The organism is Xanthomonas sp. LMG 8993 (assembly GCF_009835065.2).
In the GTDB taxonomy this organism is placed as follows: Bacteria; Pseudomonadota; Gammaproteobacteria; order Xanthomonadales; family Xanthomonadaceae; genus Xanthomonas; species Xanthomonas arboricola.
In genome coordinates this window covers 1-57,671 of the sequence record NZ_QVIF02000002.1, presented here as the reverse complement: position 1 = coordinate 57,671, position 57,671 = coordinate 1, and the positions used below count along the sequence as shown (strand labels likewise).

The 57,671-nt window shown below is 66.4% G+C and carries 40 protein-coding genes and 1 other RNA gene (1 of these 41 running past the window's edge); 21 read left to right on the top strand and 20 right to left on the bottom strand.

Features of this window, described 5'->3' with window-relative positions; translation table 11 throughout:
• Nucleotides 1-1,309, top strand: the 3' portion of a protein-coding gene (locus DYQ94_RS03495; RefSeq protein WP_024940104.1) for a 2-isopropylmalate synthase. Its footprint begins 254 nt before the window's first position; 1,309 of the gene's 1,563 nt are visible here — the last part of the coding sequence; its start codon lies beyond the left edge, outside the window; it ends in the stop codon at nucleotides 1,307-1,309.
• 772 nt (nucleotides 1,310-2,081) lie between these two features.
• Here the strand turns inward: DYQ94_RS03495 and leuB are convergent.
• From leuB to leuC, 3 genes are all read right to left on the bottom strand, one after another.
• Nucleotides 2,082-3,155 carry a 3-isopropylmalate dehydrogenase gene (leuB, locus tag DYQ94_RS03490; protein WP_126966881.1) on the bottom strand — a complete coding sequence of 358 codons (1,074 nt, stop codon included), beginning with the start codon at nucleotides 3,153-3,155 and terminating at the stop codon, nucleotides 2,082-2,084.
• A gap of 94 nt (nucleotides 3,156-3,249) precedes the next feature.
• Nucleotides 3,250-3,897: a 3-isopropylmalate dehydratase small subunit gene (gene leuD / locus DYQ94_RS03485; RefSeq protein ID WP_046344204.1), complete on the bottom strand. Its 648-nt coding sequence runs from the start codon at nucleotides 3,895-3,897 to the stop codon at nucleotides 3,250-3,252.
• A gap of 67 nt (nucleotides 3,898-3,964) precedes the next feature.
• Complete coding sequence (gene leuC, locus DYQ94_RS03480; protein ID WP_126966882.1) at nucleotides 3,965-5,413, bottom strand: 3-isopropylmalate dehydratase large subunit; 1,449 nt, start codon at nucleotides 5,411-5,413, stop codon at nucleotides 3,965-3,967.
• Nucleotides 5,414-5,533: 120 nt separating this feature from the next.
• Between leuC and DYQ94_RS03475 the strand changes: the two genes are divergently transcribed.
• Complete coding sequence (locus DYQ94_RS03475) at nucleotides 5,534-6,418, top strand: LysR family transcriptional regulator (protein WP_126966883.1); 885 nt, start codon at nucleotides 5,534-5,536, stop codon at nucleotides 6,416-6,418.
• 35 nt (nucleotides 6,419-6,453) lie between these two features.
• Here the strand turns inward: DYQ94_RS03475 and DYQ94_RS03470 are convergent, their stop codons facing one another.
• A complete protein-coding gene (locus DYQ94_RS03470; protein ID WP_237474988.1) occupies nucleotides 6,454-9,501 on the bottom strand; it encodes a diguanylate cyclase in 3,048 nt (1,015 codons plus the stop codon).
• 232 nt (nucleotides 9,502-9,733) lie between these two features.
• Between DYQ94_RS03470 and DYQ94_RS03465 the strand changes: the two genes are divergently transcribed.
• The 3 genes from DYQ94_RS03465 (at nucleotide 9,734) to DYQ94_RS03455 (ending at nucleotide 12,575) form a co-directional block, all read left to right on the top strand.
• The gene (locus DYQ94_RS03465; protein WP_065032828.1) at nucleotides 9,734-10,387 is read left to right on the top strand and encodes a TetR/AcrR family transcriptional regulator; all 654 of its coding nucleotides are present in this window, start codon (nucleotides 9,734-9,736) and stop codon (nucleotides 10,385-10,387) included.
• Nucleotides 10,388-10,515: 128 nt separating this feature from the next.
• Nucleotides 10,516-11,172 (top strand): protein-L-isoaspartate O-methyltransferase family protein, encoded by a 657-nt coding sequence (locus tag DYQ94_RS03460; protein WP_024938983.1) that lies wholly within the window; start codon nucleotides 10,516-10,518, stop codon nucleotides 11,170-11,172.
• Nucleotides 11,173-11,192: 20 nt separating this feature from the next.
• Nucleotides 11,193-12,575, top strand: coding sequence for a TolC family outer membrane protein (locus DYQ94_RS03455; RefSeq protein ID WP_102580728.1), 1,383 nt, complete (start codon nucleotides 11,193-11,195; stop codon nucleotides 12,573-12,575).
• Nucleotides 12,576-13,151: 576 nt separating this feature from the next.
• Here the strand turns inward: DYQ94_RS03455 and waaA are convergent.
• Nucleotides 13,152-14,468 (bottom strand): lipid IV(A) 3-deoxy-D-manno-octulosonic acid transferase, encoded by a 1,317-nt coding sequence (gene waaA, locus DYQ94_RS03450; protein ID WP_126966885.1) that lies wholly within the window; start codon nucleotides 14,466-14,468, stop codon nucleotides 13,152-13,154.
• Nucleotides 14,469-14,544: 76 nt separating this feature from the next.
• Between waaA and DYQ94_RS03445 the strand changes: the two genes are divergently transcribed.
• Nucleotides 14,545-15,465, top strand: a complete 921-nt coding sequence (locus tag DYQ94_RS03445; RefSeq protein ID WP_126966886.1) for an LpxL/LpxP family Kdo(2)-lipid IV(A) lauroyl/palmitoleoyl acyltransferase — start codon at nucleotides 14,545-14,547, stop codon at nucleotides 15,463-15,465.
• A 61-nt stretch (nucleotides 15,466-15,526) separates the two neighbouring features.
• On the opposite strand, the gene DYQ94_RS03440 is transcribed toward DYQ94_RS03445, so the two are convergent.
• The 3 genes from DYQ94_RS03440 to DYQ94_RS03430 are packed head-to-tail and all read right to left on the bottom strand — an operon-like array spanning nucleotide 15,527 to nucleotide 18,162.
• Nucleotides 15,527-16,861 carry an O-antigen ligase family protein gene (locus DYQ94_RS03440; RefSeq protein WP_126966887.1) on the bottom strand — a complete coding sequence of 445 codons (1,335 nt, stop codon included), beginning with the start codon at nucleotides 16,859-16,861 and terminating at the stop codon, nucleotides 15,527-15,529.
• Nucleotides 16,842-17,954 (bottom strand): glycosyltransferase, encoded by a 1,113-nt coding sequence (locus DYQ94_RS03435; protein WP_126966888.1) that lies wholly within the window; start codon nucleotides 17,952-17,954, stop codon nucleotides 16,842-16,844. The genes DYQ94_RS03440 and DYQ94_RS03435 overlap by 20 nt, the downstream gene beginning before the upstream one ends.
• A 10-nt stretch (nucleotides 17,955-17,964) precedes the next feature.
• Nucleotides 17,965-18,162: a zinc-finger domain-containing protein gene (locus DYQ94_RS03430; protein WP_016902555.1), complete on the bottom strand. Its 198-nt coding sequence runs from the start codon at nucleotides 18,160-18,162 to the stop codon at nucleotides 17,965-17,967.
• 316 nt (nucleotides 18,163-18,478) lie between these two features.
• On the opposite strand from DYQ94_RS03430, the gene DYQ94_RS03425 reads away from it, so the two are divergent.
• Nucleotides 18,479-21,841, top strand: a complete 3,363-nt coding sequence (locus DYQ94_RS03425) for a GH92 family glycosyl hydrolase (RefSeq protein ID WP_126966889.1) — start codon at nucleotides 18,479-18,481, stop codon at nucleotides 21,839-21,841.
• Nucleotides 21,842-22,151: 310 nt separating this feature from the next.
• On the opposite strand, the gene DYQ94_RS03420 is transcribed toward DYQ94_RS03425, so the two are convergent.
• Entirely contained in the window at nucleotides 22,152-24,461 is a 2,310-nt protein-coding gene (locus DYQ94_RS03420; protein WP_024938976.1) for an NADP-dependent malic enzyme, read from the bottom strand.
• 198 nt (nucleotides 24,462-24,659) lie between these two features.
• A complete protein-coding gene (locus tag DYQ94_RS03415; protein WP_016902552.1) occupies nucleotides 24,660-26,006 on the bottom strand; it encodes a dicarboxylate/amino acid:cation symporter in 1,347 nt (448 codons plus the stop codon).
• A 286-nt stretch (nucleotides 26,007-26,292) separates the two neighbouring features.
• On the opposite strand from DYQ94_RS03415, the gene DYQ94_RS03410 reads away from it, so the two are divergent.
• The 4 genes from DYQ94_RS03410 to DYQ94_RS03395 all read left to right on the top strand — a co-directional run bounded on the left by DYQ94_RS03410 (nucleotide 26,293) and on the right by DYQ94_RS03395 (nucleotide 32,778).
• Nucleotides 26,293-27,465, top strand: a complete 1,173-nt coding sequence (locus DYQ94_RS03410) for an OprO/OprP family phosphate-selective porin (protein WP_016902551.1) — start codon at nucleotides 26,293-26,295, stop codon at nucleotides 27,463-27,465.
• A 223-nt stretch (nucleotides 27,466-27,688) separates the two neighbouring features.
• The gene (locus tag DYQ94_RS03405; protein WP_126966900.1) at nucleotides 27,689-30,337 is read left to right on the top strand and encodes a hybrid sensor histidine kinase/response regulator; all 2,649 of its coding nucleotides are present in this window, start codon (nucleotides 27,689-27,691) and stop codon (nucleotides 30,335-30,337) included.
• Between the two features lie 315 nt (nucleotides 30,338-30,652).
• Entirely contained in the window at nucleotides 30,653-32,002 is a 1,350-nt protein-coding gene (locus DYQ94_RS03400; RefSeq protein ID WP_126966901.1) for an MFS transporter, read from the top strand.
• Nucleotides 31,999-32,778, top strand: coding sequence for a substrate-binding domain-containing protein (locus DYQ94_RS03395; protein WP_126966890.1), 780 nt, complete (start codon nucleotides 31,999-32,001; stop codon nucleotides 32,776-32,778). Before DYQ94_RS03400 ends, DYQ94_RS03395 begins: the two co-directional genes overlap by 4 nt.
• On the opposite strand, the gene DYQ94_RS03390 is transcribed toward DYQ94_RS03395, so the two are convergent.
• The gene (locus tag DYQ94_RS03390; RefSeq protein WP_026064333.1) at nucleotides 32,770-33,672 is read right to left on the bottom strand and encodes a LysR family transcriptional regulator; all 903 of its coding nucleotides are present in this window, start codon (nucleotides 33,670-33,672) and stop codon (nucleotides 32,770-32,772) included. The two genes, DYQ94_RS03395 and DYQ94_RS03390, sit on opposite strands and share 9 nt — an antisense overlap.
• A gap of 365 nt (nucleotides 33,673-34,037) precedes the next feature.
• On the opposite strand from DYQ94_RS03390, the gene DYQ94_RS03385 reads away from it, so the two are divergent.
• The 3 genes from DYQ94_RS03385 (at nucleotide 34,038) to DYQ94_RS03375 (ending at nucleotide 37,809) form a co-directional block, all read left to right on the top strand.
• Nucleotides 34,038-36,158, top strand: a complete 2,121-nt coding sequence (locus DYQ94_RS03385; RefSeq protein ID WP_237474986.1) for a TonB-dependent receptor — start codon at nucleotides 34,038-34,040, stop codon at nucleotides 36,156-36,158.
• Nucleotides 36,158-36,487 carry a hypothetical protein gene (locus tag DYQ94_RS03380; protein WP_164738958.1) on the top strand — a complete coding sequence of 110 codons (330 nt, stop codon included), beginning with the start codon at nucleotides 36,158-36,160 and terminating at the stop codon, nucleotides 36,485-36,487. The genes DYQ94_RS03385 and DYQ94_RS03380 overlap by 1 nt, the downstream gene beginning before the upstream one ends.
• A gap of 251 nt (nucleotides 36,488-36,738) precedes the next feature.
• Complete coding sequence (locus DYQ94_RS03375) at nucleotides 36,739-37,809, top strand: aldo/keto reductase (protein ID WP_126966891.1); 1,071 nt, start codon at nucleotides 36,739-36,741, stop codon at nucleotides 37,807-37,809.
• Between the two features lie 193 nt (nucleotides 37,810-38,002).
• Here the strand turns inward: DYQ94_RS03375 and DYQ94_RS03370 are convergent, their stop codons facing one another.
• The 4 genes from DYQ94_RS03370 to DYQ94_RS03355 form a co-directional block, all read right to left on the bottom strand.
• Nucleotides 38,003-38,641, bottom strand: a complete 639-nt coding sequence (locus DYQ94_RS03370; protein WP_024938967.1) for a response regulator — start codon at nucleotides 38,639-38,641, stop codon at nucleotides 38,003-38,005.
• Between the two features lie 191 nt (nucleotides 38,642-38,832).
• Nucleotides 38,833-39,882 carry an ABC transporter substrate-binding protein gene (locus tag DYQ94_RS03365; RefSeq protein WP_047127218.1) on the bottom strand — a complete coding sequence of 350 codons (1,050 nt, stop codon included), beginning with the start codon at nucleotides 39,880-39,882 and terminating at the stop codon, nucleotides 38,833-38,835.
• Nucleotides 39,882-41,267, bottom strand: coding sequence for a sensor histidine kinase (locus DYQ94_RS03360; RefSeq protein ID WP_053045779.1), 1,386 nt, complete (start codon nucleotides 41,265-41,267; stop codon nucleotides 39,882-39,884). Before DYQ94_RS03360 ends, DYQ94_RS03365 begins: the two co-directional genes overlap by 1 nt.
• Entirely contained in the window at nucleotides 41,260-41,961 is a 702-nt protein-coding gene (locus tag DYQ94_RS03355; protein ID WP_016904741.1) for a response regulator, read from the bottom strand. The genes DYQ94_RS03360 and DYQ94_RS03355 overlap by 8 nt, the downstream gene beginning before the upstream one ends.
• A 243-nt stretch (nucleotides 41,962-42,204) precedes the next feature.
• Here DYQ94_RS03355 and DYQ94_RS03350 point away from each other — a divergent pair, with 243 nt between their 5' ends.
• The 4 genes from DYQ94_RS03350 (at nucleotide 42,205) to DYQ94_RS03335 (ending at nucleotide 47,188) form a co-directional block, all read left to right on the top strand.
• Nucleotides 42,205-43,398 carry an OprO/OprP family phosphate-selective porin gene (locus tag DYQ94_RS03350; protein ID WP_024938964.1) on the top strand — a complete coding sequence of 398 codons (1,194 nt, stop codon included), beginning with the start codon at nucleotides 42,205-42,207 and terminating at the stop codon, nucleotides 43,396-43,398.
• Between the two features lie 102 nt (nucleotides 43,399-43,500).
• The gene (locus tag DYQ94_RS03345) at nucleotides 43,501-44,829 is read left to right on the top strand and encodes a CitMHS family transporter (protein ID WP_065032384.1); all 1,329 of its coding nucleotides are present in this window, start codon (nucleotides 43,501-43,503) and stop codon (nucleotides 44,827-44,829) included.
• A gap of 183 nt (nucleotides 44,830-45,012) precedes the next feature.
• Complete coding sequence (gene phbB, locus DYQ94_RS03340) at nucleotides 45,013-45,753, top strand: acetoacetyl-CoA reductase (protein ID WP_024938962.1); 741 nt, start codon at nucleotides 45,013-45,015, stop codon at nucleotides 45,751-45,753.
• 403 nt (nucleotides 45,754-46,156) lie between these two features.
• Nucleotides 46,157-47,188, top strand: coding sequence for a LacI family DNA-binding transcriptional regulator (locus DYQ94_RS03335; protein ID WP_024938961.1), 1,032 nt, complete (start codon nucleotides 46,157-46,159; stop codon nucleotides 47,186-47,188).
• A 137-nt stretch (nucleotides 47,189-47,325) separates the two neighbouring features.
• Here the strand turns inward: DYQ94_RS03335 and DYQ94_RS03330 are convergent, their stop codons facing one another.
• Nucleotides 47,326-48,645: an MFS transporter gene (locus DYQ94_RS03330; protein ID WP_126966892.1), complete on the bottom strand. Its 1,320-nt coding sequence runs from the start codon at nucleotides 48,643-48,645 to the stop codon at nucleotides 47,326-47,328.
• A gap of 267 nt (nucleotides 48,646-48,912) precedes the next feature.
• On the opposite strand from DYQ94_RS03330, the gene DYQ94_RS03325 reads away from it, so the two are divergent.
• From DYQ94_RS03325 to DYQ94_RS03315, 3 genes are all read left to right on the top strand, one after another.
• On the top strand, nucleotides 48,913-51,369 hold the full coding sequence (locus tag DYQ94_RS03325) for a TonB-dependent siderophore receptor (RefSeq protein ID WP_160955270.1): 2,457 nt from the start codon (nucleotides 48,913-48,915) through the stop codon (nucleotides 51,367-51,369).
• Nucleotides 51,370-51,403: 34 nt separating this feature from the next.
• Nucleotides 51,404-53,323: an alpha-amylase family protein gene (locus DYQ94_RS03320; RefSeq protein ID WP_126966894.1), complete on the top strand. Its 1,920-nt coding sequence runs from the start codon at nucleotides 51,404-51,406 to the stop codon at nucleotides 53,321-53,323.
• A 334-nt stretch (nucleotides 53,324-53,657) separates the two neighbouring features.
• A non-coding RNA gene (locus tag DYQ94_RS03315) (sX9 sRNA) lies at nucleotides 53,658-53,734 on the top strand.
• A gap of 67 nt (nucleotides 53,735-53,801) precedes the next feature.
• Here the strand turns inward: DYQ94_RS03315 and DYQ94_RS03310 are convergent.
• The 4 genes from DYQ94_RS03310 to DYQ94_RS03295 all read right to left on the bottom strand — a co-directional run.
• Entirely contained in the window at nucleotides 53,802-54,482 is a 681-nt protein-coding gene (locus DYQ94_RS03310; RefSeq protein ID WP_126966895.1) for a type 1 glutamine amidotransferase domain-containing protein, read from the bottom strand.
• Nucleotides 54,483-54,719: 237 nt separating this feature from the next.
• Nucleotides 54,720-55,982 (bottom strand): flavohemoglobin expression-modulating QEGLA motif protein, encoded by a 1,263-nt coding sequence (locus DYQ94_RS03305; RefSeq protein ID WP_102580743.1) that lies wholly within the window; start codon nucleotides 55,980-55,982, stop codon nucleotides 54,720-54,722.
• Complete coding sequence (gene rsgA, locus DYQ94_RS03300) at nucleotides 55,982-57,073, bottom strand: ribosome small subunit-dependent GTPase A (RefSeq protein WP_016904297.1); 1,092 nt, start codon at nucleotides 57,071-57,073, stop codon at nucleotides 55,982-55,984. Before rsgA ends, DYQ94_RS03305 begins: the two co-directional genes overlap by 1 nt.
• Nucleotides 57,074-57,302: 229 nt before the next feature.
• Nucleotides 57,303-57,671 (bottom strand): calcium-binding protein (locus DYQ94_RS03295; protein ID WP_505414702.1); only part of this gene is annotated, 369 nt, incomplete at its 5' end.

Genomic DNA, 57,671 nt, shown 5'->3' with positions numbered 1-57,671 from the left:
GGCCGACATCGAAACCTCCGCACGTGCACTGGAGGCGGCCGCCAATCCGCGCCTGCATGTCTTCCTGTCCACCAGCCCGCTGCACCGCGAGCACAAGCTGCGCATGAGCCGCGAGCAGGTGTTGGAGTCGGTGCACAAGCATGTGACGCTGGCGCGCGGCTATATCGACGACATCGAGTTCTCCGCCGAAGACGCCACCCGCACCGAAGAAGATTTCCTGGCCGAGGTGGCGCGCGTAGCGATCGCCGCCGGTGCCACCACGATCAATCTGCCGGACACGGTGGGCTTTACCACGCCGGAAGAAATCCGCGGCATGTTTTCGCGCCTGATCGCCAGCGTGGAAGGTGCCGACACCGTGATCTTCAGCGCGCACTGCCACAACGATCTGGGCCTGGCGGTGGCCAACTCGCTGGCGGCGATCGAAGGCGGCGCACGGCAGGTCGAGTGCACCATCAACGGCATCGGCGAGCGTGCTGGCAACTGCGCGCTGGAAGAAATCACCATGGCACTGAAGGTGCGCGGTGCGTTCTACAACATCGACACCGACATCAACACCCCTCGCATCGTCTCCACCTCGCAGTTGCTGCAGCGCCTGGTCGGCATGCCGGTGCAGCGCAACAAGGCAGTGGTCGGCGGCAATGCGTTCGCGCACGAGTCGGGCATCCACCAGCACGGCATGCTGCGCCATCGCGGCACCTACGAAATCATGCGTCCGGAAGACGTGGGCTGGGAGTCCTCGCAGATGGTGCTGGGCCGCCACAGCGGCCGCGCGGCGGTGGAACAGCGCCTGCGTGCCTTGGGGTACCTGCTGGAGGAAGAAGAGGTCAAGCTGGTCTTCGAGCAGTTCAAGGCGTTGTGCGAAAAGCAGCGCGTGGTCACCGACGCGGATCTGCAGGCCTTGATGCAGGACGCCACCGTGCAGGAAGGCTATCGCCTGGCGTCGATGACCATCAGCGATGTCGGCAGCCGTGCCAATGCGCTGGTGGAATTGTCCGACCCGGAAGGCAATCGCGTGGCCGAAACCGCACAGGGCAATGGCCCGGTAGACGCGCTCTTCGGCGCGCTGGCGTCGGCCACCGGTGTGAAGCTGGAGCTGGACAGCTACCAGGTACACAGCGTGGGCATCGGCGCAGATGCGCGCGGCGAAGCCAGCCTGAGCGTGCGCCACGACGGTGTGGAATACGAGGGCACCGGCACCAGCAAGGACATCATCGAAGCCAGCGCCCTGGCGTGGCTGGATGTGGCCAACCGCCTGCTGCGTCAGCGCGAGCGCGGCGTGGTTGCCGGCAAGACGGCTGCGGTGGCGTAACACCGCTCATTCGCTGGACGATGCAAACCTGACGGCCGGCAGTGTGATCTGCTGGCCGTTCTGGTTTTGGTGTCCCAGCTTTCTTGCAAGGGCGTCGATTTGCTGCGGGCGCCTGTGCGCCTACCGTCACTGGATACGGCGCCGCGCCACCGATCTTGGGGGCGGCATCTGCGGGTTTTATACGAATGCATCGGGTTGCTGCAGACGCTTGCACGCGTACCGGTGTGGGACACGCCGCAAGTACGTCCATGTAGGCTCTGGCGCGGCATCCATGCCGCTCAAGGTCCCACGCCGGCACCCGCGCAAGCACCACCAATTGCTATCGGGTGCGGAAAGAAATGCAGAGCGCATGCCGGGCTGGAGGTCCTTCGGAGCGTCCATCCTGGCGACGTGAGCAGATAGATGGCTTGCTGATTACATCGGCCAGGAAGTCCGCAGGCATCAACACGTGCTTGACGCATTGCTTGCCGGTCAGCAGTAGCAATCTTGGGAGCGTGGTGCCGCGTCGGGGGGCGGGACCGTGTGGCGGCATGGATGCCGCCACCGAGCCTCCAGGGACGGATTGACGGCGCGTCCCGACATCGGATGCGGCGCCGCGCTACCGACCGACCCTGCATGCCGACCAGTCCTGCGCACGCCATCCGCAGGTTCATGCAGATGCTTCGGTTGAATGATGTGGTCACGGATGAGGCAGCCGCCAAACGAAAGTGGCTATCGTCAGAAGAACGATAGCCACCAGGACGGCCACCACGCATCAAGGAAGCGATCGCTGTTACAGCGCGGCCACCACTGCATCGCCCATTGCCACCGTGCCAACCTTGGTCGTGCCTTCCGACCAGATGTCGGCGGTGCGCAGGCCTTGGTCGAGCACCTTGCCGACCGCTTGCTCGATCGCATCAGCGGCAGCAGATTGCGCAAACGTATAGCGCAACATCATTGCCACCGACAGGATGGTGGCCAGCGGATTGGCGATGCCCTTGCCTGCAATGTCCGGCGCCGAGCCATGGCACGGCTCGTACATGCCCTTGCTGTTGGCATCCAGCGAGGCCGAGGGCAGCATGCCGATCGAGCCGGTGAGCATCGACGCCTGGTCGGACAGGATGTCGCCGAACATGTTGTCGGTCACGATCACGTCGAACTGCTTGGGCGCACGCACCAACTGCATCGCTGCATTGTCCACGTACATGTGCGACAGCGCGATGTCCGGATAGTCCTTGGCCACTTCTTCGACGACGGCACGCCATAGCTGGCTCGATGCCAGCACATTGGCCTTGTCCACCGAACACAGCTTCTTGCCGCGCAAACGTGCCATCTCGAAACCGGCCTTGGCGATGCGGCGGATCTCGCTTTCGCTGTATGGCAGCGTGTCGTAGGCCTGACACTCGCCGTTTTCCAGCGTGCGCGTGCCCCGCGGCTGACCGAAATAAATGCCGCCGGTGAGCTCGCGCAGGATCAGCAGATCCAGCCCGGACACCACCTCCGGCTTGAGCGTGGAGGCCTCCGCCAGCTGCGGATACAGCAGTGCCGGACGCAGATTGGCGAACAACCCAAGCTGCGAGCGGATCTTGAGTAGGCCCCGCTCCGGGCGCAACGATGGGTCGATGGTGTCCCATTGCGGCCCACCGACGGCGCCCAGCAGCACCGCGTCGGCAGCGCGGGCACGCTCCAGCGTTTCGTCGGCCAGCGGGCTGCCGTACTTGTCGTAGGCCGCGCCACCCAGTTCGTCGTACACCACGCTGAAACCCAAATCATGTTGCGCATCGATGCGCGTCAGCACCTTGACCGCTTCGGCCATGATCTCCGGGCCAATGCCGTCGCCAGGAAGAATCAGAATCTGCTTGCTCATGCAATCCTCGTCAGTTGGCGCCGCAGCGCCTTGGAAATCAACATCGCGCCACACACACCTGGCATGACCGGCTCATCGGTGACCGCCGGCGACCTTACTGCAGCGCGCCGAACAGCCACGGTTGACGCGCGCGATGGCCTTGCTCGAAGCGACCGATCGCATCGGCGTCCTGCAGGGTCAGGCCGATGTCGTCCAGGCCGTTGAGCAGGCAGTGCTTGCGGAATGCATCGATGTCGAAGCCGTATTCCACGCCATCGGGGCGGCGCACGCGCTGTGCGGCCAGATCCACAGTGAGTTGATAGCCCTCGGTGGCCAGGCATTGCTCGAACAGGGCGTCCACTTCCGCTTCGGCCAGCACGATCGGCAGCAGGCCGTTCTTGAAGCTGTTGTTGAAGAAGATGTCGGCAAAGCTGGGCGCGATCACGGTGCGGAAGCCGTATTCGTCCAGCGCCCAAGGCGCGTGCTCGCGCGAGGAACCGCAGCCGAAGTTCTCGCGTGCCAGCAGCACGCTGGCGCCCTGATAGCGCGGGAAATTGAGCACGAACTCCGGATTGAGCGGGCGCTGGCTGTTGTCACGGCCGGGCTCGCCGATGTCCAGATACCGCCATTCGTCGAACAGGTTCGGCCCGAAGCCGGTGCGCTTGATCGACTTGAGGAATTGCTTGGGAATGATCTGGTCGGTATCGACATTGGCGCGATCCAGCGGCGCCACCAGTCCGGTGTGTTGGGTGAAAGGGGTCATTGAGAGAGGCCGGGATTGAGGATTGGGGATTGGGGATTCGAAAAGGCTGGGGATGGCGGAGCGCTTTTTACGAATCCCGAATCCCTATTCCCGAATCTCCAAGGTCACGCACATCAACAAAATGCCCGCTGACCGCCGCCGCTGCGGCCATCGCCGGGCTGACCAGATGGGTGCGGCCGCCGGCGCCCTGGCGGCCTTCGAAATTGCGGTTGGAGGTGGAGGCGCAGTGTTCGCCGCTGCCCAGCTTGTCCGGGTTCATCGCCAGACACATCGAGCAACCCGGCTCGCGCCATTCGAAACCGGCGTCCAGAAATACCTTGTCCAGGCCTTCGGCCTCGGCCTGCGCCTTGACCAGGCCCGAGCCGGGGACCACCAACGCCTGCTTGATCGTGGAGGCGACCTTGCGGCCCTTCGCAACCGCAGCGGCCGCACGCAGGTCTTCGATGCGCGAGTTGGTGCACGAGCCGATGAACACCCGGTCCAGGCGGATCTCGGTGATCGGCTGGTTTGCGCGCAAGCCCATGTACTTCAGCGCGCGCTCGATCGAATCGCGCCGGGTCGGATCCTGTTCGGTTGCCGGGTCGGGCACCAGCTGATCCACCGCCAGCACCATTTCCGGCGAGGTGCCCCAGCTGACCTGCGGCTTGATGTCTTCGGCGCGCAGCTCCACCACCGTGTCGAAGTGCGCGTCGGCATCGGAGACCAGCGTGCGCCACAGCGCGACGGCCGCCTCCCAGTCGGCGCCCTTGGGCGCGAACGGGCGACCTTGCACGTAGGCAATCGTCTTTTCGTCCACCGCCACCATGCCCACGCGCGCACCGGCTTCGATGGACATGTTGCAAATGGTCATGCGGCCTTCCATCGACAGGTCGCGGATCGCGCTGCCGGCAAATTCCAGTGCATGGCCGTTGCCGCCAGCGGTGCCGATCCTGCCGATCACCGCCAGCACGATGTCCTTGGCGGTCACGCCGAACGGCAGCGTGCCTTCCACGCGCACCTGCATGTTCTTCATCTTCTTGGCGATCAGGCATTGCGTGGCCAGCACATGCTCGACCTCGGAGGTGCCGATGCCGTGCGCCAGCGCGCCGAACGCGCCATGCGTGGAGGTGTGCGAATCGCCGCAGACCACGGTCATGCCCGGCAGGGTGGCGCCCTGCTCCGGGCCGACCACATGCACGATGCCCTGGCGTGCATCGTTCATCTTGAACTCGAGGATGCCGAAGTCGTCGCAGTTCTCGTCCAGCGTCTGCACCTGCAGGCGCGAGACTTCGTCGGAGATCGACTCCAGCCCGCCCTGGCGCTCGGCACGCGTGGTCGGCACGTTGTGGTCGGGCGTGGCGATGTTGGCGTCGATGCGCCACGGCTTGCGCCCGGCCAGGCGCAGGCCTTCGAACGCCTGCGGCGAGGTCACTTCATGCAGGATGTGGCGGTCGATGTAGATCAGCGACGAACCATCGTCGCGGCGCGTGACCTCGTGCAGGTCCCACAGCTTGTCGTACAGCGTCTTGGCAGTCATTGCGGCGATCCGGTTGGCGGATGGTGGGAGCACCCACCTGGCTGCGTTCGATGCTAGGAGCTTGCCTTGGATAACGCAAATTCATATTGTTTATTCAACAAATGAAATTTGGGAATGGCAATGGATCTGGCAAGCCTCAGCGCCTTCGTGGCGATCGCCGAGAGCGGCAGCTTTTCTGCAGCCGGCGAGGCCTTGCATCTCACCCAGCCGGCGGTGAGCAAACGGATCGCCTTGCTGGAAGCGCAACTGTCGGCGCGGCTGTTCGACCGCCTTGGCCGCCAGGTGGTGCTGACCGAGGCCGGCCAGGCCCTGCTGCCGCGTGCGCAACGCATCCTGGCCGAGCTGCAGGACACCCGCCGCGTACTGGAGCATCTTGGCGCGGCGATCGGCGGGCGCCTGAGCCTGGCCACCAGCCATCATGTCGGCCTGCACCGCCTGCCCGCCCTGCTGCGCGGCTTCGCTGCGCAACACCCGCAGGCCGCGCTGGACATCCAGTTTCTGGACTCGGAACTGGCCTATGCCGCGGTGCTGCGCGGCGAGGTGGAGCTGGCGGTCACCACGCTGGCACCGGATACGCGTGCGCCGCTACGCGCGCAACCGATCTGGCATGACCGCCTGCAGTTCGTGGTGGCGCCGGATCACCCGCTGGCCGCATTGCGCGCGGTGTCGCTGGAAGATGTGGTGGCGCATCCGGCGGTGCTGCCGGACCCGGGCACGTTCACCCATCGCATCGTCGCCGGCCTGTTCGCCGAGCGCGCCCTGGTGCCGAGCCTGCGTATGACCACCAATTATCTGGAGACGATCAAGATGCTGGTGTCGGTGGGCCTTGCGTGGAGCGTGTTGCCGGAGCGCATGATCGACCATCAGATCGTGGCGCTGCCGCTGCCCGACGTGGCGCTGTCGCGCGAGCTGGGCTGCGTGACCCATGGCGGGCGCACCCTGTCGCGCGCCGCGCAGGCATTTGTCGCGTTGCTGCATGCGCAGGCGGACCAGTTGCAGACATGAGCGCGGCAGCTCCACGCAGCCGGCACACAGCAGCCTTATTGATCCACCAGCCGATCGCGCCCCAGCCGCTTGGCGTGGTACAGACGGCGGTCTGCCAGCGCCAGCAATTCGCGCCGGCTCGGTGCCTCATCGCTCATCGCCATGCCCATGCTGGCGGTGCAGCGCACCGTCGTGCCCTGCGTCTGGACAGCGATCGCGGCGAGCCGCTGGCGCATGCGCTCGAACAAGGCGCGCGCCTGTGCCGCGTCCACACCCACTGCCGCGAGCAGAAACTCTTCGCCACCGTGGCGCGCGGCAAAGCACTGCGCCCGATCCTGTTCACTGAGCGCTTCGCCGATCGCGGACAGCACCGCGTCACCGACCTCGTGGCCGTATTCGTCGTTGATGTGCTTGAAGTGGTCGATATCCATCAGCACCAACGCCAACGGGGCGCCACCGGCGTGCGCATCGTCGAACCATTGCTGCAGGACCCGCTCGGCCTCGCGCCGATTCGGCAGGTCGGTCAGCACGTCATGGCTGGCGCGGTATTCGAGCTGGCGCATCAGCGCTTCGCGCTCCTGGCTGGCCTGCTGCAGCGCGAGGTTCTTGTCGCTCAGCTCGCGTGTGCGTGCGTCGATCACCGTATTGAGCTGGCGCTGCCGGCGGCGATAACTGGCGGTACGCCACAGATAAAACCCGTAGATCAGGCTGCCCAGCCCGAGGATGCCCAGGGCGATCACTTCGCCACGCCGCCACCACGGCGGCGCCAGCGCGATCACTAGGCTGGATTCGCCCAACAGCGCGGTCTGTCGCCAGTCCACCGGCAGCGACATCGCCTGGACACGGAAGCGGAAGCGCCCCGGCGGCAGATTGGTGTAGACCGCCTCGCTGGCGCTGTCGGCGTCCACCCAGTCCGGGTCGAAGCCCTCCAGCCGGTAGCGGTAGCGCACCTTGTCCGGGCCACGGAAATTCAACCCGGCATAGCCGATGGCGATGCGCCGGGTCTCCGCACCGAAGCGATGCAGGCCAGTGAGCGGCTGCACCATGCCGTCGACCAGCAGGCGCTCGAACACGATCGGCACGCGATGGCCTTGCAAGGTGCCCACGCGCGCCGGATCGATCACGCCCAGGCCCGCAGCGGTGGGGAACAGCAGCTGCCCGGACTGCGTCATCCAGCCGGCCGGCGCGCTGCTGCCGTTGCCTTGATTGCCGGGCATGCCGTCGCTGCGATCCACCACCTCCACGCTCAACTGCTCGCGCGTCCCGGCATCGAGCTGGTCGAAGTCGCTGCGCGCGATGCGGAACACGCCATGGTTGCTCGACAACCAGAAATAACCGCGGCCGTCATCGATCACCCGGAACACCTTGTCGCGCGGCAGCCCGACCCGGTGGTCGTAGACGCGAAAGGTCTCACCACTCAGCCGCAGCAGGCCACGATCGCTGGCGATCCACAGGTCGCCCTTGGCATCGCGCAGGAAGTCGAAGGCGTTCTGTCCGGGAAAATCCTGCTCGCCCAGCCATGCGCGCGTGCTGCCGTTTGCCGACAGCGCGGTCATGCCGCGATCGGTGCCGATCCACACGGTGCCCAGCGTGTCGCGATACAGCACCTGCACCGAGCCATCGGGTACGCCGTCGGCGGCGGTGTAGCGGCGTGCCTTGCCATCGCGCCAGCGCACCAGCCCGGCCGTGGTGCCGATCCATAGCGTCTGGCCATCCGGCAACACCGCGCGCACCGACAGCGACGGCAGGCCGTCGGCCGCACCGATGCGCGCCACCACGCGACCTTGCGCATCCAGCCGCACCACACCCTGGCTGTAGGTGCCGGCCCAGACGCCGCCATCGCCGGCGTCGGCCAGGGCCAGCACCGACTGCTCCAGCACGCGTCCGCCCTGGTTCGGCACCACCGACACGCGACTGATCTGACGATTGCGCCAGCGGTCCAGGCCCACCGCGCTGCCCACCCACACGGTGCCGTCGCCGGTCTGCAACACCGTGCGCACATAGTCCGAGGCCAGCCCGTCCTCGTGGGTGACGCCGTGCGCGGCGCCCTCGGCAATGCGGAACAGGCCGTGCGTGCTGCCGACCCAGATCAGGCCCTCGGCGTCTTCCAGCAGCGCCGGGCTGGCCACTCCTGAAATGGCGATCTGTTCGTCGGGCGCATTCGCACCGCTGTGGACCACCAGCGTGCCCGAGGGCAGGCTCATCCACAGATGTCCGCGCCGGTCCAGCAGCAATGCATCCACGCGCTGGCCCTGGCGGAACCGCTGCAGGCCGCCGCCGCGGCTCCACCACCACACGCCGTCGTCGCCTGCAACGAGCAGGCCGCCCTGACGATCGCCGGCCAGCCGCCGCACCGGTGCGGCGCGCATCCCATGTGCCTTGCCCCAGGCCTCGGCTGCGCTGCCGTCGCGGGGCAGACGATAGAGCCCGACTTCGGTACCCACCCATAAATCGCCACTGCCCTCGGCCGCCAGCGCGGTGATGCGCGCGCGCGGCAGGCCGGCCTGGCGACCGACGTCCACCACCCGCCCATCCGGCTCGATGCGGTACAGCGTCTGCGGCGTGCCGACCCACAGCGCGCCGTCGGCGCGTCGCAGCAGCGCACTGACCGCCAGGTGCCGCGCCGAAGCGTCGCCCAGTTGCTGCCAGTGGCCGTCCTGGTAGTGATAGACGCCATCGAACGCGGTGCCGAACAGCATTCCGCCGGTGCTGTCGCGTATCACCACGAACACGCCCCCCAGCTCGACGCCCGGTGTGTTCTGGCGGTCATACACGGTGAAGTCGCGGCCGTTGAAGCGCGCCACGCCTTCCCAGGTGCCCAGCCAGATCAGGCCGTCGGCGCCCTGCGCCACCGCATGCACCAGATTGTGCGGCAGGCCGTCGTCCATGCTCCAGCGCGTGACGGTGTGATACGCGGTATGGGTCGGCGGCTGGGCGCCGGCCGGCCACACGCCGAGCAGGATGCAGGCCAGCAATGCCCATCGCCACAGCAGCCCGGTCCGCCGCACGCATGTGCTGCGGACGCAGCCTGTATGCGCATGCGCCCCGACCCTGTCCACGCTCTCCCATCCCCTCGTCGTGCCGGCAAAAGAGGCTGCCGACATGCGCCGACAGACCGTTAGTCAATCTATCACCGGGGGTTTTTCGGCGCCCTAGGTGGATTCCCCACAAGGATGGGACGCACCATGACACCGGGAGGCATTCAGTTGAAACAATTATTGGCCATCACCAAGCGGGGGCGCAGCTAACGCGGGGGCGCGATCTTTCCTGAGTGCTTCAAGGCGCAGCGCGGGCGGCGAGTATAAATATAGAACCCGATGGTCTAGTATTGGCGGCATGTCCAGCTCGCCCCCCCTCAAGTCCAAGGCCAAGAGCAACGGCCCTGGACGGCCCAAGGATCTTGGGAAACGCGCCGCCATCCTGGGCGCTGCCCGCACCATGTTCATGGAGCAGGGGTATGCCGGTGTCAGCATGGATGGCATCGCCGCGCAGGCGGGCGTGTCCAAGCTCACCGTCTACAGTCATTTTGGCGACAAGGAGAGCCTGTTTTCCGAGGCGATCCGTGCGCAATGCCAGCACATGATGCCGGACGACCTGTTCGACCACGCCCCCGAGGGCGCGTTGCGCGATCAGCTGATCGAAATCGCCGACGCATTTTTCGCCATGGTCAGCACCGACTCGGCCATCGCCACCCACCGCATGATGATGGCGCCCGGCACCGGCGACGTACATGTGCGTGAGATGTTCTGGGACGCCGGCCCCAAGCGAACCCAGCAGGCGCTGGCGGATTTCCTGTCCGCGCGCGTGGCCGATGGCCAGCTGAAGATCGACGACGTGGCGCGTGCGGCCTCGCAGTTCTTCTGCCTGCTCAAGGGCGAGCTGTATGCGCTGATGATGTGCGGCCTGCATGGCCAGCCCACCCGCGCGCAGGTGGACGAGCACCTGCAGGCCAGCGTGGATTTTTTCCTGAGGGCGTATGCGCCGCGCTGACCGCCCCCGGCCTTTGGTGGCGATGACTTCCGGCACTGCGCCGTTTGGCGGCGCGCAGCGATGCTAGATGCGCCAGTTGCCCCGTGCACCGGTAAAATGCCTGCCCCACCGCGTTGGATAACCGCACCATGACGATCGATTTCTCCCAGGCCCGCGAAAAGATGGTCGAACAGCAGATCCGGCCGTGGGACGTGCTGGACCTGCGCGTGCTCGAGGTGCTGGCGCGCCTGCCACGCGAAGCCTTCGTGCCCGAGGCCTACAAGACCCTGGCCTATGTCGATGTGGAAATCCCGCTGTCGGCCGGCCACAAGATGATGAAGCCGGTAGTGGAAGGCCGCATGTTGCAGGCGCTGGATCTGCAGCCGGGCGAAGACGTGCTGGAAATCGGCACCGGCAGCGGGTTTTCCACTGCCTGCCTGGCCGCGCTGGCCCGCGAAGTGCTGAGCCTGGAGATCGACCCGGCACTGGCCGCCGCTGCACGCGCCAATCTGGATAGCAGCGGCCTGGGCAGCAATGTGCGGATCGAGACCGCCGACGTGTTCGGCTGGCAGAGCGAGCGTCGCTTCGATGCCATCTGCGTGACCGGCGCGGTCGAGTCGCTGCCGACGCAGTGGCTGCAGTGGCTGCGCCCGAACGGCCGGCTGTTCGTGGTGCGCGGTCACGATCCAGTGATGGAAGCGGTCCTGGTCCGTGGCGACGTCAACGCGCCGCGCATCGAATCGTTGTTCGAAACCGACCTCGCCTATCTCCAGGGCGCCGCACCGACGCCCCGATTCCAATTCTGATTCCCAAGGAAGCTTCCCCGATGATCCGCCGATCCCTCGTCCTGGCGCTGGCCGCCGCCCTGTCTCCGATGGCTGCGAACGCCACCGATCTGCTGCAGGTCTACGAAATGGCCCGCAACGGCGATCCGCAGCTGGCAGTGGCCGAGTCCACTCGCCTGGTCAATCGGGAAGGTCAGGTGCAGGCGCGTGCGGCGTTGTTGCCGCAGTTGGACGGCACCGCCGGGTACACCCAGTCGCACCGCGAGCTGGAAGGCGTGGATGGCCGCTCGACCACCAAGCAGCGTCAGTACGCGATCCAGGGCAACCAGACCATCTTCAACTGGGCGCAGTTCGCCAATCTGCGTGCACAGCGCGAAGTGGCCAAGGCGGCGGACTTCACGCTGGAATCGGCCAACAACGACCTGATCACCCGCACCTCGGCGGCGTATTTCCAGGTACTGGTCGGCATCGAATCGCTGGCGGCGGCAGAGACCAACGAAGCGGCCGCCAAGAAACAGTTCGACTACGCCGACAAGCGCCTGGAAGTGGGCCTGGCCCCGATCACCGACGTGCACGAAGCGCGTGCCCAGTACGACCAGGCGCGTGCCGATACGATCAATGCGCGCAACACGCTGAAGGATTACTACCAGGCGTTGACCGAGCTCACCGGCCAGCCGGTGGTCAGCCTACGTGCACTGCCGGAAGAGTTCCGTCCGGAAGTACCGGCCGCCTATGCCAACGTCGATCAACTGGTGGCCACCGCCATCGCCGACAATCCGGCGTTGAAGGCGCAGCAGTTGCAGGTCAGCGCCGCCGAGGCGCAGGTCAATGCCGCGCGTGCGGGCCACTACCCCACCTTGAACCTTGGCGCCAATATCGGCCGCACCAACAGCTGGGGAGGCGCAGGCACCGTCGATCAGGCGGCCGGCAACTTCACTACCAGCGGCCGCGACATCGATACCGATTCGATCGGCATCACGCTGTCGATTCCGATCTTCGCTGGCGGCGCCACCCAGTCGGCCGTGCGTCAGGCGCTGTCGCGTCGCGATATCCAGCAGGACACCTACGAGCAGCAGAAGCGCGCGCTGGATCGCAACACGCGCAATGCCTACCAGACCGTGGTCGCCGGCATCAGCGAAGTGGAAGCACGCCGCCTGGCCGTGGTCTCGGCACAGGCCGCATACGACGCTTCGCAGGTGGGTCTGGAAGTCGGCACGCGCACCGTGCTGGACGTGGTGCAGAACCAGCGCACCTTGTTCCAGGCGCAGTTGAACTATGCGCAGTCGCGCTACAACTTCCTGCAGAACCGTCTGCTGCTGGGCCAGGCGATCGGCAAGCTCGACATCACCGACCTGCAGGACGTGAACCGCCTGCTGTCGCAGGATGCCGAGTCCAAGCTGCAGGGCAGTGGCTCGCTGCAGTAATGCGGGCGGATAGGTAACTAAAAAGGCGGGCGCAGGCCCGCCTTTTTTATGTCCGATGCACACGCGTACCTGGCTGCGTGCGATCCCTGCGATGACTGCGGCATTAGCCGCTGATCTGCGACTTGGCTGCAGGGCCCTTGCCCGCCCACCATCGCGGGACACGCCGCAAGTAGGTCCCAGTAAGCTCTTACGCGGCCTCCATGCCGTGTCAGGTCCCGCGACGGTGAACGGGCAAGGACCAGTCGAGATGGTCGGCATGCAGGTTTGCAAGCAATTTCAACAAAGCAACCGGCGAACTCTCTGCTGCGGTGTCCTCGCCGGTTGCGGGACCGTGTGGCGGCAGGGATGCCGCCACCGAGCCTCCACGGACCGATTCACGGCGTGTCCCGCGAGCGGCGAGGACACCGCACGCTCGACCAATGCGGCTGGAGACTCTCCAGATGACGCCCAAAGCGGCTGATCACACGACTGCGCGATCGCCACGTCCTGCTGGCACTCCAAGGCCGTTGGATGACGCGCATTAGCGTGACTGTGGCAGGATCACTGCAACGCTGCAGTGCAGGCGCAGTGACATCCTCAGGACGCCGCGCCTTCGCTCACCACCGGTGGCAGGTCCGGCGCGATCTGCACCAGCGTCCGCGCCACCGCACCCTTGCCATTGGCGACCAAGGCCAGCCCCGCCGCGGCCATCGCCTCGCGCTGGGCTGGGTCGCCGAGCAGGCGCGCAAGATCGTGGTAGACGCAGTCGGCATCGTCGCAAATGGCCACCGCATCGGCCTCGCGCATGCGCCGCGAAATCTCCGAGAAATTGTGCAGATGCGGGCCGGTGACTGCCGGCGTGCCGACCGCCGCCGGTTCGAGCAGATTGTGCCCGCCGATCGGCTGCAGGCTGCCGCCGACGAAGGCGACCTGCGCGCAGGCGTAGAAGCTCATCAGCTCGCCTAGGGTATCGATGACAAACACCTTGTCGCGCGCCTGCGGCCATTGCTGGCTCTTGCGCGTGGACACGGCCCAGCCACGCTCGCGCGCCACGGCCTCGACCTTGGGAAAGCGCTCCGGGTGGCGCGGCGCCCATAACATCAGCAAGTCAGGAAACTGCAGCAGCAGGCGCGCATGGATGTCGGCCACGGCCACTTCCTCGCCTTCGTGCGTGCTGGCGGCAATCCACACCGGCCGCGTTGCCGGCACATGCGTATGGAACTGCGCGACCAGCGCCTGCAACTGCGCAGGCGCGGCGATATCGAATTTGAGATTGCCCAGTGCGATCACCTGGTCGGGCCGCGCACCCAGCGTGATGAAGCGTTCGGCATCGTCGTGCGACTGCGCCGCCACGCAGGTGACGCTGCGCAGCGCGCGGCTGATCAACGGCGCCAGCAGGCGATAGCCACGCAGCGAGCGTGCCGACAACCGCGCATTGAGGATGTACACCGGAATCCTGCGATCGCGGCAGCCGAACAACATGTTCGGCCACAGTTCGGTTTCCAGGATCAAGGCCAGGCGCGGGCGGAAATGCTCCAGGAACCGGCCGACGCTGCCGGGTACGTCATAGGGCAGATACACGTGGTCCACCGCATCGCCCCAGACCGCGCGCACGCGCTCGGAGCCGGTGGGGGTGATGGTGGTGATGACCCAGCGGATATCCGGACGCTGCGCGCGCAAGGCGTTGACCAGCGGCGCGGCGGCATTGACCTCGCCCACCGACACCGCATGCACCCATACGCGCGGCCGACCGCAGGCATGCGTGTAGGAGGCATAGCGCTCGTTCCAGCGGTTGAAGTATTCGCGCACGCGAAAACCGCGCCACACCAGGTGGTACACCGTCACCGGCAGCAACAGGTACAACAGCGCCGAGTACAGTCCGCGCAACAGCCATTCGATCGGGTCTTTCCGCATCGCTGCAGGATACGGGAGCGTTGCGGCGTGCGCATGTGCACGCTGCCGCGCGCGCATGATCCCTTAGAATTGGCGAATGTCCGAACCCGCCAACGTCGCTGTCCGCCCTTCCCTGCGCAACCCCAGGCACTGGCCGATGTATCTGGCCCTTGCCGTCATGGTGATCGCCGGGCGCCTGCCCTGGACACTGCAGCGCGCGCTCGGCCGTGGCGTGGGCTGGATCGCGATGCGCCTGGCCGGCACGCGCCGGCGCGCTGCCGAGGTCAACCTCGCGCTGTGTTTTCCCGAACAGAACGATGCCTGGCGGGCGCGGCTGTTGCGCGACAGTTTCGATGCGCTGGGCGTGGGCCTGTTCGAATTCGCGCGTGCCTGGTGGGGCAGCATCGATGCCATCCGTCCGGGCGTGCAGGTCGAAGGGCTGGAACATCTGCAGCGTCTGCAGGAACAAAAGCGCGGCGTGTTGCTGGTGTCAGGCCACTTCATGACGCTGGAGATGTGCGGGCGGCTGCTATGCGATTACGTGCCGCTGGCCGGCATGTACCGCAGGCATCGCAACCCGGTGTTCGAATGGGCGGTCAAGCGCGGGCGGCTGCGCTATGCCACGCACATGTTCGCCAACGAGGATCTGCGCGCCACCATCAAGCACCTCAAGCGCGGCGGTTTCCTGTGGTACGCGCCGGATCAGGACATGCGCGGCAAGGACACCGTGTTCGTGCCGTTCTTCGGGCATCCGGCCTCCACCATCACCGCCACCCACCAGTTGGCGCGGCTGACCGGCTGCGCGGTGGTGCCGTACTTCCATCGGCGCGAAGGTGGCCGCTACATCCTCAAGATCGCACCGCCGCTGGCAGACATCCCCTCCGACGATGTGATCGCCGATACCGCGCAGGTCAATGCGGCGATCGAGGACATGGTGCGCGAGGCGCCGGACCAGTACCTGTGGATCCATCGGCGCTTCAAGCGCCAGCCGGGCGGGCGCAGCGAATTTTATCGCTGATGTCGGCCGGTCTCAGGCCTGCGCTGCGTGCAGCCGCAGCAGCGCACGGACGTGCGGCGAGTCAGCGCGGCAGGGGCTGATCTGCGTCGTCGTTGAGCAAGGCACCGGCATACAGGCCGGCCAGCATCAGGCTCAGCCCGCCCCAGAAGCTGGAATAGAACGCCAGATGCGTATTGAGCGGGAACACGGTTGCCACCAGCGCGATCATTGCCGGGCGTGCCTGCGCGCGCGCGGCCAGGCTGGAATAGCGCCACGCGCGCCAGGCCTGGGCCGCACCGGCCAGCCACAGCAGCAAACCGATCACCCCGGTTTCGGCCAGGATTTCCAGCACGATCTGGTGCGCATGGAAGGCCGGCCCGTCGCCCCATGCCGGCGCCTGCGCGGGGGCCGGATTGCAGGCCGGATACGCCTGCCGAAATCCGCGAGCGCCCACGCCATTGAGCGGATGCGCGCGGATCATGCACAGCGCCGCGCCCCAGATCTGCGCACGCCCGGACAGGGCCTGGTCGACGCCCTGCTCGCCATCGCTGAAGGCCAGGGCGGTGCGCTGGATGCGCTCGCGCGCCTGCGGCGCCACCGCCACCACGCCGGCCGCCAGCAGCGCGCCGATCAGCGCCACTCCCAGCAGGCGACGGCCACCCAGCAACTGCCAGCCGGACAACAGCACGATCACGCCATAGGTGATCCACGACGCCCGCGAACCGGCCAGCACCAACACCACCCCGACCGCCGCCGCAGCGCCTGCCCAGGCCCAGGCATGGCGCCGGCCCAGCGCCAGCAACAGGAAGGGCGACAGGCTGGCCAGGGTCTGGCCGAACTTGAGGTTGCACGGCCCCAGCACGCCGCTGAGGCGGTCGACCAGGGCCAGCTCCTGCGGCGTGCACAGGCCATGCCCGCTGATCAGCTGCTTGATCTGATCCAGGCCGAAGAACAACGGGCTGTTGCCGAACGCGGCCTGCAGCAGCGCATCCAGCGTCCACACCGCGCCGATCACTGCCAGGCCGGTGAAGGTGCGCCGACGCCGCTGCGCATTGGCCACCGCGATCGCGCACAACCACATGAAAGGCAGATAGCGCAGATCGGTGGCCGACTTGCGCAGCGCGCGGCCCACGTCCACCGCATCGAACGCCGACAGCATCTGCGGCAACCAGTACGCGAAGAACAACACAGTGGTCAGCGCCCAGGCCGCACCGCTGAGCAGCCGGGTGCCGCCGCGGAAGCGCGCATGCAGCAGGCGATACGCCGCAAACAGCGCGCCCAGCGACAACACCGTCTCGGCCAGCCCGGGCGTGGGCCACAGGGCCACGAACAGGATCACCCACAGCGGCGCCCAGCGACCGGCATCGGGCGTCAGCACGGACGCGGGAGGGATGGCCTCAGCGGCGGAGTTCGTCATAGACCTTCAGGGTGGCCGCTTGCATGGCTTGCAACGTATAGGGAAGCACGGCGGGCGCTGTCGGCGCCTGCTGCAGCAAATGAAGCGCCTGGGTGCGCAAGGCAGCGGCATCGAAGGCCGGCACCGCGCCGCCGGGTTGCAACTCGGCCAGCAGCTCGCCGACGCCGCCATGCGCCCACCCCAGCACTGGCCGGCCTACCGACAAGGCCTCCACCACGGTGCGGCCGAAGGCCTCGGGTTTGCGCGACAGCTGCAGCACCAGATCGCTGGCGGCGTAGGCCTCGGCGATGCGTGCGGTGGGTTCGGTGAAGGCGACCGCCTCGGCCACGCCCAGTCTGGTGGCCTCGGCTTCCAGCTCGCGCAGATAGGCCTCGCGGCCCGGCTCGCGCGCGCCCGGCAGCCACAACCAGGCCGGCACGCCGGCAGCGCGCACGTCGGCGAGCAGTTGCAGACCGTCGGCATGCCCCTTCAGCCGGGTACCGCGCCCGGGCAGCAGCAGCAGTGGCGCATCGGCCGGCAAGCCGGGCAGCATGCTCTGTGCCCAGGTGCGCGCGCGGCGATCCGGATGCGGGCGACGCGGAAACTGCGCGATATCGACACCGCGCGGTATCGTGCGCAAGCGCGCGCTGTCGGTCTGCGGATAGTGCGTGCAGACGTACTCGCGCACCGTCTGCGACACGCAGATCACCCGCTCGCCGTAGGTCATCACCGCGCTGTAGCGGCTGGGCGAGTTGAGCCCGTGCACGGTGGTGACAAAGCGCGGCCGCGTGGCCTGCGGCATGCCGCGCAACGCGTACCAGCCCAGCCAGGCCGGCAGGCGCGAACGCGCATGCACGATGTCGGCGCCCAGTTCGGCGAACAGCCGGCGCAGGCCGACCACATGGCGCAAGGTCAGCAGCGACTTGCGCCCGATGTCCAGGGTGAGATGTTCGCCACCGGCCTCCAGCAGCGGCTGAACCAGGCGACCGCCGGCCGACACCACCACCGCGCGGTGGCCGGCGCGCACCAGCGCAGCAGCGATTTCCAGGGTGGAGCGCTCGACGCCGCCGGACTGCAGCGCCGGCAGCAGTTGCACCACGGTCAGGCGGTGCATCCGGCCAGGATCAGTCGGCGAGCACGAACAGCGCGCCGCAGTACGGGCACTTGGCTTCGCAGTTGGGCTCGTCTTCGATCGGCAGGTATACGCGCGGATGCGAGTTCCACAACGCCATCTGCGGTGTCGGGCAGCTCAGCGGCAGATCGCTGCGATGCACGGTGTAGCGCGATTCGGCATTGGCGGGCGCGGTGGCGGTCTGGCTCATGGCGGCACGATCGTAGAGGCAAAGGCAGAGCGCGGATTCTAGCAGCCTGCGTGGTGATCGGCCCATTGAGCGGGTGACGCCGGTTCGGGTGGCGATGGTCTCGGCGCCAGCGCGGGCGCCGGCAACCTCGAGAGATGCTAAAGATCCAGCAGCGCCTGGCCCCCTACAGGCACGGCAGCGCCACCCCACCCGGACATCGCGCTTATCATCGCCTGACCATGGCGCACCGCCCCGTGCCTGCGCCCCGTGTCCGGATCGCCCGCAGCACTCGGCCGGACCTGCCCTGCGGCATCGCACCCTAAGGAGACATCGCCACGTGACCTCGTCTGTTGTGCTGTTGCACCCGCGTGAGCTGTGGCTACGGCTGGTTGTCGCCCTGGGCTGCGCTGCGCCGCTGTCGGTGAGCGCGGCGATTGAGTTTTCGAGTTCGTTCGAGCCCGGGCAGCCGTTGCCGGTGAGCGCAGCGGCAGGCGATGTGCAGATTGCCATCGGTACCGGCCCGGCCGCGCCATATGCGGCCAAGCCCAACGCCGGCTACAGCGGTGCGCATGCATTGCGGTATCAAGGTCATGCCGCAGGTGGGCGGCGCACCCTGTTTACCGCCGATGTCCCGATCGGTGCCGATACGACGCTGTCGTGGCTGGTATTGCCGGAGAGTGTGGGCGGCGAGCATGTGGCATCGACCTATGTGTCACTGGATCTGCTGCTGGACGACGGCACGCGCGTGTCTGCCAGCGCTGCGCGGGATCAGCATGGCGTCGCGCTATCTGCGCAGGCGCAAGGCGAGTCGAAGACGCTGTATCCGCAGCAATGGGCGCGCAAGGCGGTGCGGCTGGGCGACGTGCCCGGCCTGCGTGGCCGCCGTGTGCGTGCGATCGAGCTGGACGTTGCGCCGCCCGCAGGCGCGACCAGTGCCGGTTGGATCGACGATATCGCGCTTGCCGAGGTGCCGCTAACGCCGGCAACGCGTCCGTCGGATTGGGTGCTGACCACGCGCGGCACGCAGTCCAATGGCACGTTCTCGCGTGGCAATAATTTCCCTGCAACGGCCGTGCCACATGGCTTCAACTTCTGGACGCCGGTGACCGATGCGGGCACGCTGACCTGGCTGTATCGCTGGAACGAACACAACGATGCGGACAATCGCCCGCGCCTGCAGGCATTGTCGCTCAGCCATCAGCCCAGCCCGTGGATGGGCGACCGCCAGACCTTTCAGGTGATGCCGTCGTTGGCCGCCGGCGTGCCGCCAGCCGATCGCAAACAGCGAGCACTGGCGTTTTCGCACGCCAATGAAACTGCGCGCCCCTATCGCTACGCGCTGCAGTTGGACAACGGGATCCAGGCCGAGATCGCACCGACCGACCATGCCGCGCTGTTCCGCTTTCGCTTCCCGGCACAGGGCGATGCCAATCTGGTGTTCGACAATGTGGACGCGCGCGGCGCGCTGCGCCTGGATGCGGCAACACAGACGCTCTCCGGCTACACCGATGTGCGTAGCGGGCTATCGACCGGGGCCACGCGCATGTATGTCCATGCCAGCTTCGACACGCCGTGGAAAGCCAGCGGCCTGAGCGACACCGGCCGGCCCACCGGCTGGATCAAGTTCGATGCAGGCAGCACCCGGCAGGTGCAGATGCGCATTGCCACCTCGCTGATCTCACTGGATCAGGCCAGGCACAACCTGGCCCTGGAAATCGCGCCGCAGGCGACATTCGAGCAGGTTGCCGCGCGTGCGCAGGACGCCTGGGATGCGTTGCTGGGACGCCTGGAGGTGCCCGATGCCACCGCCGACCAGAAGACCACGCTGTACTCCAACCTGTACCGCCTGCACCTGTATCCCAACTCCGGCCACGAGAACGTCGGCAGCGCCAGCGCACCGGACTGGCGTTACGCCAGCCAGAGCAGCTGGTCGGACGACAACATCGATGGCAGCGCGGTGCGCAGCTTTGCGCCGATCCGCGATGGCCGGGTCTATGTCAACAACGGCTTGTGGGACACCTTTCGCACCGCGTGGCCGGCGTACGCCTTGTTCGCCCCCGACGATGCCGGTGCACTGGTGCAAGGCTTTCTGGAGCAATCGCGCGCGGGCGGCTGGGTGGCGCGCTGGTCGTCGCCTGGCTATGCCGATCTGATGGTCGGCACCAGTTCCGACGTGGCCTTTGCCGATGCCTGGCTCAAGGGCGTGCAGGGCTTCGATCCGCTCGAGGCGTATGTTGCCGCACGCAAGAACGCCACCGTGGTGGCGCCCGACAGGCATGTCGGCCGCAAGGGCATGGCGCGTTCGACCTTTCGCGGTTATGCCGATACCGACACCCACGAAGGCATGTCGTGGTCGATGGAAGGCGCACTCAACGACTTCGGCATCGCCAACATGGCCGATGCGCTGGCCACACAGGCGAAAACAGCCACGGCGCGCGAGCGTTACACGACCGAGGCTGTGTATTTCCGTCACCGCGCGGCAGGCTATTCGGCCTTGTTCGACCCGGCGATCGGGTTCTTCCAGGGCCGCACCCCGGACGGCACCTGGCGCGTGGACGCGGCACGGTACGATCCGCGCGTCTGGGGCCACGATTACACCGAATCCAGCGGCTGGACGTTTGCGTTCACCGCACCGCACGATGGGCAAGGCCTGGCCGCGTTGTATGGAGGACGCGCCGGTCTGGCAGCGAAACTGGATACGTTCTTCGCCACCCCCGAGACCGCCGAGGCCAGGTTCGCCGGCTCTTACGGCTCCACCATCCACGAAATGACCGAAGCGCGCGACGTGCGCATGGGCATGTACGCGCACAGCAACCAGACCGCGCACCATATCCCGTGGATGTACCTGTACGCCGGGCAGCCGTGGAAGACGCAACGCCTGACCCGCGAGATCCTGGCGCGCCTGTACCTGGGCAGCGAGATCGGCCAGGGCTACCCCGGCGATGAGGACAATGGCGAAATGTCGGCGTGGTATCTGCTCGCAGCGATGGGCTTGTATCCGTTGCGCATGGGTACGCCGGACTATGTGATCGGCTCGCCGCTGTTCACGCAGGCCAGCCTGCGTTTGCCGAACGGCGGGACGCTGACGGTCAATGCGCTGCAGAATTCGCCGCAAAACGTGTACGTGCAATCGCTCAAGGTCAACGGCAAGCCCTGGCGCAAGACCTGGTTGCCGCATGCAGACATCGCCAGGGGTGCGACGCTGGACTTCGTCATGGGGCCGACGCCCTCGCGCTGGGGCACCGGGCCGGACGATACGCCGCCATCGCTGACGCCTGCGGGTGAACGCCCTGCCCCCTTGCGTGATGTGCTCGGAGACACGGCGCGCATCACCCTGGCCGATGGTGGCGATGTCCCGGCACTGCATGACGACGATGCCGGGACGGTCGCTGCAGTTGCATCGGCATCGGCACTGACGTTCAGCGGCATGGCGCGCGGCACGCCGACGCTCTACACGCTGACCAGCGGCAACGCGGCGATTGCGGCGAGCGGATGGACGCTGGAAGCGCGGACGGCCGATGGTGCGTGGAAGGTGGTCGATCAGCGCCGCGAGGAAACGTTTGACTGGCCATTGCAGACGCGGCCGTTTCGCATTGCCTCCCCGGGTGCGTATGCCGAGTATCGGCTGCGATTCAGCGCACCTGCGAAACTGCAGCTTGCGGAGATCGAGTTGCTGGGGGCTGAGCCTGCGGTGCGTTGAGGCGCAGGTCTCGCATCGCTGATTGCGCTGCTTTCTGCAGGCAGGTGACTGCGGGATGCAGGCACCCGCTCACGCAATCGACGGAATTGCACGGGGGCTGCCGGAGCGGGGTTTTACTGCAAGGTCAGCAGCGCTGGCGATCGTACCCCCCCCTTTCCGCGCGCCGGCCCGCTTGCGGCGCGGGCGCTTCAAGGCACGCGTTCCAGTGGCGCGCAAGCAGTGCCTTGTCGCCCCGATGGGAGAGGGGCGTTGGCGCGGCACGTGGGGTGCCGCTAGCGATCGGTCTTTGATGTTCTCCCGGTGGGGGATCTCAATCGCTATTTTTTTCGCTGGCGGTCTTCTCGGCATCGCGCTGCCGGCGGATCTGCGCATCCACCGCCGCAATCGCGGTCATGTTCATCACCCGGCGCGAGGTGGCGCTGGTGGTGAGGATGTGCACCGGCTTGGAGATGCCCATCAGGATCGGGCCGATCGCCACGCCGTCGGTGAACACGCGTACCAGGTTGTAGGCGATGTTGGCCGCTTCCAGGTTCGGCAGCACGAACAGGTTGGCCCGGCCCTTGAGCGTGCTGTTGGGCATGATCTGCTTGCGCAGCGCCTCGTCCCAGGCGGTGTCGCCCTGCATTTCGCCGTCGATGTTGAGCTCGGGCTTGCGCTTGAGCAGGGCTTCGCGCACCTGGCGCATCTTCAGCGCATCGCGCGAGTCGTGGCTGCCGAAGTTGGAGTGCGACAGCAGCGCGATATTGGGCTCGATGCCGAACAGCTTGAGGCGGTATGCAGCCTGCAGCGTCGCCTCGACCACCTGCTCCACGGTCGGGTCTTCCTGCACATGCGTGTCCAAGAAGAAGAACACGCCCAGCTGGTTGATCACGCCGGTCATCGCCGAGGTGGAGCTGACCCGCGGCTCCAGCGGAATCACGCTGCGTGCGTAGCCCAGCTTCTTGTGGAAACGGCCGACCACGCCGGACAGCATCGCATCGGCTTCGCCACGCGCCACCATCACCGCCGCGATCAGGGTCGGACGCGAGCGCATCAGTTCCTTGGCGGCGGTGACGGTCACGCCGCGACGCTCGGTGAGCGCGTGGTAGTACTGCCAGTATTCGTTGAAGCGGGGGTCGTCGAGGATGTTGGTGATCTCGAAGTCCACCCCGGCGGTCAGGCGCAGGCCCATGCGCTCGATGCGCGCCTCGATGACGTCCGGGCGGCCGATCAGGATCGGGAACGCCAGGCCTTCGTCGACCACGTTCTGCACTGCGCGCAGCACCACTTCCTCTTCGCCCTCGGCATACACCACGCGCTGCTTGTCGGCGCGCGCGCGGTCGTAGACCGGCTTCATCATCAGGCTGGTGCGGTAGACGAACTGGCCGAGCTTGTCGCGATAGGCCTCCATGTCGGTGATCGGGCGCGTGGCCACGCCGGAATCCATCGCCGCCTGCGCAACGGCGGACGACAGCTCCACCAGCAGGCGCGGGTCCAGCGGACGCGGAATCAGGTATTCCGGGCCGAAACTCGGGGTCTCGCCGCCGTAGGCCGCGCCCAGGTCCGAGGCCTCGCGCCGCGCCATCGCCGCAATCGCCTTGACGCAGGCGATCTTCATTTCCTCGTTGATGCCGGTGGCGCCCACGTCCAGCGCGCCGCGGAACAGATACGGGAAGCACAGCACGTTGTTGATCTGGTTCGGGTAATCCGAACGCCCCGTACCGATGATGCAGTCCGGACGCACCGCCTTGGCCGCTTCCGGGGTGATTTCCGGGTTGGGATTGGCCAACGCGAAGATCACCGGCTGGCGCGCCATGCTGGCGACCATCTCCGGCTTGAGGATGCCGGCCGCCGACAGGCCCAGGAAGATGTCCGCACCCTCGACGATCTCGGCCAGGGTGCGCTTGTCGGTGTCGCGCGCGTAGCGCTGCTTGTCCGGGTCCAGGTCGGTGCGGCCGGTGTGGATCACTCCGTCGCGGTCCAGCGCCAGGATGTTCTCCGGCTTCAGGCCCAGCGAGACCAGCATGTTGACGCAGGAGATGCCGGCCGCGCCCATGCCGGTGGTGGCCAGCTTGACCTCTTCGATCTTCTTGCCGGTGACCACCAGCGCGTTGAGCACGGCGGCGCCGACGATGATCGCGGTGCCATGCTGGTCGTCATGGAACACCGGGATGTTCATGCGCTCGCGCAGCTTGCGCTCGACGATGAAGCACTCCGGCGCCTTGATGTCTTCCAGATTGATGCCGCCGAAGGTCGGCTCCAGGCTGGCGATGATGTCGACCAGCTTGTCCGGGTCGTTCTCGTTGATCTCGATGTCGAACACGTCGATGCCGGCGAACTTCTGGAACAGCACGCCCTTGCCTTCCATCACCGGCTTGGAGGCCAGCGGGCCGATGTTGCCCAGGCCCAGCACGGCGGTGCCGTTGGTGATCACCGCCACCAGATTGCCGCGCGCAGTGAGCTCGCTGGCCTGGGTGGGTTCCTCGACGATCGCCTCGCAGGCGAAGGCCACGCCCGGCGAATACGCCAGCGACAGATCGCGCTGGGTCAGCATCGGCTTGGTCGCGGTGACCTTGATCTTGCCGGCCGGCTGCTGGCGGTGGTAGTCGAGGGCGGCCTGTTTGAAGTCGTCGTTGGACATCGGCTGTGTGGGTCTCGAAGGCGCAGGAGGGCTGAATTCTACCCTCCTGCCTGAACAAGGGCCTGTCGCGCAGCTGTCGGCGTGGCAGGAAGATCGCAGGCTGCAGCGCGTCGTGCGCGGCGGCCAGGGTGGGCTGGAAGCGGAAACGGCCCTGCACCCCGCCGGCAGCGCCGACGGAATACAGGGCCGTAGGAAGCATCAGCGTGCGCTGATCGGGGCGACGACGTCGGTCGAGGCCACCGGTGCCTGCAGCGGCGGCGAGCCGCCATCCAGCACCAGCTTGAGCTGGTCGCGGTCCAGCGCATTTTCCCAACGCGACACCACCACGGTGGCAACCGCGTTGCCGATGAAGTTGGTCAGCGAGCGGCACTCGCTCATGAAGCGGTCCACGCCCAGGATCAGCGCCATGCCGGCCACCGGCACGTCCGGCACCACCGACAGCGTGGCGGCCAGGGTGATGAAGCCGGCGCCGGTCACGCCGGCCGCGCCCTTGGAGCTGAGCATTGCCACCGCCAGCAGGGTGATCTGCTGGCCCAGGCTCAGGTCCACATTGGTGGCCTGGGCGATGAACAACGCGGCCAGGGTCATGTAGATGTTGGTGCCATCGAGATTGAACGAGTAGCCGGTCGGCACCACCAGGCCCACCACCGACTTCTCGCAGCCGGCCTTCTCCATCTTCTCCATCAGCGACGGCAGCGCCGACTCCGACGAGGAGGTCCCCAGCACCAGCAGCAGTTCGGCCTTGAGGTAGCGGATTAGCTTGAGCACCGAAAAGCCGCACAACCGGCACACGATGCCCAGGATCACCAGCACGAAGAACAGCGAGGTCAGGTAAAACGACCCCACCAGCCAGGCCAGGTTGACCAGAGATTCCACCCCGTACTTGCCGATGGTGAAGGCGATCGCACCGAACGCACCGATCGGCGCGGCCTTCATCAGCATGTGCACCAGGCGGAACACCGGCGCGGTCAGCGCTTCCAGGAAGCTCAGCACCGGGCGGCCACGCTCGCCGACCAGGGCCAGCGCGATCCCGAACAGCACCGCCACGAACAGCACCTGCAGGATGTTGCCATCGACGAAGGCGCTGACCAGCGTGGCCGGGATGATGTCCATCAGGAAGCCGACCAGGCTCAGCTCGTGCGACTTCTGCACGTAGGTATTGACCGCGCTCTGATCCAGCTCGGCCGGGTTGATGTTCATGCCGGCGCCGGGCTGCACCACGTGCGCCACGATCATGCCCACGATCAACGCCAGCGTGGAGAAGAACAGGAAGTAGGTCATCGACTTGGCGAAGACCCGGCCCACCGTCTTGAGGTGGGTCATGCCGGCGATGCCGGTGACGATGGTCAGGAAGATCACCGGGGCGATGATCATCTTCACTAGCTTGATGAAGGCATCGCCCAGCGGCTTCAGGCTTTCGGCGAAGGCCGGCTCGAAGTGGCCCAGCAGGGCACCCAGGACGATCGCCACCACCACCTGGAAATACAGCTGACGGTAAAACGGGACGGGCGCCGGCAAGGGGCCGGCAGGCTTGCTGATGTGCATGACGCCACTCCGAGGGAACATAGAGGGTGCCTGAGCAGGTACCCGGTGCGGGCATTCTGGCCGTACGTCACAGCCCGAGCCGATAGCCCATTGGTACTACGCACTGTCCCCGGGCTGAACGTCGCCTTACACTTCAGCCGCGCCACCACCGGCCGTTAATTCCGTTTAACGTAGACACCGATTCCTGTGTTGTTGGCCGTCCGGAACCTGCGCGCTTGCTGAAGCTGTTCAGTGCGACCGCCATGGCAGGACGCCCGGCCCCTTCTCCTTGCCGAAGACCACACCTATGCGCCTCAATCCGCTCGTTCTCGCGTTGGCCATCGCCGCCGCGCCCGCTGCCGCCAATGCGGCCACCTCGCTGGAAAACTGGCCCACCAAATACACCTTCGGGGATGGCACCGAGCTCGGCCTGACCGGCAACTATGCCTACGACGACAACAATTTCTCCGGCGACGACCGCCTGGAAGACCGCACCGACTTCCGCCGCAAGGAATTCGGCGCCACCCTCAAGAAGAAGGGCGTCTACGACGCCATGGTGTATTTCGACTTCGAGTCCAAGCTGTGGCTGGACGTGTTCTTCCGCGTCGAGACCAAGGCGCTGTTCGGTCAGGACTACGGTCGCGTGCGGATGGGCTACATGAAAGTGCCGGTGGGTCTGGAAGCGGTGCAGAGCTCGCGTGCTGGCAGCTTCATGGAACTGGGCCTGCCGATCCAGGCGGTGTTCCAGGGCCGTCGTACCGGCGTGGAATGGACGCTGGAGCGCCAGCAGTACCTGCTGCAGGCCGGCGCCTACGGCGGCAAGGACCTGCAGGGCGACAACCCGGGCACCACCCAGGCCGTGCATGCCGCCTGGACCCCGTTCAAAGCCGAAGGCAACGTGCTGCACCTGGGCCTGGCCGGTTCGGTGGAAAACCCGCGCGGCTTCAGCGACGGCCGCGGCGTGTCGTTCAGCCCGCGCGTGCGCCTGCGTGCCCGCCCGGAAGCCGGCTTGACCGACGTGCGTCTGATCGACACCGGCACCATTCTCGACGTGGACCACGTGATCCGCGCCGGCGTGGAAGCGGTGTGGATCCACGGCCCGTTCTCGCTGCAGAGCGAAGCGCTGCGCGCCGAGGTGGCGCGTAACGACAACCTGCCGCATTACATCGCGCAGGGCCAATACCTCTACGGAACCTGGACGCTGACCGGCGAGTCGCGCAGCTATGCCGGCGGCGTACCGGGCAACATCAAGCCGGCGCACGACTACGGCGCGGTCGAGCTGACCGCCCGCTACAGCCGCCTGGATCTGGAAGACAACCGCGTCAGCGGCGGGCGCCAGCACGACACCACCATCGGCGCCAACTGGTACCTCACCAGCCACTTCAAGATGCAGGCCAACTACAGCTGGGTGGATGCCACGCGCAACGGCGTGCATGAGACCCCGCATGTGATGGAGCTGCGCGCGCAGGTGCAGTTCTAAGCCTTATCGCGCAACGCTGACGCGGGCCTGGTCGGCCGCGGCTTGGCTTCGGTTGACCGCTTCAACGCGGCAACCTGGCCGCTCACGCAGCATGCAGCCCACTGCGGCCGCCTCCTTCCGGGGATGCGGCCGCCGTCGTTTTGGGGGCACCGTGGCGGCGATGGACGCAGGCCACTGCGCCGATGGCTGCACGATGGATCGGCGCACCGCCATACTTGTCGGCATGTACGCCTCGCAACGCCGCCGTCTGCTGCTCACCCTGACCATCGTGTTGGGCGGCATGCTGGTGGCCATGCTGGCGGCCGGGCATTTTGTCGAACAGAACGCCCTGCACGAGGAAAGTGCCACCGTGCGGCGCCAGCTGCGCCTGTACGCGCAGGCCCTGCAGCAACGCATCGATCGCTATCGCACGCTGCCGCAGATCCTGGCGCTGGACCCGGAACTGCGCGCGGCCGTTTCCGGCCCGTTGTCGCCCGCGCAGGTGGAGCGGCTCAATCGCAAACTGGAGCGCGCCAACAATGTCACCCAATCCTCCACGCTGACGCTCATCAACCGCGACGGCATTGCGCTGGCTGCCAGCAACTGGCGCGCGGCGCGCAGCAACGTGGGCGTGGACTACGCCTTCCGCCCGTATTACCAGCAGGCATTGGCCAATGGCAGCGGCAGTTTCTACGGCATCGGCATGACCACCAGCGAACCGGGCTACTTCCTGTCGCAGGCCATCGTCGATGCCGGCGGCCAGGTGCAGGGCGTGGTGGTGATCAAGATCGCGCTGGCCGCGCTGGAACGCGAGTGGTTGCAGACCCCGGACATCGTGCTGGCCTCCGACGCGCATGCGGTGGTGTTCCTGGCCAGCCGCCCGCAGTGGCGCTACCGCATGCTGGCCCCGCTGAGCCTGCGCGATCGCAGCGAATTGCGCAGCACCCGCCAGTACGCCGACCAGGGCTTGCTGCCGCTGCGGCGCCGGCTGATCGAGCAGACCGGCAACGGTGGCGTGCTGGCCGAGGTCAGCGACCCACCGCTCGCCGGCCCGGTGCTGTGGCAGACCCTGGAGGTGCCCGAAAGCGGCTGGCGCCTGCATCTGCTGCACGACACCCGCGCCAGCGCAGCGGCCGGCCGCGCCGCGGCGATTGCCGCGGCCGGTGCGTGGTTGGCACTGGCCTTGCTGTGGTTGTTCGTGCAGCAGCGGCGGCGCCTGTCCGCGTTGCGTCAGCGCAGCCGGCACGAGCTGGAAACGCTGCTGCAACAACATGCCGAAGAACTGCGTACCGCGCAGGATGGCGTGGTCACCGCCGCGCAACAGGCCAACGCCGGTCTGAGCCGCAGTCTGGAACACCTGCCGCAGGGCGTGGTGGTGATCGACGAGGCGCTCAATCTGGTGGCGTGGAATTCGCGCTATGTGGAGCTGTTCCGCTTCCCGCCCGAACTGCTGAAGATCGGCCGGCCGATCGAAGACCTGTTCCGCTTCAACGCACGCCGCGGCCTGCTCGGACCGGGGCCGATCGAAGCGGCGATCGAACGCCGCCTCAATCATCTGCGCAGCGGCAAACCGCATATGCGCGAGAGCGAAAAGGAAGACGGCACCGTGCTGGAAATCCGCGGCAATCCGCTGCCCGATGGCGGATTCGTCACCAGCTATGCCGACATCACCAGTTACAAGAACGCCGCGCGCGAGCTGCGCTCGCTGGCCGATGCACTGGAACACCGCGTGGCCGAACGGACCCGGGACCTGGCCGCGGCCAAGCGCGAGGCCGAGAGCGCCAATCGCTACAAGACCCGCTTTGTCGCCTCGGCCGTGCACGACCTGCTGCAACCGCTCAACGCCGCGCGCATGTTCGTCTCGGTCCTGCGCGGACAGGTGGGCGAGGCCGGCAGCGCGCGCGTGGTCGACAACATCGAAGGCGCGCTCGCCGCGCAGGACGCCATCCTCAACAGCCTGCTGGATATCTCGCGGCTGGAGGCCGGCAGCCTGAAGACCCAGGTGCGCGATTTCGCCATCGCCCCGCTGCTGGAAACGCTGGCCCGCGAGTTCGGCATCCTGGCCGAAGACCGCGGCCTGCTGCTGGACTGGGTGCCCACGTCCGCGGTGGTGTTGAGCGATGAAAACCTGCTGCGGCGCATCCTGCAGAACTTCCTGTCCAACGCCATCCGTTACACCCCGCGCGGGCGGGTGCTGATCGGTTGCCGTCGTCGCGGCGGCTGGCTGCGCATCGAGGTGCACGACCAGGGGCCCGGCATTCCCGAAGCCTTGCAGGAAGAGATCTTCGAAGAATTCCGGCGCCTGGACGACGGCGTGGCCAACGATCGTGGCGCCGGCCTGGGCCTGGCCATCGTCGAGCGCATCGGCCGGCTGCTCGGCCACCGCATCGGCCTGCGTTCCACGCTGGGCAGCGGCAGCGTGTTTTCGGTAACCGTGCCGCTGGGCGAACGCGCTGCGATCGTCAGGCAATTGCCGCCGCCAACCACCACCACCGCAGAAAACGCCAACGACCCGATCCTGCACGGCTGCCGCGTGTGGTGCGTGGACGACGACCCGCGCGTGTGCGAGGCCAGCCGTGCCCTGCTGGAACGCTGGGAATGCCGCGTGGACTTTGCCGGCGGACCCGATGAGGCATTGGCCACCGCCAGCCCCGACGAGGTGCCGGAGCTGTTGTTGCTGGATGTGCGCATGGGCGAGCACTACGGCCCCATGCTGCTGCCGCAGTTGGTGCAACGCTGGCAACGCGAACCGCGCGTGATCCTGGTCACCGCCGAAGCCGACCCGGCGCTGCGCGAACACGCGCTCGACCTGGGCTGGGGATTCCTGACCAAGCCGGTGCGCCCGCCCGCGCTGCGCGCACTGGTCACCCAGATGTTGTTGCGGCGCGGATAGGTTGCCCGGCTGCCGGCACGGCATGCGGCCTAGCAGTTGATGCAGAGCGGTAGTACGCGCACTACTCAGGACCGATCTGCGCATCGGCAGCTCGAGACAGCGTTTGTTTCTACGCCCTGGATCGATAAACGCCCACGCCTCGCGGACGCCCTGCATGCACCTGCTGCGTGCCACGTTCGTCGCATCGCCGCCAGGTCGAGTCGAGCATTGCTCCGGGGCGGGTTGATGTTCAACGCGCATCAGTCGATGAGAAAGCAGCAATTATCAATGCCGGCCCGCTCCACCAGAATCGATCGCCTCACCTATCAGACGCACGTGCATACCTATCGTGGAGGGCGATCTATGCAGACTTCGAACCTTGAGGCAACGCGGCAGTCGAAACTGGGGATGGTGCTGAGGGTGACCTCGGGCAACTTCCTCGAGCAGTTCGACTTCTTCCTGTTTGGTTTCTACGCAACCCAGATCGCCGCGGTGTTCTTCCCGGCGAGCAACGAATTCGCCTCGCTGATGATGACCTTCGCAGTGTTTGGCGCAGGCTTTCTGATGCGCCCGCTGGGCGCGGTGATCCTGGGCGCCTACATCGACGATGTCGGGCGTCGCCAGGGCTTGATCGTCACCCTGGCGATCATGGCCAGCGGCACGGTGCTGATCGTGCTGGTGCCGGGCTATGCCAGCATCGGTTTGTGGGCACCGGCACTGGTGCTGCTCGGACGGCTGCTGCAGGGCTTCTCGGCGGGTGCCGAAATGGGCGGTGTGTCGGTGTATCTGGCCGAGATGGCCACGCCGGGGCGGCGCGGCTTCTATGCCAGTTGGCAATCGGCCAGCCAGCAGGTGGCCATCGTCGCTGCGGCCGCCATCGGCTATGCGCTCAACCAGCTGATGCCGCCGCAGGATCTGGCGCAGTGGGGCTGGCGGATTCCCTTCGCCATCGGTTGCGTCATCATCCCCTTCATCTTTTTGCTGCGGCGGAGCCTGGAAGAGACTGCGGAGTTCGCGCAGCGCACCCAGCGGGTGACGATGAAGCAGGTGATGCGCGGGCTGGCGAACAATGCCGGCACCGTGATTGCCGGCGGCTTGATGGTGGCACTGACGACGACCGCGTTCTATCTGATCACCGTGTACGCACCGACCTTCGGCAAGAGCGTGCTCAAGCTCAGCACCGGCGACGCCTTGATCGTGACGCTGCTGGTGGGCATCTCCAACTTCCTCTGGCTGCCGATCGGCGGCGCGCTCAGCGACCGCTTCGGCCGTAAGCCGTTGCTGGTGACCATGGCGGTGGTGTGCGCACTGAGCGCCTATCCGGTGCTCGCGTTCCTTGCATCCGCGCCGAGCTTTGCGCATATGTTGCAGGCGCTGCTGTGGCTGTCCTTCCTCTACGGCATCTACAACGGCGCCATGATTCCCGCGCTCACCGAACTGATGCCGGCGCATGTGCGGGTGGCGGGCTTCTCGCTCGCCTACAGTCTGGCCACGGCAGTCTTTGGCGGGTTTACGCCGGTGATGTCGACCTGGCTGATCCATGTCAGCGGCGACAAGGCGGCCCCTGGGTACTGGTTGGTGTTCGCGTCGGTGTGCGCACTGTTGGCGACGCTGTTCCTGTATCGCCGGCATGGCAACGCAGCGGCAGCGACCGGCCTCGATACGGCTGCGGGAGCGGCGAAATGATGCGGGCTCTCTGGAAAAAATTGCTCGCTGCGGTTGTCACCACGGCCCTGCTGTCGCCGGCCGCAGCCGCGCAGGATCTGACCGTGATGACCTCCGGCGGTTTCACCGCCGCCTTCGAACGTCTGGCGCCGCAGTACAGCAGGCAGACCAGGGTGAAGGTTGCGACACTGCATGGCCCTTCTATGGGGCAGACGCCGCAAGCCATTCCCAACCGGCTTGCGCGTGGCGAGCATGCCGATGTGGTGATCATGGTGGGCAGCGCGCTGCAGAAACTGATCGATGCGGGACTGGTGGATCCGGCATCGCGGGTGGAGCTGGCCGATTCCCGGATCGGCATGGTGGTGCGCAGTGGCGCACCCAAGCCGAAGATCGGTACCGTCGAGCAGTTCAAACACGCGTTGCTGCAGGCCGATTCCGTTGCCTATTCCGACAGCGCCAGTGGTGTCTACATCGAGACCACGCTGTTCAAGCAGCTGCAGATCCAGGACCCGATGATGGCCAAGAGCCGCAAGATCGAACGCATCCCGGTGGGCTCGGTGGTGGCCGACGGCAGTTATCAGCTGGGCTTTCAGCAGATGGCCGAACTGCTCCCGGTGGCAGGCGTGGATGTTGTCGGCAAGATCCCCGAACCGCTGCAGTCGATCACGCGCTATGCGGCAGGCGTGCCGGTCAGCGCGGATCATCCCGCAGCGGCCAGGCGCCTGCTTGCCTACCTGCAGTCGGGTGACGCGCAGGCGGTTGCGCGCGCGACCGGCCTGGATCCGGTCTCACCGTGAGCGCGCGGGCATCCGTCGCACCAGTTCCGCCAGTTCGAGCGCGGTCGGTGTCAGCGTCCGCCCACGGCGTTTGAGGATCCCCACGTTGCGCAACACCTCCGGTTCGACCAGCGGCACCGCCGCCAGCACCGGATGCGGGCCGGAAGGCATGGCGATCGAAGGAACGGCGGCAATGCCGACGCCGGCCTCCACCAAGCCCAGCAATGTAGTGACGTGGCGGGTTTCGCAGATGCTCGGCTGCTCCGGCGTGAATGCAGACAGCGCCCGGTCCAGCACCAGCCGGTTGCCCGAGGTCTTGTCGAGCGTGATGTAGTCATGGCCATAGGCTTCCTGCCAGCTGACCTGCTCGCGCCCGGACAGGGGATGGTCCCGGCGGCAGGCAATCACATAGCGCTCCTGCAGCAACGGCTCGAACTCGACCTCCGGTGCCAGGTTGCCGCTGAAGCTGACGCCGAAATCCGCCTCGCCGGAGGCCACTGCCGCACTGACGTGACTGGCGCTGCCATCGAACAGCCTGATGCGGATCTTCGGAAACAGCTGATGCAGCCCGTGAATCGCCTGGGGCATGAAGTAGTACGCCGCAGACGGCACGCACGCCACGGTCACCGTGCCCATCCGGCTGGATCCGGCGTCGCCGATGCTCATCAGCGCCATGTCCAGGTCGTCGAGCATGCGCTCGACCTGCGGCATGAACGCCTGCCCGACCGTGGTGAGCGCGACCTTGCGCGTGGTGCGCTCGAATAGTTTGACGTTCAACGCCGACTCGAGCTTGTCGATCCGGCGGCTGAGCGCCGGCTGGGTGATGCGGATGCGTTCGGCAGCGCGGCGGAAGCTGCCGTTTTCGGCAACGGCACGGAATGCCTGTAGATCGTTGAGGTCGAATTTGATGGTCACGATGCCGCGGCTGCGAGGTTCGATGGCGGTCGCCATAGCATAGACAGTTGCCTGCTGCGCTGCGTGCGCAGACGCGTGCAGATGCGGCGCGCGCGGCTTGCAACATTCGTGCATGAGGTCATCGCCGCAGGAATGCACAGGCCTGTTTCCGACGCAGGTGATACCTGCACGCGCGGCGCATGGCTCGGGCATCGCCGCGATGCTGCCAACTCGCGCATTCGCAGCGCACGACGCTGCGGCATGCCCAGCGTGGCGGCGCTCGCGCCTGCTAGAATGGCGATAATGATTCCCATTTAATCTTCACCTTTCGCGTTGCCGTGCACATGCTGCGTCTGTGCCGACCGCGCCTTGGAGTTCCTTGCCCGATGAAGTCTCCCGTCTCCGGATCGGCCGGCATGCCGTTCGTTGCCACCTTCTGCCTGCTCGCCTCTGCCACCGCGTCCGCGCAATCGGACGTCACCGACACGCTGGACACCGTGGTGGTCGCCGCCTCGCGCTCCAACATGACCGTGGCCGAATCGCCGCAGACGGTGTTGATCATCGACAAGGCGCAGATCCAGCAGCAGCTGACGATCTCCAGCAACTCCTCCGACCTGCTCGCCAACCTGATTCCCTCGTACACGCCCAGCCGCGGCAAGATGAATGGCAGCGGCGAAACCCTGCGCGGGCGCACGCCGCTGATCCTGATCGACGGCGTGCCGCAGTCCAATCCGATCCGCCCCACCGGGCGCGAAGCGCACACCATCGACTATGCGATGGTCGAGCGCATCGAAGTCATCCAGGGCGCCAATGCCATCAACGGCCTGGGCGCCACCGGCGGCACCATCAACATCATCACCCGGCGCCCACAGGACGGCTCGTTGAACCAGCACATCGACGTGCAGGCCACCGCACCTACCTCCGAAACGCGTGCGGAAACCACCAGCGTCGAGACCCGCTACCGCGTGGACGGCCGCTCGGACAGGCTCGATTACCTGTTCTCGGCCAGCTACAGCGACCAGGGCCTGTATGTGGATGGACAAGGCCGGCCGATCGGCGCCGACAACACCCAGGGCGACCTGATGACGTCCAAGAGCTACGACGTGCTGGCCAAGCTCGGCTACGCGCTCACCGACACCCAGCGCCTGAGCGTCAGCGTCAACCGCTACCGCATCAAGAACGACAATGACTACATCGGCGTCGCCGGCAACCGCGCGCAAGGCCTGCCCACCAGCTCGGTGCGCGGCACCCCGCAAGGCACCGCGCCCTGGAACGATGTGCTTACCTCCAGCCTGTCGTACACCCATGACGATCTGGCCGGCATGCAGCTGAGCGCGATGGTGTTCAACCAGGAATTCGAAGGGCTGTTCGGTGCCGACAACTCGTCCACGTTTCAGGACCCGCGCATCGCCCCGGTCGGCACCTTGTACGACCAATCGCGTTCGGTCGCCTCCAAGTGGGGCAGCAAGATCAGCCTGACCAGGGACGACCTGCTCGACAGCCGGCTCAAGCTCACCGGCGGCGTCGACCTGCTGGCCGACACCGGCAAGCAGGATCTATACGGCACCGGGCGGACTTATGTGCCCGAGTCGGACTACCGCAATCTATCGCTGTTCGTGCAAGGCGAATACAAGCTGCTGCCCACGCTGACCCTGCACGCCGGCGTGCGCCGCGAAGAAGCCGAGTTGCAGATCGACAGCTACCAGACGCTGTGGCGCTACAACCGGGTCGCTGTCGAAGGCGGCACGCTCGACTTCAACCAGACCCTCTACAACACAGGCCTGGTCTACACGCCGCTCGAGGGTGTGAGCTTTTTCACCAGCTATTCCGAAGGCTTCGGCATGCCGGACGTGGGCCGCGTGCTGCGCGCGATCAACACGCCGGGCACGCGCGTGGCCAGCCTGAGCACGCTGGAGCCGATCCTGACCAAGAGCGTGGAAGCCGGCACCCGCCTCACGCGCGGTGCCTTCGATGCGGACCTGAGCTACTTCCAGTCCAACTCGGACCTGGGCACGCGCGTGGTGCCGATCAACGGCGCCTTCATGATGAGCCGCGAAAAGACCCGCGTGCAGGGCGTGGACGCCAGCCTGGGCTATCGCCTGGATGCGGCACATCGCCTGCGCCTGTCCTATGCCTACACCCGTGGCCGCTACGACAGCGATAACGATGGGCAGCTGGACGCACGCCTGGATGGGCTCAACGTGGCGCCCAACCGGGTGATCGCCTCGTGGTCGGCGCAGTGGACGCCGAAGTTCTCCTCGTTCGTGCAGGCCCAGCATGCCTTCAGCCAATCCTTCGACGAGGCCGACAAGCGCTTCAGCGGCTACACGCTGGTGGATGCGACCTTCAACTACGCGTTGCCGCGTGGTGCAGTGCGCATGGGCGTATCCAACCTGTTCGACAAGCAGTACATCACCTACTACTCGCAATCGGCCCTGGTCGAACCGCTGCGCTACTTCGCCGGGCGCGGCCGCACCATCACGCTGGGCTATTCGCTGGATTTCTGATGGCGTGGCGTGATTGCCAGCAGCGCGCGCGATACGCCTGCGCACGCGTGCTGCTGCGCATGGATGCCGATTCGTTGCGTCGTTTAGATGCAGTCAACAGCCTGGGCGGTCGAGGGCGCGGTGCCCTCGCCGCCCGCGGGACACGCCGTGAATCCGTCCGTGGAGGCTCGGTGGCGGCATCCATGCCGCCACACGGTCCCGCAAGCGGCAAGGCCACCGCACAAGACAGTTTGCTGGCTGTTTTATTGAAAGCCATGCGCACCAATCAACTCGACTGGTCCTTGCCGGCCCACCGTCGCGGGACCTTACGCGGCATGGATGCCGCGTAAGAGCCTACACGGACGTACTTGCGGCGTGTCCCGCGAGGGTGGGCGGGCAAGGGCCCTGCAGCGAAGTCGCAGACATCAGCGTCTTGGTCGCTCAATCGCCTCCCAGTGGCGCGCATTCCTGCGTGACGATGCCGAGGTGACGGTCCGGACGATCGGGCAAGAATGCCGGATCACCAGGCTCACGCCGACCCGGCGGCCCGCGGCACAGTGCATCGCAACACGCACAACGCCACTACCGGGAGACACACCGCATGAGTCAGACACTGTCGCTGGACCACTATCGCCTGCTCGGCCGCTCCGGCCTGCGCGTCTCGCCGCTGTCGCTGGGCACCATGACCTTCGGCGAAGACTGGGGCTGGGGCGCGGACGCGGACGAAGCCAGGCGCATCTTCGATGCGTATGCCGACCGCGGCGGCAATTTCATCGACACCGCGGTCAACTACACCAACGGCGGCTCCGAGCGCATCCTCGGTGCGCTGCTCAAGCACCGCCGCGAGCGCTTCGTGCTGGCCACCAAGTTCACCATGGCGCGCGATCCTGACAACATCAACGCCGGCGGCAATCATCGCCTCAACCTGATCCGCTCGGTCGAGACCAGCCTGCGCCAGCTCGACACCGACCGCATCGACCTGCTGTACCTGCACGCCTGGGATTTCACCACCTCGCCGGAGGAAGTGATGCGCGGGCTGGAGCATCTGGTGCAATCGGGCAAGGTGCTCTATCTCGGCATCTGCAACACCCCGGCCTGGCGGGTGGCGCAGTTGCAGACACTGGCCGACCTGCGTGGCTGGTCGCCGCTGGTGGCGCTGCAGATCGAATACAGCCTGGTCGAGCGCAGCGTCGAACACGAGCTGCTGCCGATGGCACGCGAGCTGGGCCTGGGCGTGCTGCCATGGTCGCCGCTGGGCGGTGGCATCCTGACCGGCAAGTACAGCCGCGCCGATCTCTCCGACGACAACGCGGCCGAGGTCTCGACCAGCCGCAAGGGCGTGATCGCCTCGACCGGGCATCTCAATGCACGCTCGCTGGAGATCGCCGATGCGGTCGGTGCAGTCGCCGAGGAACTAGGCGCCTCGCGCTCGCAGGTGGCGCTGGCCTGGACCTTGCGCAATCCGGCCGTGGTCTCGCCGGTGATGGGCGCGCGCACGCTGCAGCAGGCCGAGGACAACTTCGGTGCGCTCGCCATCAACCTGAGCGATGAACACCTCGCTCGGCTGGATCGGATCAGCGCGCTGGCGCCGATCTTCCCGGAACGCTTTATCGGCCGGCCCATGGCGCAGCAACTCATCTACGGCACCTACAAGGTGCAGTTACGCAGTTGATGGATGCATCGCCGACGGACGATCCGTCGGCAGCGATGCACTGCCTCACGTGCAATGATCTTTCACCGACAACGGCACGACCGATCAATCCGTCGCGTCATCGCGCGTTTGCATCGCCGTTCTGCAAGGCGCTGCGTCCCAGCACGTCATCGTCATCGCAAGACACGATGCAGCACACGATCACCAGGAGCGATCAGCCCTCGCCTTCCGGCTCCAGCGCCTTGACCAGCACTGCCGCCTGCGTGCGGCTGTAGCAGTCCAGCTTCTTCAGGATGGCGGTGACGTGCACCTTGACGGTGTTCTCGGCCAGTCCGAGTTCGTGCGCGATCTGCTTGTTGAGCAGGCCATCGGCCAGGCTCAGCAGCACGCGGAACTGTTGCGGGGTGAGCTGGGCGAGCTTGGAGGCCAGTTGCGCGTCGGCCTCCGAGCGCTCGGCAGTCATCGGCGGGAACCAGGTGCCGCCCTCCAGCACGCTGGCCACCGCGGTGCCGATCGATTCGGCCGGGGTGGATTTGGGAATGAAGCCGGCCGCGCCGAACTGCTGCGCGCGCCGGATCACGCGTGGGTGATCGTTGGAGGAGATCACCACCACCGGGATGTCCGGATGCTCGCCACGCACGTGCAACAGCGCCGAGAAGCCGCGGGCGCCCGGCATCGCCAGGTCCAGCAGCACCAGCTCGGCCTGTGGGTGCGAGCGCAGCATCGCGCTCAGTGTGGCGGCGCTGGAGGCCTCCACCACATCGGCCTGCGGCAGGGTCTGCTGCAGCACGTGGATCACGGCGGCACGGAACAACGGGTGGTCGTCGGCGACGAGGATGGTGAGATCGGCCATGCGCCAAGTCTGGCACATGGCTGTGTCGGTTTCCCGCGCCCGGGCATCCATCCCTGCCCCGCTGCGCAGGCACCGGGCCTGTCGGGCAGCCAGCCTGTGCGTGGAAACCCCCGCCCCCACAGCCCGCACGCCGAGGGCGGCAGCGCACGCCGCGCCGGCATGCGGCCGTTCACGCAGGTCGTCGCGCTCGCCTAGCGCGGCGGCTGCGTGCTGGCCCGCCAGGCATCCAGGAACTGCCGGCGTTTGAGCTTGTCCAGATACACCAGCAGGCCGGGGCCGAGCGGGATCGGCCGGAACGGCGGCTGCGCCGAGCCGCCACGGCCGCCGGCGGCCGGCAGGATCGGCATCAGCCGCGCCTCGCGTGAGAGCACCTGCTGGCCGCGTGGCGAGAGCAGGTAATCCAGGAACCTGCGCGCCTCCGGCGCGTGCGGTGCTGTCCTGGGGATCACCGCAGTGCGCAAGGCTACCAGCGTGTAGTCCTGCGGCTGCACGATGCCCAGCGGCGCGCCGGCGTCGATGCGCGTCTGCGCATAGGAGCCGAGCACGTTGTAGGCCAGCAGCAGCTCGCCACGGCTGACGCGGTCGAGCAAGGTGCCGGTGCGCTCTTCCAGCCTGACCTGGTTGGCCCCCAACGCGGCCAGCAATGCGCCGGCAATGCTGCCGACCTGCCCGTCCTGGGTGGCGAACAGATAGCCCACGCCGCTGCGCTCGACATCGTAGGTGCCAACCCGGCCGCGTAGCGGCGCGTCGGGCGCGCGCAGCAAGGCCAGCAACTGCCGGCGCGTGCGCGGCACCCGCGCGGCGGCCAGCTTGCGCGTGTTGTAGACGATCGCCACCGGCTCGTAGCTGATGCCGAACACTTCGTGCCGCCACTGCGCCCAGGCCGGCAGCGCTTCGGTCTGCGCGGAGCGATGCGCGAGCGCGTGGCCGTCGTTCACCAGCTTGGTCTGCAGGTCCATGCTGGCGCTGATCAGCATGTCGGCGGCAGCCGTGGCCTTGCCCGGATGCAGATAGCGCTCGTAGATGTCCCAGGCAATCACGTCCTCGTAGATCACCTCGGTGCCCGGATGCAGGCGCTGGTAGTCCTGGATGACCGCACCGAACACTTCCAGATCGGTGGAGCCTTGCACGCGTAACTGCGCCTGCTTCGGGCCGTGCGCGGGAAACACCCGCACATCGCCGGGCGCGGCACGCGCAACAACCGGTGCCAGCAAGACCACCATCAGCAACAGCACGCGCATCACCGCGCTCCTCCAGGAAAATGCAACGAGGCGATCAGCCCGCCACCGACGCGGTTGCTCAGATCGATGCGCCCGCCGTGCGCTTCGACCACGCGCTTGACGATGGCCAGCCCCAGCCCCGCGCCGCCGGCCGGCGCATCCGGCCCGCGGACGAAACGCTCGAACACGCGCTCGGCTTCGGCGGCGGGAATGCCGGGGCCATGATCGGCGATGGTCAGCACGTGATGGCTGCCGTCGCTGGTGAGCGCCACCTGCAATGGTGCCCCGGCACCGTATTTGCAGGCGTTGTCGATCAGGTTCTTCAGCGCCTCGCGCAGCAGCAATGCATCGCCGCGCAACAACGCCGGTTGCGGGTCGATCGCCAGGTGCACGCGCGGTGCGCCGTCGCTGCGCGGCAAGGCCTCGTGCAAGGCCTGGTGCAGCACCTCGGCCAGGTCCACGGTGGCAAAGCGCTGCAGGTTGGCGCGGTGGATCACGCTGGCGTCGCTGAGCAATTGATTGAGCAGCCGGCTCATATGGCTGGCATTGCGCTCGATCGCCACCAGGCTGCGTTGCATCTCGCGCGGGTCGTCGTCGTCCATCGCCAGCTGCGCCTGCGCGCGCAAGGCGGCCAGCGGCGTGCGCATCTGGTGCGCGGCTTCGGCCATGAAGGCACGCAGGGTTTCGTTGCTGGACGACAGCCGCGCCATGAAGCGGTTGAGCGCGGTCACCATCAACTGCATTTCCTGCGGCGCCGGCACGCTGAGCGGTTTCAGGTCGGAAGGCTCGCGCCGCGACAGGTCGCGCTCGATACGCTGCAACGGCCGCAGGGCGCGATACACGCCCAGCCACACCAGGCCCAGGGCGAGCAGCGACAGCACGCCGATCGCCACCAGCGCGTTGAGCACCACATCGCGTGCCACCGCATCGCGGGCGCGCCGGGTCTGACCGACCTGCACGCGCACCTCGCCCTGCCCGGAGGCCGATGCCACCCGATGCATCACCACCGCAAAGCGCACCGGCTCGCCGCTGTAGACGGCATCGAACAGCACCGGGCGCTCGTCGCCGGGCGCACGCGCCGGCAACGGCAAGCTCTCTTCGCCGGTGATGGTGCGGCCTTGCGCATCGAACACGCGGTAGAACACGCGGTCTTCCGGTGCCATGCCGAGCAGGTCCAGCGAGGCATACGGCAGGTCCACCTGCCAGTCGCCGCCGACCAGCGCCACGCTGTCGACGATGGACAGGGCCGAGGACACCAGCAGGTGGTCGTAGGAGCGGTTGGCGGCCCGCTCGCCATAGTCGCGTGCGGCAAAGAACAGCACCACCGCGCCCAGCACCGACAGGCTGCCCAGATACAGCAGCAAGGTGCGCCGGATCGACGGTGCCACCATGCGCGGCTCAGCCATCGACGCCCGGCTCCACCGGCGCATGCGGATCGGCTTCTTCGAGCTTGTAGCCGGCGCCGCGCACGGTGACGATGCGCAACGGCGCGCCCGCCAGCTTGCGACGCAGGCGGCCGACATACAGCTCGATCGCATTCGGCCCGGCATCGTCGTCGAAACCGAACAAGCCGTTGCCGATCTCGTCCTTGCCCACCACATGGCCCAGGCGCCCGATCAGGATCTCGAACAGGCGGTATTCGCGATTGGGCAACTCGATCGGCACCCCGTCCAGCACCAGCGTGTGCGCAGCGTTGTCGAACACGAACCCGCCGATCTGCACCACCTCGCTGGCCTGCCCGCGGTTGCGCCGCAGCAGCACCCGGCAACGCGCCTCGAACTCGCGGAAATCGAACGGCTTGCCCAGGTAGTCGTCGGCCCCGACATCCAGCGCCTGCACGCGGTCTTCGATGCCATCGCGCGCGGTCAGCATCAGCACTGGCGTGGTATCGCCACGCTCGCGCATCCCGGCCAGCACGCGCAACCCATCCAGCTTGGGCAGGCCGATATCCAGCACCACCAGATCGAAGCTCTGATAGCGCAGCACACTCGCCGCCGCCAGGCCATCGGACTGCCAATCCACCGCATGCCCGCTACGGCGCATGCGCCGCACGATGGCATCGGCGAGATCGGCGTTGTCTTCGACTAGCAGCAGGCGCATGGGCGGGGATTGGGGAGTCGGGATTGGGAATTCGCAAAGGCGGTTGGCCGCGGCCGGAAGGTAACAGGCCACGCAAACAAAAGCTTCTTTGACTCTTGCCAATCCCCAATCCCGACTCCCCAATCCCCGCCCCAAACGACAGGTCCATGACAGCTTCACCGGACTAGGCTGCTGCCAACGCGCCGCAGCGTGCTTGTGCGGTGCATCGCTGAACGTGATTCACACATGTACCTGGGAGGGTCTGTGAGCAACGACACCTTGCGTCTGCGCGTCTTCACCACCTGCGCCGCGCTGTGCCTGGCACCGGCGGCGCATGCGGCCGAGGGCGACGGCCCGGTCACCGCCGAGGTGGGTGGGCGCGTGCACTGGGACTTCACCGTGTTCGACAACGACGAACGCGGCACGCCCGAGCGCAACGACACCCAGTTCCGCCGCGTGTGGCTGGATGTGGCCGGCAAGTTCTACGGTTTCACCTACAAGGCCGAGGCGGAATTTGCCGGCCTGCAATACGAGTCCGGCAGCCGCGGCATCCTGGCGCGCGATGTGTACATCGCCAAGAAGTTTTCCGCCGGTACGCTGACCGTGGGCCAGTTCAAGCAGTACTTCTCGCTGGACGATCGCACCGGCTCCAACTACGGCCCGTTCCTGGAACGTGGCTATGCCTCCACCACACTGGCGCCGATCTATCGCAAGGCGATCTCCTGGCAGGCCAATCGCCCCGATGCGACCTGGTCCACCGCGGCCTACAGCCTGGAAAGCATCGACAATTCCTCGACCAAGGGCGGCGCGCTCGGCACGCGGCTGACCTTCGCACCGGAGATGGGCGAGGCACGGCTGCGCCACCTGGGCGTGTCGCTGGCGCACGAGCGCTATTCGCATCCGGGCAGCGGCGGCGCGGCGTCCCTGCTGATCCGTCCACGTCCCGAAAACGATCTGGCCAACAACAGCCGCATCACCCTGGCGCGCTTTGCCGATGGCCGCGATACCGATTTCGACAAATGGTCGCTGGAATACGCCGAAGTGCTGGGCCCGTGGTCGTGGCAGAGCGAATTCAGCGGCGGCCTGCTCGACGACGGCTCCCAGCATGCCAAGGTGTTGGCCAGCTACGGCCTGGTCAGCTGGTTCGTCACCGGCGAGTCGCGCGGCTACGACCGCAAGACCGGGCGTTTCAGCCGGATCAAGACGCCCAATCGCCCCTCCGGCGCGTTCGAGCTGGCCTTGCGTTACGACTACATGCGCGGCGATCAGCATCTGGATGGCCAACCCGACTTCATCAATGCCAGCACGCAGTCGTGGACGCTGGGCGGCAACTGGTATTTCAAGCCGAACCTGCGCGTGATGCTCAATGTGATCGACAGCCGCAACCGCGACCGCATGGCCGATGCGGTGGTCGATCACACGCTGGCGGTGACCGGCCGCTTCCAGTACGACTTCTGACCGTTTGCCTGACCTTCGCATGATGCGTCACCGCTGCCGCAATGCACCCGCCGCCGCGCGCTCCACTCTCCCCCTGCTGTACGCCTCAAAGGATTTGCCCGCATGCTGACCGCGCTCGGTTTCGGAATGGTGATCACCTTCATGTACCTGATCATGAGCAAGCGGCTGTCGCCGCTGGTGGCTCTGATCACGGTACCGATCGTGTTCGCGCTGCTGGGCGGCTTCGGCACCGGCATCAACGAGATGATGCTCGACGGCATCAAGAAGATCGCGCCCACCGGCGTGATGCTGATGTTCGCCATCCTCTACTTCGGCGTGATGATCGATGCCGGCCTGTTCGATCCGCTGGTCGGCCGCATCCTGCGCCTGGTCAAGGGCGATCCGCTGAAGATCGTCATGGGCACGGCGATCCTGGCAATGTTGATCTCGCTCGACGGCGATGGCTCCACCACCTACATGATCACCGTGTCGGCGATGCTGCCGCTGTACCAGCGCCTGGGCATGAACGCGCTCAACCTCACCTGCGTGACCATCCTGGCCAGCGGCGTGATGAACCTGACCCCGTGGGGCGGCCCCACCGCGCGTGCCGCCACCGCCCTGCATGTGGATCCGGCCGATGTATTCGTGCCGCTGGTGCCGGCGATGGCGATCGCAATCGCCGGCATCCTCACGCTGGCCTGGTATCTGGGCATGCGCGAACGGCGCCGCCTGGGCGTGGTGCGCCTGCCGGCCGACGGCAACTGGCTGGACACCAGCATCCCCGAGGAAAGCGATGCACTGCCGCGCGTGGAAGACACCGAGGACATGAAGCGGCCCAAGCTGCTGTGGGTGAACCTGCTCCTGACCCTGGCGCTGATGGCCGCGCTGGTGGTCGGCGTGCTGCCGATGCCGGTGCTGTTCATGATCGGCTTTGCGCTGGCACTGATGATCAACTACCCCAACCTGGCCGAGCAGCGCCGTCGCCTGGTCAATCACGCCGGCAATGTGCTGTCGGTGGTGTCGCTGATCTTCGCCGCCGGCATCTTCACCGGCATCCTGTCCAACACCGGCATGGTCGAAGCGATGTCGCGCAGCTTCCTGGCGGTGATCCCGGACAGCTGGGGCCCGTATCTGGCAGTGATCACCGCGATCGTCAGCATGCCGTTTACGTTCTTCATGTCCAACGACGCGTTCTACTTCGGCGTGCTGCCGATCCTGTCCGAGGCCGCCGGCCACTACGGCATCACTCCGGTGGAAATGGCGCGCGCCTCGCTGGCCGGGCAACCGGTGCATCTGCTCAGCCCGCTGGTGCCATCGACCTATCTGCTGGTCGGCCTGGCCAAGGTCGACTTCGCCGACCATCAACGCTTCACGCTGAAGTGGGCAGTGCTGATCTCCCTGCTGATGTTGGCGGGCGGGTTGTTGTTTGGCCTGTTTCCGTTGGCGCGCTGATCGCGCGCCGGGAATGGGGAATCGGGAGTGGGGAATCGTAAGGGCGGCACTGTGCTGTCATGTCGATTCCTGAGTTCCACATGGCGAACAGAAGCCGCAAAAGCGGCTCCTGCTCTACCAATTCCCCAATCCCGATTCCCCAATCCCGATTCCCCATTCCCAAACTCCGAAGGAGTTCAAGCAATGACACTTCGCATCGCATACGTCACCAGTGGCATGGGCAGTGTGGGTACCGCGATCTGCCAGAAGCTGGCGCGCAGCGGGCATACCGTGGTCGCCGGTTGCGGGCCCAATTCGCCGCGCAAGACCTCCTGGCTGCGCGAACAGCGCGAGCAGGGGTTCGAGTTCGTCGCCTCCGAAGGCAATGCCGCCGATTGGGATTCCACCGTGGCCGCGTTCGCCAAGGTCAAGGCCGAGGTCGGCGAGATCGATGTGCTGGTCAACAACGCCGGCGGTAGTCGCGACACCTTGTTCCGGCAGATGAGCCGCGACGACTGGAACGCGGTGATCGCCAGCAACCTGCATTCCCTGTTCAACATTACCAAGCAGGTGGTCGACGGCATGACCGCGCGCGGCTGGGGACGCATCGTCAACATCGGCTCGGTCAGTGCGCACAAGGGCCAGATCGGGCAGATCAATTTCGCCACCGCCAAGGCGGCGATGCATGGCTTCAGCCGCGCCCTGGCGCAGGAAGTGGCCTCGCGCGGGGTCACCGTCAACACCATCTCGCCGGGCTATATCGCCAGCGCCTCGATCAGCAGTTTCCCACCCGACGTGCTCGACCGCCTGGCCACCTCGGTGCCGATCCGCCGGCTCGGCAAACCGGCCGAAGTCGCCGGGCTGTGCGCCTGGCTCGCCTCCGATGAGGCCGCCTACGTGACCGGCGCCGACTATGCAGTCAACGGCGGTCTGTACATGGGTTGAGAGCCGCTGGCAGACCGTAGCGAGCAATCGTCAGCTCGATACAGACGGCGCGTCCGAGCAGGACTGTGCGGAGGAGACATGCGGTTCCAGCGCCGAGCGCGCCGGCCGGGCGGTGAGCGCAGTCCTTGCTGGTGGCGGTGAAGCATCACCGCTCTGATGCTCACTGCTCTGAGGCATCACTGCTCTGATGCTCAATTGCTCTGAAGCCTCACTCCCCTGAAGCCTCACCGCTCCAAAGCCCCCCGCTAGTCGTGGCCGCTGTCATGCACGCCCCGCGCGCCTGCCGCTTGCATGCAGGTGCGTGATTGCGTTTGACCAGCGCGCACAAGCGGGCGCCACTGCGTCGATCAACCCGCCTCCAGCGCGAACTGATTACACTCGGCGTTTTCCGCACTGCGCTGACATGGCCAAACCTTCAGAACGCGCCACGCCGGGTGCCCGCCCGCAGATGGCCGACATCGCCCGCATGGCGGGCGTGTCCGAATCCACCGTGTCGCGTGCCCTGGCCGGCAGCCCGGTGGTGGCCGAGCGGACGCGTGCGTACATCAAGCAGATTGCCGCCGATGCCGGCTACCAGGTCGATCCGATCGCGCGCAGCCTGCGCGCCAAACGCTCCAACACGGTGAGCGTGGCGGTGCCGATGATGCATGCGCTGGACCAGCCGCTGTCGGACCCCTTCATGATGACGATGCTGGCGCTGCTGGCCGAGGAACTGACTGGGCGCGGCTACAGCATGCTGCTGTCCAAGCTCGACCGGCATCAGGACGGATGGGTTGAACAACTCGCACGCGGCAGCCGCTCCGATGGCGTGATCGTGCTGGGGCAAAGTTCCGAACATGCCGCGCTGGACGAAGCCGCGCGCGATGGCCTGCCGATGGCGGTCTGGGGCAGCCGCATCGACGGGCAGTCGTACATCAGCGTGGGCAGCGACAATTTCCAGGGCGGCGCGCTGGCCACCGAACATCTGATCGCCAGCGGTCGTCGCCGCATCGCCTTTCTCGGCGACGACCAGTTACCCGAGGTTGCCCCGCGCTTTGCCGGCTATCGCCATGCACTGCAGCGGCACGGGCTGGAGTTCGATACGCGCCTGCATGCGCGCAGCCACTTCCTCAGCGAAGATGCCTACCGCCTCACCCGCGCCATGCTCAAGAAGACCGATCCGCCGGACGGGCTGTTCGCCGCCTCCGATGTGATTGCGGTCGGTGCGATCCGCGCCCTGGTCGAAGCCGGGCATCGCGTGCCGCAGGACATCTCGCTGGTGGGCTTCGACGATATTCCGCTGGCCGCCTACAGCCAACCGCCGTTGACCACGGTGCGGCAGGACCTGGGCCTGGCCGCGCGCCTGCTGGTGGACCGGCTGCTGGCGTTGATCGGCGGCGAAGCGGTGGAGTCGGTGGAGATGCCGGTGAAATTAGTGGTGCGTGAGTCGGCGTGAGGCCGGGATTGGGGAATCGGGAATCGGGAATCGTAAGAGCGGGCGTGCTGGTGCGCGGTGCATAGCTACGCGTTGCTGCCCGCGTGATCGCGGTCGGTTGCTTCAGTACGCAGCGACACAGACGTAGCGCGTCGCGGCTACACCACCGCTGCCTTGGGCTTGCGGACGCGTACGCATAGCATCGCCACAGCGGCGGCCAGCATCAGTGCGCCGGCCAGGCGGATCACGTTGCGTGGGTCGCCGTGCAACAGCCACTCGTAGTACAGCGGCAAGGTGACGATCTGGATCAGCATCGGCAGCACGATGAACAGGTTGAACAGGCCCATGTACACACCGGTACGTTCGGGCGGAATGCTGTCGGCCAGCATCAGGTACGGGTTGCCCATCATGCTGGCCCAGGCGAGCCCGATGCCGATCATCGGCAGCAGCATCAGCCAGCGGTCCTGGATACCCGGCAACACCCACATGCCCACGCCAGCCGCGACCAGGCAGGCCGCATGCGTGTACTTGGGGCCAATGCGGCGCACCACCGGCACCATCGCAAACGCAGCCAGAAACGCGACGAAGTTATAAAACCCGCCGATCTGCCCATTGACCAGGCCGGCCTGGCGGAAGCCATGCGAGTCGGCTTCGGTGGTGCCGAACAAGCTGGTCGATAGCGACAGCACGATGTACTGCCAGTAGCAGAAGATCGCGTACCACTGGAACAGCATCACCGGCGCGAGCTGGCGCATGGTCGGCGGCATCGCGCGCAGGGCGCCGTAGATTTCGCGCACTGTGGCGCCCAGGCCGGCACCGGTCTGGCGCATCCGCGCGATCTCTGCCGGCGCAAGCACCGGCTCGCGCACGCTGCGCGCGGTGAGCATGATCGAGGCCGCAGAAAACCCCGCACCGATCACGAAGGCGGCGATGGTGACATAGGGAATGTGGTGCGCATTGGCGGCGTCCTGGTTCATGCCCATCCACACCAGCAACGGCGGAGTGAGATAGGCCAGCGTCTGCGCAAGCCCGGTGAACGCGCTTTGGGTGAGATAGCCCAGCGGCCGCTGCGGTGGCGCCAGCACATCGCTGACCAGCGCACGGTATGGCTCCATCGCCACGTTGTTGGCCGCATCCAGGATCCACAGCAGGCACACCGCCATCCATAGCGCAGTGCTGAACGGCATCGCCAACAGGCACAGGCTGCACACCAGCGCGCCCAGCACCATGTACGGCATGCGCCGGCCCCAGCGGGTCACCGAGCGGTCGCTCCACGCGCCGACGAACGGCTGCAGTACCAGCCCGGTGATCGGCCCGGCCAGCCACAGGTACGGCAGGCTCGCGTGATCGGCGCCCAGATAGTTGTAGATCGGGCTCATGTTGCTCTGCTGCAGGCCGAAGCTGTATTGCACGCCGAAGAAGCCGGCGTTGAGCGCCAGGATGCGCGCGAAGGAGAACGGAGTGGCGGTCGACGACATGCAGAACCCTGGGCATCGGTGCGGCTCCCAGTGGCCGCAGCGCACTGTACCCTGCCGTCTTTGCAATCGATTGTAACGCTGCGCCGCAACACGTTTTCGCTTGTCGAAACATAAGCGAGCGAGTCGAGGAATGATGCTGCAGCGCAAGATTGCAATCGATTGTATTGGGGCGTATTACTGCGCTCGCACTGCAGGCCACACGGCCACTCCCTGGGAGGGGACGATGCAGGCGTCGGCACACCACCATCCGTGAGAGAGAGAACCGCGATGTCCACCTTGCACACCCTGCGCCTGCATGCCCTGGCCTGCGCGGTCGCCTCCTGCCTGTGCGCGCCTGCCGCGCTGGCGCAGGACGCGACCACGGCCGCACCCGTCACCCCGCCGGCCGCCGACAGCGCCGCGGTCAATCTGGATTCGGTGTTCGTCACCGGTACCTCCACCGCCACCACCAAGTTGAAGTCCAGCGTGTCGGTCAGCACTGTTGGCGCCGAGGCGATCGAACAATCGGCGCCGCGCAGCACCGCCGAGATCTTCCGCAACATCCCCGGCATCCGCTCCGAATCCAGCGGTGGCGAAGGCAACGCCAACATCGCCGTGCGCGGCCTGCCGGTTGCCTCCGGCGGCGCCAAGTTCCTGCAGCTGCAGGAGGACGGCCTGCCGGTGATGGAATTCGGCGATATCGCCTTCGGCAACTCGGACATCTTCCTGCGCTCGGATTTCACCCTGGACCGCATCGAAGCCATCCGCGGCGGCTCGGCATCGACGTTCACCAGCAACGCGCCCGGCGGCATCATCAACTTCATCAGCAAGACCGGCGACACCGCAGGCGGCAGCGTCGGCGTGAGCCGCGGCCTGGATTACGACAACACCCGCGTGGACTTCGACTACGGCGCGCCGTTCGCGGAAAACTGGCAGTTCAACATCGGCGGCTTCTTCCGCCAGGGCGATGGCGTGCGCGATGCCGGTTACACCACCGACAAGGGCGGCCAGCTCAAGGCCAACCTGACCCGGCTGTTCGAGAACGGCTACGTGCGTGTCTACGGCAAATACCTCAACGATCGCGCCGCCGGTTATCTGCCGGTGCCGACCTCCGTGCGTGGCCGCGACGGCTCGCCGGACCTGGGCGGCTTTGCCGGCTTCGATCCGGGCAACGACACCTTGTACAGCCGCAACTTCCGCACCGATGTCGGCCTGGACGGCAACAACCAGCCGCGCCGCACCGACCTGGGCGACGGCATGCACCCGATCTCGCGCACCATCGGCGCCGAGGCCTGGTTCGACCTGGGCAGCGGCTGGAACCTGAGCGAGAAGTTCCGCATCGCCGACAACAGCGGCCGCTTCGTCAGCCCATTCCCGGCCGAGGTCACCGATGCCGCCACGCTGGCCGCGTCCATCGGCGGCGCCGGCGCGCAACTGGTGCAGGCCAGCGGCCCGGACGCCGGCCAGGCCTACACCGGCAACGCGATCCGCACGCATCTGTTCAACGTGGCGATCAACGACCTGGGCAACGTCACCAACGACCTCAGCGTCTCGCGCGAGTTCGGCGGCGACGGCCGCACGCTCAACCTGCGCATGGGCTATTACACCTCGCGCCAGACCATCGACATGGACTGGACCTGGAACTCCTACGTGCAGAGCCTGGGCCGCGATTCGCGCCTGCTCAACGTGGTCGATGCCGGCGGCGTGTCGCGCTCGCAAAATGGCCTGTATGCGTACGGCACCCCGTTCTGGGGCGATTGCTGCATCACCCGCAGCTACGACGTGCGCTACGACGTCAACGCGCCGTACGTCGCACTGACCTTCGACAGCGGCAAGTTCAGCATCGACGGCAGCCTGCGTTACGACATGGGCGATGCACGCGGCAGCTATGCCGGCACCGCGATCGCGCAGAACCTGGACGTCAACGGCGATGGCGTGATCCAGCCGGTGGAACAGCGCGTGGCCACGGTCGATACCGCCAACGCACGGCCGGTGGATTACGACTGGAACTACCTGTCGTATTCGCTGGGCAGCAACTACCTGATCAACGAGGACCTGGGCGCGTTCGCGCGCATCAGCCGCGGCGCACGCGCCAATGCCGACCGCCTGCTGTTCGGCGTGGTCCGCGACGACGGCTCGGTCTCCTCCGATGAAGGCGTCAACGTGGTCCGCCAGGCCGAAGCCGGCCTGAAGTGGCGCCGCGACGGCCTGAGCCTGTTCGCCACCGCGTTCTCGGCGCGCACCGAGGAACAGAACTTCGAAGTCACCAGCCAGCGTTTCTTCAACCGCAGCTACGAGGCGCACGGCGTGGAGCTGGAAGCCAGCTACCGCTACGAAGGCTTCACCGTCAACGGCGGCCTGACCTGGACCGATGCGGAGATTTCCAAGGACCAGATCACTCCGGAAAACACCGGCAACGTGCCGCGTCGCCAGGCCGATGTGGTGTGGCAGTTGACACCCAGCTATCGCGGCGACGGCTACCAGTTCGGCATCAACCTGATCGGCACCACCGATGCCTATACCCAGGATTCCAATCAGCTGAAGATGCCGGGCTATACGCAGGTGAACCTGTTCGGCGACTACCGCGTGACCGACGCACTCACCGTCGCGCTCAACGTCAACAACCTGTTCAACACCTTCGGCCTGACCGAGGCCGAGGAAGCCAGCATCCCGGCCAATGGCATCATCCGCGCGCGCTCGATTGCCGGCCGCACCACCAGCATCAGCCTGCGTTACGACTTCTAAGGACCCCTCGCCGGGTTCGTCCCGGCGCTTGCCAATGAGCACCTCCCCCACCGATTTCTCTGCATTGCGCGCGGCCTTTGCCGCGCCCCTGGATGCGCAGCGTGCGAGCGCGCTGTTGCCGCGCTTCGACCGGCATGCGCCGCGTCTGCTCGATGCCCTGCACGCCTTGTACGGCACACGTCCCGACACTGCATCCTGGTTGACGCAGTGGCTGAGTGCGTTGGGCAGCCACGCACAGCAGCGCCCGCAGGCGCTGCAACAGCTGGACGTCACGCGCCAGCCCGGCTGGTTCGGCGAGCAGCACATGCTGGGCTACAGCGCCTACGTGGACCGCTTCGCCGGCACGCTACAGGGCGTGGCCGAACGCGTGCCGTATCTGCAGGAACTGGGTGTGCGCTATCTGCACCTGCTGCCGTTTCTGCGCGCACGCGCCGGGGATAACGATGGTGGCTTTGCGGTCAGCGATTATGGCCAGGTGGAGCCGAGCCTGGGCAGCAACGACGATCTCGTCGCACTGACCACACGCCTGCGCGAGGCCGGCATCAGCCTGTGCGCGGATTTCGTGCTCAACCATACCGCCGACGATCACGCCTGGGCGCAGGCGGCGCGGGCCGGCGATGCGCGCTATCTCGACTACTACCATCACTTCGCCGATCGCACGCAGCCCGACCAGTACGAAGCCACGCTGGGGCAGGTCTTCCCGCATACCGCACCCGGCAACTTCACCTGGGTGGACGCCACCGGCCAGTGGATGTGGACCACGTTCTATCCCTATCAGTGGGATCTGAACTGGAGCAACCCGGCGGTGTTCGGCGAGATGGCGCTGGCGATGCTGCAGCTGGCCAACCTGGGTGTGGAAGCCTTCCGTCTGGATTCCACCGCGTATCTGTGGAAGCGCACCGGCACCGACTGCATGAATCAACCCGAGGCGCATACCTTGCTGGTAGCGCTGCGCGCGGTCACCGACATCGTTGCGCCGTCGGTGGTGATGAAGGCCGAAGCCATCGTGCCGATGACGCAATTGCCGCCCTACTTCGGCAGCGGTGCGGACCAGGGCCACGAATGCCACCTGGCCTATCACAGCACGCTGATGGCGGCCGGCTGGTCGGCGCTGGCGCTGCAACGCGGCGACATCCTGCACAACGTCATCGCGCATAGCCCGCCCTTGCCGGCCAACTGCGCCTGGCTGAGCTATGTGCGCTGCCACGACGATATCGGCTGGAACGTGCTGCAACACGAAGCCGCCGGCAACGCCGCGCAGCCGCCATTCGCACTGCGCGATGTCGCGCGCTTCTATGCCAACGAGGTGCCGGGCAGCTACGCGCGTGGCGAGAGCTTCCAGAGCAGTGGCGACGGCGTGCACGGCACCAACGGCATGGCCGCGGCACTGGCCGGGATCCAGGCCGCACAGGCATCGGGCGATACGGCGGCGTTGCGCATGGCGGTGGATCGGCTGGTGTTGCTCTATGCCATCGCGCTGGCGATGCCGGGCGTGCCGTTGATCTACATGGGCGACGAACTCGCCCTGCCCAACGACGGCAGCTACCGCGACGATCCGCAGCGTCGGCACGAAGGTCGCTGGTTGCATCGCCCGGCGATGGATTGGCAGCTTGCAACGCAGCGCGAAGATGCAGCCAGCCTGAGCGGCACAGTGTATCGCCGGCTACGTGGATTGATCCGGCAACGTGCCGCGCTGCCCGCACTGGCCGCCGATCAGGCGCTGGGCAGCCTTGCACTGGGCGATCCGCGCCTGTTTGCATTGACGCGTGGCGATCGCTTCCTGGCCGTGCACAACTTCGGCGAAGAACTGTTGACGGTGGAGCTTGACGCGCTCGGAGATGGCCGATGGAAGGTGGTGGCAGATGGCGGCGAGACAGCTGCCGAATCTCTGGGCGATGACATGCGGCTGGTGCTGCCGGCGTATGCAGTGCGCTGGCTGGAGCGTATTGCTTGAACGCGATGGTGCAGGTTTGTCGCGCACCTGCAGGGCGGACGATCTGTGGCTAGGACGGACGATCTGTGGCCTGGCAGCCGGGCCCTTGCCCGCCCACCCTCGCAGGACACGCCGCAAGTACGTCCGTTTAGGCTCTTACGCGGCATCCATGCCGCGTAAGGTCCCGCGACGGTGGGCGGGCAAGGGCTAGTCACCATGGTCGGTGCGCCTGGTTGCGAGCACCGGATTGCGTCCGATTCTTAGGATGCTGCGGCGCTCTGGCAGCGGACGACGAAGGACGCCAAAAACTGCTGCGCTCACCATCAGACGAGTGCGGCCGCCGCTCGGCCCCGATATGTACCACGCATACACCCCGGTCCCTCCGCGACGTCCGCACCTTAGCTGACGACTACTTGCTCCGTTTTGTTGGCCGCTCCAAATCAAACGTCGCGATATCTTCCGGTGGCCGTCCAGGCATCACCAGACGACAACTGCAGAATCAGCGCTTCGACAACTCAAGCAACGCCTCGGCAGCCTTCTCCGACGAAGCCGGGTTCTGGCCGGTGACCAGCAAGCCATCGGTGACCACATGCACGCCCCAGTCGGCGCCCTTCTCGTAGCGGCCGCCAAGTTCGGTCAGCACGTCTTCGACCAGGAACGGCACGATCTTGGTCAGGCCCACGCCCTCTTCTTCGCTGTTGGTGAAGCCGGTGACGCGGCGGCCGTTGACCAACGGCTTGCCATCGCTGCCCTTGACCCGACGCAGCGCGCCCGGTGCGTGGCACACCAGGCCGTGCGGCTTGTTGGCCGCGGCAAACGCTTCAATCAGCGCAATCGAATCCGCGTCTTCGGCCAGATCCCACAAAGGGCCATGGCCACCCGGGTAGAACACCGCATCGAAGTCAGCGGCCTTGACGTCCGCCAGGCGCTGCGTACTAGCCAATGCTTTCTGCGCGTCGGTGTCCTGCTTGAAGCGCTTGGTGGCCTCGGTCTGTGCATCGGGCTCGTCGCTCTTGGGGTCCAGCGGCGGCTGGCCACCCTTGGGCGAGACCAGGGTGATGTCTGCGCCTGCATCCTTGAACACGTAATACGGCGCGGCAAATTCCTCCAGCCAGAAGCCGGTCTTCTTGCCGGTATCGCCGAGTTGGTCGTGGGAAGTGAGCACCATCAGGATTTTCATCGTATCGCCTCGTGTCATGGCCCATCTCGGGCAAGGCGAACAGTGTCCGGTGCAGTCCGTTGCAGCATCGTGTAGAACGCGTCGGCACGATGCTTACCGTTCAGCGCCTTGCAGTGGAAGCAATGCACTGCCAGGCACGTGTCAGGCGCTGCGCGGTATTGCCCGACTCGCGCCCACGGCAGCTTCGCCGCGCCGCCGCGCTGGCGCAATAACTGCGCGCAAGTTGCGCGGCAGGCTTCAGACGTTCATCGCCGGTGGCTGCAGCTGATCCATGCGGATGCGATTGGCGAACAACGAAAACGCCAGCATGCCGGCCAGGCCGCTGACCCGGCTCACCCACGGCGGCAACCAGCGCGGGGCGACCAGCACGCCGCTGTCGAACAAGGGCGCAAGGCGCGCCACGTCGCCCAGGGCCATCTTGCCGGCGAACAGGTAACGGCACAGCTGCAGCTGATCGCGCTGCAGTGCATGCCGGAAGAAGGTGTGCACCGCCACCAGCCCGCGCAGGTACACCGTGTCCTTGGTGAAGGCACCGCCGCCGGAGGTCGGCACGCCGCGGAATACGCGCTGCGCCGAGGAAAAGCTTTCCGCCGCGCTCTGCCCGCCTGCGGTGAAATAGCGGAACACCTCGATGAAGTCCGCACCCGAGCGCGCCATCGCGATCGCCTCGATACGCAGGCTGATGCGCTTCATGCGTTCGATATCGATGCTGCCGGTGATCTGCTCGGCAAATGTCGCCAGGCCTTCCTGGGTCGCGGTGGTCCGCGGCGAGGAAATGCCCAGGCTGGGCAGGTGCACCTGCGCGCGCCCGTTGAGCGCGGTCAGCGAATGCACCAGCGCCTCGTGATGGAACAGCTGCGCGCGGTCGTAATCGCTGAAGGTGGCACCGCTGCGCAGGCGGATGCGATGCGCGCCGGCCGCCGCCTTGGCCAGCAGATCCGGATCCAGCGTGACGGTGATGACGCGCCCTTCGAAGAAGGCGTCCAGATCGTTCTGCAGCTGCATGCGCAGGGCGGTTGCCGAGACCGGCACCTGTTCTTCCGGCGCCAGCAGTTCGCGGTCCAGCTCCTGCGCGATCTGGATGAAGTGCCGCGCTGCCTCGCGCGTGCTCGGGCCGTTGCCCGGCATCGGGTCGTCGGGCACGCCGAACAGCTGCGCCGAGTAATCGCTGACTGCGGGAGTGCCCAGCGATTCCAGCAGGCCGGCGGCCAGGCCCCAGCTATGCGTCGAGTCGATCAGGTAGGCGCCCAGCGGGTGATGCGGATCGGCCTGCTTGGCAATGGCCGCCAACTCGCGCCGGGTATCGCCGAAATCCAGTCGCGGATACTCCACCTGCGGCAGCTCCGGCTGCCCACGTGCCACGCTCTGCAGGAACGGCTCCTGCAGCGAGCGCGGCCAGCTGGCCAGCGCGAGCAGGCGCACGCCGCGCACGGCCTTGACCAGGCGCGCATCCAGCGCCGCATGGTGGACGATGTCCGGCGGCCCCTTGCGCAACGGCATCAGCGGCGTCCGTTGCGGTCGACGCTGGCAGGCCGCCGGCCCGATCCCTTGCCCCGGTTGTTCTGCGCCAGGCGTGTGGCAAGCTTTTCGGCCGCTGCGGCCACTTCCACGCGCAGCTTCATGTAATTGGCCACCCGCTCCGGATCCAGCGTATCGGCCTCGATCGCCGCACGCACCGCACAACCGGGCTCGGCGATATGCGCGCAATCGTTGAAGCGGCACTGCGCCGCCAACGCTTCCACATCGGAGAAGCCGCCCTCGGCCAGATCCTCTTCGCCGGTGGGCTTGAGCTCGCGCATGCCGGGCGTATCGATCAGGCAGGCACCGGACGGCAACGGAATCAAGGCGCGATGGGTGGTGGTATGCCGGCCGCGCGAATCGTTCTCGCGCACCGCATTGGTCTTCATCTTCTGCGACCCGAGCAGGGTATTGGTCAGCGTCGACTTGCCGGCACCGGACGAGCCCACCAGCACCGCGGTACGGCCATCGCCCAGCCACGGCCGCAGCGCCGCCACGCTGTCCGGATCCTTGGCGTTGACCGCGCGCAACGGGATGTTCTGCGCTTCCAGTTCCTCCAGCACGGCCAATGCATCCTCGGCGTATTCGGTCTGGTCGGCCTTGGTCAGCACCACTACCGGCTCGGCACCGCCGCCGCCGACCAGCAGCAGATAGCGTTCGATGCGGCGCGGATTGAAGTCCGCATCCAGCCCGCACACGATGAACACCGTATCGATGTTGGCCGCGATCACCTGCTGGTGGTAATGCTCGCCGGCCGCACCGCGCTTGATCGAGGTGCGCCGCGGCAGCAAGGCCACGATGCGCTTGCCCTCCATCAGCACCCAATCGCCCACCGACGCCCGCTCATGGCTGGGAAACCGCGGCCGCTGCCACTCCGGCAACGACTCGGCCTTGAGACCGGCCTCCGGCGTATCGGCCACCACATAACCGGTGCGGTGCTGCTCCACCACCCGCGCCGGCAACGCCTGCGGATGCGCGGCAAAGAGCGCCTGCCAGGCCGGATCCTCGGCAGGGCCAGGCCAGGGCCAGCCAATGGACTGGAGGGTGGGGTAATCGGGGGGTGCGTTGCTCATGGGGCGATTCTAGAGGGTATGGTGGGTTTTGCCACGTTTGCTCAATACGCTTGCCGGCTTTCACACACCCTGAGACAACGGACCTCAAATCTGAAAATATGACTTGAAATTCTTGCGAGGAATATACCGAATCTTTGGCAACTCCGCTCCAGCAATAATTTAACGCATAAATAAAATAAAGGCCCCGCCAAATGGCGGGGCCCGGCGTCGGCTATATAGTGATGATCAATTAGATAGCCGAACTTGCGAGCATCAACTTCGTCTCTTGAGTTTCACGCGATGCAATAAATGACACAGAAGAGGCATTTGCTACCGCCATAGCATCAATCAAGCTGGATACTTCGCTAGCAGCTACTGATCTATCATTAAAATCCAGATATTCAACTTGGGATGAGTCTGAGGCAAACCAACTTGCTACTGCCAGCTGATCTTGACTTCCCTTCAAAGTGACAAGTAGATCGTTACCAGATCGAGTGAAGACCGTATCATCCAGATTAATCCCGCTTCCAAAACTGACACGATCCACTGCACCGCTGTAGGTTGAGGTCTCTACCACCGTGTCGTGGCCATCACCCTTGTTGAAGAGGTAGGTGTCCGA

Coding starts and splice junctions, on each gene's coding strand:
- leuB (WP_126966881.1), bottom strand. CDS start 3,155: ATGAGCAAGCAGATTCTGATTCTTCCTGGCGACGGCATTGGCCCGGAG.
- leuD (WP_046344204.1), bottom strand. CDS start 3,897: ATGACCCCTTTCACCCAACACACCGGACTGGTGGCGCCGCTGGATCGC.
- leuC (WP_126966882.1), bottom strand. CDS start 5,413: ATGACTGCCAAGACGCTGTACGACAAGCTGTGGGACCTGCACGAGGTC.
- DYQ94_RS03475 (WP_126966883.1), top strand. CDS start 5,534: ATGGATCTGGCAAGCCTCAGCGCCTTCGTGGCGATCGCCGAGAGCGGC.
- DYQ94_RS03470 (WP_237474988.1), bottom strand. CDS start 9,501: ATGTCGGCAGCCTCTTTTGCCGGCACGACGAGGGGATGGGAGAGCGTG.
- DYQ94_RS03465 (WP_065032828.1), top strand. CDS start 9,734: ATGTCCAGCTCGCCCCCCCTCAAGTCCAAGGCCAAGAGCAACGGCCCT.
- DYQ94_RS03460 (WP_024938983.1), top strand. CDS start 10,516: ATGACGATCGATTTCTCCCAGGCCCGCGAAAAGATGGTCGAACAGCAG.
- DYQ94_RS03455 (WP_102580728.1), top strand. CDS start 11,193: ATGATCCGCCGATCCCTCGTCCTGGCGCTGGCCGCCGCCCTGTCTCCG.
- waaA (WP_126966885.1), bottom strand. CDS start 14,468: ATGCGGAAAGACCCGATCGAATGGCTGTTGCGCGGACTGTACTCGGCG.
- DYQ94_RS03445 (WP_126966886.1), top strand. CDS start 14,545: ATGTCCGAACCCGCCAACGTCGCTGTCCGCCCTTCCCTGCGCAACCCC.
- DYQ94_RS03440 (WP_126966887.1), bottom strand. CDS start 16,861: ATGACGAACTCCGCCGCTGAGGCCATCCCTCCCGCGTCCGTGCTGACG.
- DYQ94_RS03435 (WP_126966888.1), bottom strand. CDS start 17,954: ATGCACCGCCTGACCGTGGTGCAACTGCTGCCGGCGCTGCAGTCCGGC.
- DYQ94_RS03430 (WP_016902555.1), bottom strand. CDS start 18,162: ATGAGCCAGACCGCCACCGCGCCCGCCAATGCCGAATCGCGCTACACC.
- DYQ94_RS03420 (WP_024938976.1), bottom strand. CDS start 24,461: ATGTCCAACGACGACTTCAAACAGGCCGCCCTCGACTACCACCGCCAG.
- DYQ94_RS03415 (WP_016902552.1), bottom strand. CDS start 26,006: ATGCACATCAGCAAGCCTGCCGGCCCCTTGCCGGCGCCCGTCCCGTTT.
- DYQ94_RS03410 (WP_016902551.1), top strand. CDS start 26,293: ATGCGCCTCAATCCGCTCGTTCTCGCGTTGGCCATCGCCGCCGCGCCC.
- DYQ94_RS03405 (WP_126966900.1), top strand. CDS start 27,689: ATGTACGCCTCGCAACGCCGCCGTCTGCTGCTCACCCTGACCATCGTG.
- DYQ94_RS03395 (WP_126966890.1), top strand. CDS start 31,999: ATGATGCGGGCTCTCTGGAAAAAATTGCTCGCTGCGGTTGTCACCACG.
- DYQ94_RS03385 (WP_237474986.1), top strand. CDS start 34,038: ATGAAGTCTCCCGTCTCCGGATCGGCCGGCATGCCGTTCGTTGCCACC.
- DYQ94_RS03380 (WP_164738958.1), top strand. CDS start 36,158: ATGGCGTGGCGTGATTGCCAGCAGCGCGCGCGATACGCCTGCGCACGC.
- DYQ94_RS03375 (WP_126966891.1), top strand. CDS start 36,739: ATGAGTCAGACACTGTCGCTGGACCACTATCGCCTGCTCGGCCGCTCC.
- DYQ94_RS03370 (WP_024938967.1), bottom strand. CDS start 38,641: ATGGCCGATCTCACCATCCTCGTCGCCGACGACCACCCGTTGTTCCGT.
- DYQ94_RS03365 (WP_047127218.1), bottom strand. CDS start 39,882: ATGCGCGTGCTGTTGCTGATGGTGGTCTTGCTGGCACCGGTTGTTGCG.
- DYQ94_RS03360 (WP_053045779.1), bottom strand. CDS start 41,267: ATGGCTGAGCCGCGCATGGTGGCACCGTCGATCCGGCGCACCTTGCTG.
- DYQ94_RS03355 (WP_016904741.1), bottom strand. CDS start 41,961: ATGCGCCTGCTGCTAGTCGAAGACAACGCCGATCTCGCCGATGCCATC.
- DYQ94_RS03345 (WP_065032384.1), top strand. CDS start 43,501: ATGCTGACCGCGCTCGGTTTCGGAATGGTGATCACCTTCATGTACCTG.
- phbB (WP_024938962.1), top strand. CDS start 45,013: ATGACACTTCGCATCGCATACGTCACCAGTGGCATGGGCAGTGTGGGT.
- DYQ94_RS03335 (WP_024938961.1), top strand. CDS start 46,157: ATGGCCAAACCTTCAGAACGCGCCACGCCGGGTGCCCGCCCGCAGATG.
- DYQ94_RS03330 (WP_126966892.1), bottom strand. CDS start 48,645: ATGTCGTCGACCGCCACTCCGTTCTCCTTCGCGCGCATCCTGGCGCTC.
- DYQ94_RS03325 (WP_160955270.1), top strand. CDS start 48,913: ATGTCCACCTTGCACACCCTGCGCCTGCATGCCCTGGCCTGCGCGGTC.
- DYQ94_RS03320 (WP_126966894.1), top strand. CDS start 51,404: ATGAGCACCTCCCCCACCGATTTCTCTGCATTGCGCGCGGCCTTTGCC.
- DYQ94_RS03310 (WP_126966895.1), bottom strand. CDS start 54,482: ATGAAAATCCTGATGGTGCTCACTTCCCACGACCAACTCGGCGATACC.
- DYQ94_RS03305 (WP_102580743.1), bottom strand. CDS start 55,982: ATGCCGTTGCGCAAGGGGCCGCCGGACATCGTCCACCATGCGGCGCTG.
- rsgA (WP_016904297.1), bottom strand. CDS start 57,073: ATGAGCAACGCACCCCCCGATTACCCCACCCTCCAGTCCATTGGCTGG.